Below are 56,578 nucleotides of genomic sequence, written 5' to 3'. Positions count from 1 at the left end.
CACGGTGATCGTCCACTTGATGAAGGGGTGGGACTAAGGGTTGGTAAACGATGTGAACCGCGCTTTCGTTCCGAAGTCCAGCAAGCATGGCGATCACTCTGCCATGTTCAACAGCTCTTTGCCCGCAGGCTGTGGCTGATTTGCGCCAGCCGCTCCATCTCGACCTCGTCTCGGCCGTTCTTCATGGACCGGCGCGGAGAATGCATCGGAGCTGCCAGCTTTCGCATCGGGCCTGGGGCGCGCAAAAATCCCTGCGGGGAAGGGCCTTCACCGTCTCGACAGGCCTCTAAAAAAAGATAACTTTGCGTGGAAAGTGGGGTGGTTGCATGCATAGATTGTCGTTGGTGGTGCTCGGCCTGTTGCTCACGGCTGGAGCGGCGTCTGCCGAAGAAGGGCGTTCGAATATCTGGAAACGGATCAACGCCTGGACGGTGGGATCCGATCCTTCCCTGGGAGGCTCGTGTTACGCGGCGACGAGCTATGACGCCGGCGCTATCCTTCGTATCGGCTTTTATCCGCGGGGATCGACGAACCTGGCGTTTCTTTCGATCGGCAATGCCGAATGGAAATCCATCGAGCCGCAGCGGGAATACGATGTTGCCTTGCAGCTCGACCGTGGTCGTCAGTGGCCGGCCGTTGCGTTCGGTGTTGATCTGACCGGCGCCAAGGCCCTTGTCGTCAACTTTTCCAACACCGACTTCTTTACCGAATTCGTTCGCAAGAACACCTTGGCGCTGGCCTTCGAGGGGCGCGTCGTCGCGAGCCTCAGCCTGCGTGATTCGATGAAGGCGGTAAGCGAGATGTTCAAGTGCCAGGAGGCGGTGAGCGCCTTGATCCCGAATGGCGGTCAGGGAGCGGCGAACGATCCCTTTGCGGGCGCCGGTGGCAATGCGCCGAACAACGATCCCTTTGCCGGCGGCGGCCAGACCAAGTCATCGAAAGATCCTTTCGCCATGTGATGGGCAGTCCGCTTGCCGCGGAGAGGTGAATATTCCTAAAATATTGCCTGGGATCGGCTAGGCACCCTCGACAGCGATGCGGGGACCTATCAAAATGCGGGCAAACGGGGGTTTTGCATGCGTAGATTGCTGGTCGGATTGGTAAGCTGTCTGATCGCCGCGGGATCGGCCGCGGCTGAGGAGTCCGAAATCATCAAGTGGAAGGATGTCGACGGCTGGACTGTTGCTTCCGACACCTCGATGGAGGGCTCCTGCTTCATCTCGTCGGTATTCGACGGCGGGGTCACCTTGCGCCTTGGGTTCTATCCCAAGGGCTCCGAGTCGCCGCTCTATATGAGCTTCGCCAGCGACGACTGGAGGTCGCTCGAGGTCGGCAAAGAGTACGACCTGACCTTCCGCTTCGACAAGACCGATCCATGGAGCGCCTCGGCGACCGCTGCCGGTGATGCGAGCGGAAAGTTTCTGTTCGTGAACGTCACCGACGCCGAGTTCCTGACGGGCTTCGTGCGCAAGCGGGCCTTGGCCATCGCGTTTGAAGATCGCGTCATCGCAAATCTCAGCCTGCGCGGCACCGGCCCGGCGGCCGACGAGTTGATGAAGTGCCAGAGGGCGGTCGACGAGATCATCGCCGACGAGGGCCGCAAGTCCAAGGAGAAGAAAGCCGACCCGTTCAATGCACCGAGCGAGAAGCGCTCGGCGCGGGATCCGTTCAGCCTCTGAAAACAGGTGGCCACGGGATCGGGCAGCGTTTCGCGAAGGCCGGACGGTGGATTAGCATGGCGGTGTCCCCAGAGAGACTCGAACTGGCGATCTGCTGATGACAAATCAGCCGCTGTTCCGATACCTCGGCAACCGGGCACCTTCTGATCGTTTTGGTGGAGCCGAAGGGAGTCGAACCCTCGACCTCCGCAGTGCGATTGCGGCGCTCTCCCAACTGAGCTACGGCCCCGTAGCATTCAGTCAACACGACCGGCGCCGATCCTGTCAATACGCGCGCCAGCGCGCCCGCTCGAACGCCGTTGCACGATCTGCGTTGTTCGATCCGGCCGGGCGCCGAAGGCAGTCGGTCTCTGAACCGCTTCTGCACTCCACCCATTGTCGAACTCTGCCGGCGGGTTTACGCTGCAACCTGACGATGGCGATACGTGAACCGCGTTGAAGTGTGGCGGTATACGCCAAGCAGGAAATGACGTCCGGGCACTGGCTGTGAGCGCCATGATGCTCGAGCCAATTACACGATTTTCGTATGTGAGATAGGCCCCTGCCGGCCCACTGTTCCCATAAGAAACCTCTCCGTGGCCCGGCGATTGGAGGAGGATTGGCAAATGGCTCAGGCGATGAAGGCAGCCGTCGTTCGGCAATTCGGCGCGCCCCTGACGATCGAGGAAGTGGCAGTGCCCACGCCGCAGCCGGGACAGATCCTGGTGAAATACGAAGCAACGGGCGTTTGCCATACCGATCTCCATGCTGCAAATGGCGACTGGCCGGTGAAGCCCAGCCCACCATTCATTCCCGGGCACGAGGGTGTCGGCTATGTCTCGGCGGTCGGCGCCGGTGTCAAAAGAGTGAAAGAGGGCGACAGGGTCGGCGTTCCCTGGCTTCACAGCGCCTGCGGCTACTGTCCGCATTGCCGCACCGGTTGGGAGACGCTGTGTGCGGCCCAGTCGAACACGGGATACTCGGTCAACGGGACGTTCGCCGAATATGGCCTGGCGGATCCTGATTTCGTCGGCAGCCTGCCCAATGGGCTGGAGTTCGGCCCTGCCGCGCCGGTTCTGTGTGCCGGGGTCACCGTTTACAAGGGGTTGAAGGAAACGGAAGTCCGTCCCGGTGAATGGGTTGCCATCTCCGGCATCGGGGGGCTTGGCCACATGGCCGTGCAGTACGCAAAGGCGATGGGCATGCATGTCGTCGCGGCGGACATCTTCGACGACAAGCTGGCACTTGCAAAGCAATTGGGCGCCGACCTGACAGTCAACGGCAAGGCCAAGGATGCGGTCGAGCAGGTGATCAAGGCCACCGGCGGCGTGCATGGAGCGCTTGTGACTGCAGTCTCGCCCGCTGCGATGGAACAGGCGTTCGGTTTCCTGCGTTCGCGCGGCACCATGGCGCTCGTCGGCCTGCCCCCAGGTATGATCTCGGTGCCGGTCTTTGAGACTGTTCTTAAGCGCATCACCGTGCGTGGATCGATCGTCGGCACCCGCCAGGACCTGGAAGAGTCGCTCCAGTTCGCTGCTGAAGGTAAAGTCGCGCCGCATTTCTCGTGGGATAGCCTCGAGAATATCAACGAGATCTTCCGCCGCATGGAAGCCGGGAAGATCGACGGTCGCATCGTGATGAGCCTGCAGTAATCGACTTTGACAGGCCCGGCTGGTCGAGGCTCGCCGGGTCCGTGTCGATGCCCAAGGGACACGTGTCGAGCATTTACTCTTATGCGCCTTCCTTAGATCGCCGGTCACCAGAGGGCCGTCGGGCGAGATGCCGATAGACCTTTTGCAGAAAGGAAATGGCAATGAGCAAAGGCATGTTCTCAGACCAGCATGCACTGTCCAGGCGCGATCTCCTGTTGGTGGCGGGAACTGCGGCGGCCACGCTTACAGCCTACAGTCATGCTGCCCGTGCCGCGCCAGGCCCAAGCAACCTCGTGATCGACGACGTGAAGCAGGATGAGGACATCTTTGCCTATATCAGCAGGATCAAGGGCGGCTTTGACGAGACGACCTATCGGCAGGTTCTGGGATGCGCGAATGCGTTCAAGGAAGGAGACCAGACGATCGCTGTGGCTGCGGAAAATGATACGTCCCGAACGAACGCCCGAGCCCTCCTGGCAAGAACGAAGATCGCAGACCTCGATCAGCACCCGCTGTTTGAGGACGATCTGCAACGACTGATTTGGCAGACCACCGACAGGGCTCAACAAGAAAAGCTGAAAGACTGGACGATGGGCCAGCTGAAGGAATTTCTTCTGACCAAATCGGAAGATGAGATCAAAGGCGTCATGCATGGCCTGACCAGCGATACCATCGGCTGCGTGCCGAAGCTGATGAGTAATGAAGAGTTGATCGCCGTCAGCCAGAAGATTTTCAATGTCATGCCCGGCACCAAGCTGGGGGCCAAGGGATACATGGGCGCACGTATCCAGCCGAATTCGCCGACCGACCACCCCGACGACATCATGTGGCAGGTCTTCGATGCGTTTTCCTATGCGACCGGCGACATCGTCATCGGCACCAACCCGGTGGACAGTACCGTCGACAGCGTCGTCACGGTGGAGCGGGCGCTCAAGGACATCGTGGATACGTTCAAGCTGGTCGACGTCATTCCGTGGTGCGTGCTCGCTCACATCGACGTCCAAGGTGAGGTAAGCGAAGACTTCCCCGGCACGGTTTCCACCGTGTTCCAGAGCCTTGCCGGTACGGATGATTGCAACAAGATCTTCGATATAACCAATGAGAAGATCCTGAAGTACGCACGCGCCAAGGCAGGGGAGCGGTACGGCCTTTATTTCGAAACCGGGCAGGGCTCGGAATTCACCAACGGCGCGGCAAACGGCGTCGACATGATGGTGCTTGAGTCCCGGAAGTACGGGTTCAGCCGGGCTGTCGGCATGGAGCTTGCGAAAGTGCAGCCGAAGGGCGCATGGCTGCATGTCAACGATGTTGCCGGCTTCATTGGGCCGGAGGTCTTCAAGAGCCGAGAACAACTCGTTCGGTGCTGCCTCGAGGACATGGTCATGGGCAAGCTCCATGGGCTGACCATCGGTCTCGATATATGCACGACCCTGCACATGACCGTCAGCCTGGACGATCTGGATTGGTGCCAGGATCAGATCATGCCGGCCAATCCGGCCTATCTGATTGCTCTGCCGACCAAGAACGACCCGATGTTGAGCTATCTCACGACCGCATTTCAGGACCACGTACGCGTGAGGGATAAGTTCGGCTTCAAGGTCAACGATGCGATGTGGGATTTCTACAAACGCCTTGGAATTGTCGGCAAGGACAACAGCTACACGTCAAAATACGGCGATCCTCTTTGGGTCTATTATCAGTACCGCCTCGCCAAGGGGGACAAGCGCTCCAAGGACGCCGTTTACGCCGAGGGCAGGCGGATGATGACGGAGGTCGAGGCAAGAGGCGTCGACCTGGCCACGGGCCACGGTGAGAAGATATGGGATCTCAACCCGACGCTCGCGACGAAAGTGAGGGGTCTTTATGACGACGCCAAACTCTCTCTTTGGGCCGAGCTTACGCCGGAGTTCATAGCGGCGGTGCCCAGCGTCGTTCCGGTTCGCACCCTGTCCAAGGACCGGAACGACTACATCGCGCATCCGACGACCGGTGAAACGCTGAGCCCGGACTCAATCAGGGCGATTGACGCGATCAGGACGTCCTGGAAAGGCGATATGCCCAAGGGCCAGATTGTCATCTCAGATGGTCTGAACGCCAAGGCCATCATGGATGACGGCCATCTTTCGCCCTATCTGGAGGAGATGCGCAGGCTGCTCGGCGATGCCGGCGTGTCGGTGAGCGACAAGAATATCCTGGTCACCAGCGGCAGAGTGCGGGCCGGCTACCGGATTGGCGAGATGCTGTTTGCCGACGCCGATCCCAACACGTTTCGCGGAATTCTCCACATCATCGGCGAGCGGCCCGGAACCATGCACCACGCCTACTCGGTCTACATCACGGTTGCGAAGGGCAAGCGTTGGGCTGAGAAGGATATCGATCACGATATGACGAAGCTGGTCAGCAACGTCGCCGATACCGCACTCGCACCCAAGGAGGCGGCGAAGGAAACCCTGACCATTATCCGGGAGATCATCGGCAAGGACGTAAACGGCAGCCGGCGATTCGGGTGACCACAAACGCGCTACAGGGCAACAAGGGCGTCCGTCCGGAATAAGCGTCGGGCCGTGTATACCGTTGGGGCAGCCGCATACTCTCGCTTTCGGGCCCCCAAAGCGCGGTTGCTGCTTCGGATCGTGGCTTTCCGGCGTCAGAATCGCTTCTTTAGAAAGTAGCGCGCAATCGCCCCATCACCACCTTCAAGCTCGCCGAAAACTTCGAAGCCGAGTTTTTCATAAAAGGGCCTGGCCTGGAATTCGAAGGTGTCGAGCCAAAGGCCGACATAGCCGCGCTGGCGCGCGATCTTCTCCGCTTCTTCGACAAGGCGCCGGCCAAGGCCCTGGCCGCGGTACTCATCAGGGACGGCGAGGTAACGGATAAAGGCCCAGCCATAGCCATCCGTCGCATAGAGCCCGCCCGTCGCGACTTTCGTCTCCGGATCGCGAAGCACGATTGCAAAACCGGGCAGGTCGACCATGCCGCTATGGGCATCGTTATAGGCATCCAGCGGCGCAACGATGCCGCTGAGGTCATTCTGACTGGGGTCTTCGAGAAGGATGTCTATGATCGGGGTGAGCATGATGGGAACTTGGTCGAATGGTGGCTCGGTCTATAAATTCTCGTTTTGTTCTCTAGAGAAATCCAACCCAAGGAAAACTTCGGGTTGGCAATGATGGTTGGTCGTGGTCGTCGTCAACGACGGGCCGCTTAGCTGCAGCCGCTCGTCGCGCCGCAGGTGTCGCACTTCTCGCAGGTACCGTTGCGCACCATCGTGAAGTTTTGGCATTCGGTGCACATGTTGCCGGTGTAGCCCTGCATGATCGAGCGGGCGCGGCGCTCAGCTTCCACCTTCTTGGCGTCCGACTTGGCCGATGCCGCTTCGGCGGCCGCCTTGTCGGAGAAGAGGGCGGTTACTTCCTGCTCGACTTCGTCGGCGATCTCTTCTGCCAGTTCCGCAGCGCGCTCTTCATAGTCGCGCTTGAAGGCGACGATTTCGGACGTTGCGATCGCCGTCGTCGTCTCGATCTTGCGCACCGTGTTTCCGGCGATCGCCGTCACGGTTGCGCCAGAGGAGGCGCGGGCAGGGGCTGCCGTCGACGAGCCCTTCGGCTCGCTGGAGGCCCGGTCACCGGTGCCGCCGACGATCGTCGGCTTGTAGCCGCGGGTCCAGCCGGTCGAGATCAGGTTGGTCTTGCCTTCCTGAATGCCCTTGCCGAGCGCGGTGTTGCCGAAGTCGGAGGTGTCGACATGGGCGAGGTCGTGACGGCCGAGATAGGAAACCGCCAGTTCGCGGAAGACGTAGTCGAGGATCGACGTCGCGTTCTTGATCGCGTCGTTGCCCTGGACCATGCCGGCCGGCTCGAACTTGGTGAAGGTGAAGGCCTCCACATATTCCTCGAGCGGCACGCCGTACTGCAGGCCGAGCGAGATGGCGATGGCGAAGTTGTTCATCATCGCACGGAAGGCGGCCCCTTCCTTGTGCATGTCGATGAAGATCTCGCCGAGGCGGCCGTCACCGAATTCGCCGGTGCGCAGATACACCTTGTGACCACCGACGACGGCCTTCTGGGTGTAGCCCTGGCGGCGGTTCGGCAGCTTTTCGCGGGCGCGGATCACCTTCTCGATGACGCGCTCGACGATCTTCTCGGTGATGGTGACGGCCTGGGCGGCGGCGGGCGCCTGGATCAGATCCTCCAGCGCATCCTCGTCCTTGTCGTCCTCGATCAGCGAGGCGTTCAGCGGCTGCGACAGCTTGGAGCCGTCGCGGTAGAGCGCGTTTGCCTTCAGCGCCAGCTTCCACGAAAGCATGTAGGCGTTCTTGCAGTCCTCGACGGTCGCCTCGTTCGGCATGTTGATCGTCTTGGAGATCGCGCCCGAGATGAACGGCTGGGCGGCCGCCATCATGCGGATGTGGCTTTCGACCGAGAGATAACGCTTGCCGATCTTGCCGCAGGGGTTGGCGCAATCGAAGACGGGCAGGTGCTCGTTCTTCAGGAACGGTGCACCTTCGAGTGTCATCGCGCCGCAGACGTGAATGTTCGCCGCTTCGATGTCCTTCTTGGAGAAGCCCATGTGGTCGAGCAGGTTGAAGTCCATCGCGGCGAGCTGTTCGTCGGAGACCTTCAGTGTGCCCTTGAGGAAGTCGGCGCCGAGCGTCCACTGGTTGAAGACGAACTTGATGTCGAAAGCGGACTTCAGGGCGGCGTTGACGGCTTCCACCTTCTCGTCGGTGAAGCCCTTGGCCTTCAGTGTCGACGGGTTGATCGCCGGAGCCTGGTTCAGGTTGCCGTGACCGACTGCGTAAGCTTCAATTTCGGCGATCTGGCTTTCGCCGTAGCCGAGAGAGCGCAGCGCTTCCGGAACGGCGCGGTTGATGATCTTGAAGTAGCCGCCGCCGGCGAGCTTCTTGAACTTGACCAGCGCGAAGTCAGGTTCGATGCCGGTCGTGTCGCAGTCCATGACAAGGCCGATCGTGCCGGTCGGTGCGATAACCGTTGCCTGGGCGTTGCGGTAGCCGTGCTTTTCGCCGAGTTCCAGTGCCTTGTCCCAGGCGCTCATGGCGTGGATGACGAGGTCCTGGTCCGGATTGTCGGCATGGATGAGCGCGACCGGGTTGACCGAAAGCGCTTCGTAACCGGTCGTCTCGCCATAGGCGGCGCGGCGATGGTTGCGGATGACGCGCAGCATGTTGTCGCGGTTTGGCGCAAAGCCTGGGAACGGACCGAGCTTTTCGGCCATCTCGGCCGAGGTAGCATAGGAGACACCGGTCATGATCGCCGTCAGCGCACCGGCGATGGCGCGGCCTTCGGTCGAGTCATAGGGAATGCCCGAGGACATCAAGAGGCCGCCGATGTTGGCGTAGCCAAGGCCGAGCGTGCGGTATTCGTAGGAAAGCTCGGCAATCTCGCGGGACGGAAACTGCGCCATCATGACCGAGACTTCGAGAACGATCGTCCACAGGCGGACGGCGTGCTCGTAGTCTGCGATGTTGATGCGCTTGGTCGCCGCATCCTTGAACATCATCAGGTTCAGGGAGGCGAGGTTGCAGGCGGTGTCGTCGAGGAACATGTACTCCGAGCACGGGTTCGATGCGCGGATCGGGCCGGCAGCGGGGCTCGTGTGCCAGTCGTTCATGGTCGTGTTGAAGTGCAGGCCCGGATCGGCCGACGCCCAGGCGGCGTAGGAGATCGATTCCCAGAGGTCGCGTGCCTTCAGCGTCTTCATGACGCGGCCGTCCTTGCGGGCGGTCAGGTGCCAGTCGCCATCGGCTTCGACGGCGCGCAGGAAGTCGTCCTTGATCGAGACCGAGTTGTTGGAGTTCTGGCCCGAAACCGTGAGGTAGGCTTCCGAATCCCAGTCGGTGTCGTAGGTCTTGAACTCAAGGTCCTTGTAGCCTTGCTTCGCGAACTGGATAACGCGCTGGACATAGTTTTCCGGAACCAGCGCCTGCTTGGCGGCCCGGATCTCGCGCTTCAGCGCCGGGTTCTGCTTCGGGTCATAGCAGGCGTCGTCGGTGCCTTCGCAGTTGACGCAGGCCTTCATGATCGCCTTCAGATGCTTGGCGACGACCTTGGAACCGGTGACGAGGGCGGCAACCTTCTGCTCCTCCTTGACCTTCCAGTTGATGTATTCCTCGATATCCGGATGGTCGATGTCGACAACGACCATCTTGGCGGCGCGGCGGGTGGTGCCGCCCGACTTGATGGCACCGGCAGCACGGTCGCCGATCTTCAGGAACGACATCAGGCCGGAGGACTTGCCGCCGCCCGAGAGCTTTTCGCCTTCGCTGCGCAGATAAGAGAAGTTGGAGCCGGTACCAGAACCGTACTTGAACAGGCGCGCTTCACGCACCCACAGATCCATGATGCCGCCTTCGTTGACGAGATCGTCACCGACCGACTGGATGAAGCAGGCATGCGGCTGCGGATGCTCATAGGCCGACTTGGACTTGGTCAGCTTGCCGGTAAACGGGTCGACATAGAAGTGGCCTTGGCCAGGGCCGTCGATGCCGTAGGCCCAGTGCAGGCCGGTGTTGAACCATTGCGGCGAGTTCGGCGCGACGCGCTGGGTGGCGAGCATGTAGGCAAGTTCGTCCTGGAAGGCCGAAGCGTCTTCCTCGGTGTCGAAGTAGCCGCCCTTCCAGCCCCAATAGGCCCAGGTGCCGGCCAGGCGATCGAAGACCTGACGGGCATCGGTTTCGGAACCGTACTGCTCATCCTTCGGCAGCGCCTTCAGCGCATCCGTGTCGGGAACCGCGCGCCAGAGGAAGGAGGGGACATCGTTCTCCTCGACGCGCTTCATCTTGGCGGGAACGCCGGCCTTGCGGAAATACTTCTGGGCGAGAATGTCGGCGGCAACCTGGCTGAACTGAGCCGGCACGTCGATATCGGCAAGGCGGAAAACGATCGAACCATCGGGGTTCTTGATTTCACTCGTAGCCTTGCGGAATTCGATCTCCGCATAAGCGGATTGCCCGGCTTTTGTGAAACGACGTTCGATCTTCATTGTCCCTGGTCCTTCGTGTTGCCTAGCGCCCGCCACAGGCGCAATTGTCCCCGCCCGGCCGCGAGGGGCATCCCGCAGCCAGTCTCAGCTTCCGTCCTTGGAGAGAAACCCATAACTGGGTGACCCTGTATCTTGTGAGATAGGCTGTCTGCAAATACTAAATATAGTATCAACAACTTCTTCATGCCAGCCAAATATTGCCCCGGTGGACCCGAAAAATCGCACAGAAATCCTCAGGGCGACCCCATGGTGAAATCCATGACTGCCGCCTTTCAGAACCGCCGATTTGGGGAGAGGAACCGGGACTTGAACAATCCGGTCCGCCGCCGTTGCAACGTGAAATCCATTAACCGTGAATCGTCCGGAGGCGTCAAGGGGTGGTTTGTGACGGAAGTTTGAGCCCTAGATGTTGTGTGGACCGGCTGTGGAAAACGGGGACATCGGTCAACGCCATGAAAATCAGGCACTTCCGGAGGTTGCCTGTGAGACTGACGCAACGGTCGGCACGCAATCGAAATTTTGACGGGTAAAAACCCGCATAAAAAGTGTCCCTTACGGCAGGCTCGGTTGCATCGGTGAAAGCGATATGGGGTGGGGCAGTGATTCGTTTTTTGGCGGTCCCGTAAGCACCGGCATTTGGTTCGCAGCCGACGTCGGCGCGGCCTCGGCACGCCTGAACATCAACGCCTTGCGACAGGCCCGAGACTCCAATCGTGGTGGGGCTCTCGGGCGCGGATGCGCCCTAGGCGGGCCAGACGCGTCTGCGCGCGGTCTGGCCCTGCTGATCTCAATCGACGCGCTTTTGCAGCTCGCGTGCGCCATTCGGCGCATTCACCTTGCCCTCGGTGATGAAGTAGGCAAACACGTCACGCGGCTCCTTCTTGGCCGTGCGATCAGGCGCGCTTTTTTCGAGCCCACTCGGCTCGTCGCCCGCCGCAAACGCCTTGGCGCGCTCGGCCCAGAGGTCGAGCTTGTCGGCAGCATAGCAAGTCTTGATGTCGTCGCTGCCCTTTTGCAGGCGCAGATAGACAAAATCGGCAGTGACATCGGCGATCATCGGATAGTCCGCATGCTCGGCGAGCACCACGGCGACGCCGTATTTCTCCAACAGGGAGACAAAATCCGGAGACTGAAAGGTCGGGTTGCGGACCTCGACCACATGGCGCAGCGGCAAGCCGTCCTGCTTATCCGGCAGAAGCTTCAAAAAGCCTTCGAAATCGTCGGGCTCGAACTTCTTCGTCGGCGCGAACTGCCAGAGGATGGGGCCGAGATGAGGCCCAAGCTCGGTCAGTCCCTGCGTCAGGAATCGCTCCATGGATTCACCGGCTTCCGAGAGAACCTTGCGGTTGGTGACGAAGCGGCTCGCCTTCAGGGAGAAGATGAAATCATCGGGCACTTCCGACGCCCACTTGGCGAAGGTCTCCGGCTTCTGCGACGAATAGTAGGTGCCGTTCACCTCGATTGCCCGCAACTGCTTGCCGGCATATTCGAGCTGCCGCTTCTTTGCCAGCGTGTCGGGATAGAAGGTGCCTTCCCAGGGCTCGAAGGTCCAGCCGCCGATACCAACGCGGATCTTTCCGGATTTTGCCATGCCATCCTCCTCAACAACGGCCATCGCTTGACCGCGTGCTTTTCAGTCTTTGATCGATTTCGTCATGTCCACGAGTGTCCACCCTGGACGATAGGGATTGGGTCGGCGACCCGTTTCTTGAAATCCATAGGCGCGATAGAGCGCGATGTTTCGCTCCATGCGTGAATTGGTGTAGAGCCGCACCTCCGGCAAGCCCCACTCAGCCGCTTTGGCATCCACGAAGCGCAGCAATTCGATGCCGAACCCCTGGCGCTGATAGGCCGGGGCAACCGCAAGGCTGAAGATCATAAGGTGATCGGCGTGCCGTTCGAAAACGGCAAGCGCCGAGACAACCTCATCTCGCTCCCGAAGCCAGACCTCGTCGCGAAGGATGCGAGGCGCGTAGTCCTCGGTGACCGGGAGCGGCGGCCCACCAAAGAGCGTCCGATAGGGCTCATAGGCCGCCTCCGTCACGCTTTGCACAGCGGCCAGATCTTCCAGACGAGCAGGCCGCATCATGCCGTGATCACTCCTAAAGCGCGCCGACCAGATCGACAGACTTACTCTGCTGCTTCGACCTTCTTCATCGGCCGGCGCTCCAGCAGCTCCTTCAGGAACTGGCCGGTATAGGACCGCTTTTCCTTGACCACGTCTTCCGGCGTGCCCTTGGCGATGACTTCGCCGCCGCCGTCGCCGCCTTCAGGGCCGAAGTCGATCACCCAGTCGGCAGTCTTGATGACTTCGAGATTGTGCTCGATGACGACGACCGAATTGCCCTGGTTGACGAGCTCATGCAGAACTTCAAGAAGCTTTGCGACATCGTGGAAATGCAGGCCGGTGGTCGGCTCGTCGAGAATGTAGAGCGTGCGACCGGTCGAGCGCTTCGACAGTTCCTTGGCGAGCTTGACGCGCTGGGCCTCACCGCCCGAGAGCGTGTTGGCCTGCTGGCCGACCTTGATATAGCCGAGGCCGACCTGGTTGAGCGTGACGAGCTTGTCGCGCACCGAGGGAACGGCGGCGAAAAAGTCGACGCCTTCCTCGACGGTCATGTCGAGCACGTCGGCGATCGACTTGCCCTTGAAATGCACGTCGAGCGTTTCGCGGTTGTAGCGCCTGCCGTGGCAGACGTCGCAGGTGACGTAGACATCCGGCAGGAAGTGCATCTCGATCTTGATGACGCCGTCGCCTTGGCAGGCCTCGCAGCGGCCGCCCTTGACATTGAAGGAGAAGCGGCCCGGCTGATATCCGCGTGCCTTGGCTTCCGGCAGGCCGGCGAACCAGTCACGGATCGGCGTGAAGGCGCCGGTATAGGTTGCCGGGTTCGAGCGCGGGGTACGACCGATCGGCGACTGGTCGATGTCGATCACCTTGTCGATATGCTCGAAGCCATCGATGCGGTCGTGCTCGGCCGGGTTTTCGCGCGCGCCCATGATGCGGCGGGCGGCGGCCTTGTAGAGCGTCTCGATCAGGAAGGTCGACTTGCCGCCGCCGGAGACACCGGTAACGGCGGTGAAGACGCCGAGCGGGATCGAGGCGGTGACGTTCTTCAGGTTGTTGGCGCGGGCGCCGACGACGGTGATTTCCTTTTTCTTCTTCGGCTTGCGGCGTTCGGAGGGAACGGCAACCGAAAGCTCGCCGGACAGATACTTTCCGGTCAGCGATTTCGGATTGGCCATGATGTCCGACGGCGACCCTTGCGCGATGACTTCGCCGCCATGGATGCCGGCAGCCGGGCCGATATCGACGACATAGTCGGACGTCAGGATCGCGTCTTCGTCATGTTCGACGACGATCACCGTGTTGCCGATGTCGCGCAGATGCCGAAGCGTGTCCAGCAGGCGGGCGTTGTCGCGCTGGTGCAAGCCGATCGACGGCTCGTCGAGCACGTAGAGAACGCCGGTGAGGCCGGAGCCGATCTGCGAGGCCAGCCGAATGCGCTGGCTTTCACCGCCTGAGAGCGTTCCGGAATTGCGCGACAGGCTCAGATATTCGAGACCGACGTCGTTGAGGAAGCGCAGTCGGTCACGGATCTCCTTCAGGATGCGGACGGCGATTTCGTTCTGCTTGGCATTCAGATGCTCCGGCAGGACCTCGAACCAGTCGCGTGCAACGCGGATCGACATTTCGGTCACCTGACCGATATGCAGCTTGTCGATCTTGACCGCCAGCGCCTCCGGCTTCAGGCGGAAACCGGCGCAAGCCGGGCAGGGCGCAGCCGACATGTAGCGCTCGATCTCCTCGCGCGCCCAGGCGCTGTCGGTTTCCTTCCAGCGGCGCTCGAGGTTGGGCACGATGCCCTCGAAGTTCTTGGTGGTGTTGTAGGAGCGGGCACCGTCCTCGTAATGGAAGACGATCTTCTCTTCCGTTCCGTGCAGGATCGCGGTCTGTGCCGCAGTCGACAGCTCGTTCCAGCGGCTGCCGAGTTTGAAGCCAAAGACCTTGCCGAGCGCTTCCAGCGTCTGGTTGTAGTATGGAGAGGAGGATTTCGCCCAGGGCGCAATTGCGCCGTCGCGCAGCGTCCGGTGCTCTTCCGGCACGATCAGCGCCGTGTCGATCTTCTGCTGGCTGCCGAGACCGTCGCAGGTCGGGCACGCGCCGAAGGGGTTGTTGAACGAGAACAGCCGCGGCTCGATCTCGGAAATGGTGAAGCCGGAAACCGGGCAGGCGAACTTTTCCGAAAACAGCACGCGCTCGTGGGTTTCGTTCAGCGACTTGTTGGCCGAGCCGCCGGCAGCGGTCTCTTCGGGTGGCAGCGGCTTGTCGGCGAATTCGGCGACTGCGAGGCCATCGGCGAGCGTCAGGCAGGTCTCAAGGCTGTCGGCAAGGCGCGAGGCGAGGTCGGGCCGCACGACCACGCGGTCGACCACGACGTCGATGTCATGCTTGTACTTCTTGTCGAGTGCGGGCACCTCGGCGATCTCGTAGAAGGTGCCGTCGACCTTGACGCGCTGAAAGCCCTTCTTCATCAGCTCGGCGAGTTCTTTCTTGTACTCGCCCTTGCGGCCGCGCACGAGCGGCGCAAGAATATAGAGGCGCGTGCCTTCGCCGAATTCGAGCACCCGGTCGACCATCTGGCTCACCGTCTGGCTTTCGATCGGCAGACCCGTCGCCGGCGAATAGGGCACGCCGACGCGCGCAAAGAGCAGGCGCATATAGTCGTAGATTTCGGTGACGGTACCGACCGTCGAGCGCGGATTGCGCGACGTCGTCTTCTGCTCGATCGAGATCGCCGGAGACAGGCCGTCGATCTGGTCGACGTCCGGCTTCTGCATCATCTCGAGGAACTGGCGCGCATAGGCCGAAAGGCTTTCGACATAGCGACGCTGGCCTTCGGCATAGATCGTATCGAAAGCAAGCGACGACTTGCCCGAGCCGGAAAGGCCGGTCATCACGATCAGCTTGTTGCGCGGCAGATCGAGGTCGATGCCTTTCAGATTGTGCTCGCGCGCACCACGAATGGAGATGGTCTTGAGTTCACTCATCGGAAGCCAGCTTTTGCATGTCGGTTGAAAGCCCCCTATGTAATGACGCTAACGCCCATGTCGAGGCGCAATCGGCAAAACAGGCGGCCAATTCGAGTCGGTTGACAGGATCATAGCCAAATACTAGAACAAATAAAGAACAAATCGCCCATAAAACGACCAAAACTGTTGTGGATTATGTGCGAGGCGGGGCGTATCGGCGGCATCAGGCCGCTAAGATGCGCGCTCTTGAAATTCCAAGCCGGGTCCATGGCCCGGTGAAACCACGGGAAAAGCAACATGGCTGGAAGCGTCAACAAGGTGATCTTGATCGGAAATGTCGGGGCAGACCCGGAAATCCGGCGCACGCAGGACGGCCGGCCGATCGCCAACCTGCGCATTGCAACGTCGGAGACCTGGCGCGACCGCAACAGCGGTGAGCGCAAGGAAAAGACCGAATGGCACACGGTCGTGGTCTTCAACGAAGGCCTCTGCAAGGTTGTCGAGCAATATGTGAAGAAGGGCGCCAAGCTCTACATCGAGGGCGCGCTGCAGACCCGCAAGTGGCAGGACCAGAACGGCAACGACCGTTACTCGACCGAAGTCGTGCTGCAGGGCTTCAACTCGACGCTGACCATGCTTGACGGCCGCGGCGAAGGCGGCGGCTCCGGTGTCAGCCGTGGCGGCGGCGGTGGAGCGGGTGACTTCGGCGGCGGCGGCAACTATGGCGGCGGCGGTTACGACGATTACGACCAGCCGCGCCAGTCCTCTGGCGGCGGTCGCTCGGGCGGTGGCCAGGGCGGTCAAGGCGGCCAGGGCGGCGGCTTCTCGCGCGACATGGACGACGATATCCCGTTCTGATCGCAAGCGGATCCTGTTTACAGAAAAAAACGCCACGTCCTCGGGACGTGGCGTTTTTCGTTTCCGGTCTACTTCGACTGCATCGGGCGAAGGATGCGCCCAGCCATCCGACCTCAGGTCGTCATCGCGGATTTGACGCCGTCGACGACGAACTGCACCGCGAGTGCTGCCAGGATTACGCCGAGCAGTCGGGTGAGGATGGCGCGGCCGGTGACGCCGAGAAAGCGATCGACGCGTTCAGCGATGACCAGCGCCAGAAACAGGCTGAGCATCGACAGCGCGATGACGATCAGGAGCTGAGTGCGCTCGACAGCGGTCGGGAACGAGCCGGCAAGCAGGATCGTTGCCGAAATCGCGCCCGGCCCGGCAATGAGCGGCAGGGCCAGCGGGAAGACCGCGATGTTGTGAATGTGGTCCTTGACCGTCGCATTCTCGCCGGTCTTTTCCTTGCGCTCCTGGCGCTTCTCGAAAATCATCTCGAAGGCGATCCAGAAGAGCAGCAGGCCGCCGGCGATACGGAAGGCGCCGATCGAGATGCCGAGCAGGCCGAGGATGCTGTTTCCGAAGAGCGCAAAGGCCGCCAGGATGAAGAAGGCGATCAGCGAGCCACGGGTGGCCACCTGAAAGCGCTCCTGCCGGCTGAGGCCGACCGTGAGGCTCAGGAAGATCGGCGCGAGGCCAGGCGGATCGAGCGTGACGAGAAGCGTCGTCAGCGCATTGACCAGGAGGTCGACATTGAACATCCGTTTCCCCTTCCGGATTTTGCCCCGGGTTTTCCCGGTGGCATGTCTACATTGTTAGGCAAGCAGCCGGGCATTGGGAAGGGGCAGACAAACAAAGTCTCAGCAATGACTTAATCAGCAATCGCTGCGAGCGTAGAGGCTGGAAATCCGCGGCGCAGCGGGCTTTGACGGACAGGGTCTTCCGATTTCCGGCGCGATGCCCTAGAAAAGCCTGCTCCGGCGGCAAAAGACTGTTCACAACTGCTGTGCGGCTCATCGATCCCGATCGGGATAACTGGGTGAATCGTACAGCGAATCAAGGCATTACAAAGACATCTTCACAGTCCGGGGGGCAAGTGGCGCCAAAGGCCGCAAATTGGCGCTTCCGATGGCAATCCGCTATAAATATCCGACTGATTCTGAACAAAGATCGTGATCACCATTGACTGAGCAAAGCACCCCCGGCGGCGGAAAAACTCCGCCAGGCATCGAGCCGATTTCCATCATCGAGGAAATGCAGCGGTCCTATCTCGATTACGCGATGAGCGTTATCGTCAGCCGCGCGCTTCCCGACGTGCGTGACGGTCTGAAACCCGTGCACCGCCGCATCCTCTACGGGATGAGCGAGCTCGGCATCGACTGGAACAAGAAATACGTCAAATGCGCCCGTGTGACCGGGGACGTGATGGGTAAGTACCACCCGCACGGCAACGCCGCGATCTACGACGCGCTGGCACGCATGGCGCAGGACTGGTCGCTCCGCCTGCCGCTGATCGACGGCCAGGGCAACTTCGGTTCGGTCGACGGCGACCCGCCGGCGGCCGAGCGCTACACCGAATGCCGCCTGCAGAAGGCCGCGCATTCGCTGCTCGACGATCTCGACAAGGAAACGGTCGACTTCCGCGACAACTATGACGGCACCCTGCAGGAGCCGGCGGTCGTTCCCGCGAAGTTCCCGAACCTGCTCGTCAACGGCGCCGGCGGTATTGCCGTCGGCATGGCGACGAACATTCCGCCGCACAACCTGGTCGAAGTCATCAACGGCTGCATGGCGCTGATCGACAATCCGGCGATCGAACTGCCGGAACTGATGGAAATCATCCCCGGCCCGGATTTCCCGACTGGCGCGCTGATCCTTGGCCGCTCGGGCATCCGCTCGGCCTATGAGACCGGCCGCGGCTCCGTCATCATGCGCGGCCGCGCCCATATCGAGCCGATGCGCGGCGACCGCGAGCAGATCATCATCACCGAGATCCCGTTCCAGGTGAACAAGGCGACGATGATCGAGAAGATGGCCGAGCTGGTCCGCGAGAAGCGTATCGAAGGCATCTCGGACCTGCGTGACGAATCGGACCGCCAGGGCTACCGCGTCGTCATCGAACTGAAGCGCGATGCCAATGCCGATGTCATCCTGAACCAGCTTTACCGCTACACGCCGCTGCAGACCTCGTTTGGCTGCAACATGGTGGCACTGAACGGCGGCAAGCCCGAGCACATGACGCTGCTCGACATGCTGCGTGCCTTTGTCTCGTTCCGCGAGGAAGTTGTTAGCCGGCGTACGAAATACCTGCTGCGCAAGGCGCGTGACCGTGCCCATGTGCTCGTCGGTCTTGCCATCGCGGTTGCCAACATCGACGAAATCATCAAGCTCATCCGCCATGCGCCCGACCCGCAGACGGCGCGCGAGCAGTTGATGGAGCGCCGCTGGCCGGCCCATGACGTCGAGAGCCTCATCCGCCTCATCGACGACCCGCGCCACCGCATCAACGAGGACGGCACCTACAACCTCTCGGAAGAGCAGGCCCGCGCCATCCTCGACCTGCGCCTGCAGCGCCTGACAGCGCTCGGCCGCGACGAAATCGGCGACGAACTCAACAAGATCGGCGAGGAAATCAAGGATTACCTCGACATCCTGTCGTCGCGCCTGCGTATCATGAGCATCGTCAAGGACGAACTCGTCGCCATCCGCGACGAGTTCGGCACCCCGCGCCGGTCCGAGATCATGGAAGGCGGCCCCGACATGGACGATGAGGATCTCATCGCCCGTGAAGACATGGTCGTGACCGTCTCGCATCTCGGCTACATCAAACGCGTGCCGCTGACGACCTACCGCGCGCAGCGCCGTGGCGGCAAGGGCCGTTCGGGCATGGCGACCCGGGACGAGGATTTCGTTACCCGGCTATTCGTTGCCAATACCCATACGCCGGTTCTGTTCTTCTCCTCGCGTGGCATCGTCTACAAGGAGAAGGTCTGGCGCCTGCCGATCGGCACGCCGCAATCGCGCGGCAAGGCTCTGATCAACATGCTGCCGCTGGAACCCGGCGAACGCATCACCACGATCATGCCGCTGCCCGAGGATGAGGCAACCTGGGAAAACCTCGACGTCATGTTCTCGACGACCCGCGGCACGGTTCGCCGCAACAAGCTGTCGGACTTCGTCCAGGTCAACCGCAACGGCAAGATCGCGATGAAGCTCGAGGAAGAGGGCGACGAGATTCTCTCCGTCGACACCTGTACGGAGCATGACGACGTCATGCTGACGACAGCGCTCGGCCAGTGCATCCGCTTCCCGGTCGACGACGTGCGCGTCTTTGCGGGCCGCAACTCGATCGGCGTTCGTGGCATCAATCTCGGCGACGGCGACCGCATCATCTCGATGGCGATCCTTGGCCATGTCGAGGCCGAACCGTGGGAGCGTGCCGCCTATCTCAAGCGCGCTGCGGCGGAACGTCGGGCGACGAACGGCGACGAGGAAGAAATCGCTCTGGTCGGCGAGGAAGTCGCTGACGGCGGAGAACTGTCGAACGAACGCTTCGAGGAACTGAAGGCACGCGAACAGTTCGTGCTGACGGTCTCGGAGAAGGGCTTCGGCAAGCGCTCGTCGTCCTACGATTTCCGGACTTCGGGCCGTGGCGGCAAGGGCATCCGCGCCACCGACACCTCGAAGACGACGGAAATTGGCGTGCTCGTCGCGGCCTTCCCGATCGAAGACAACGACCAGATCATGCTTGTATCCGACGGCGGCCAATTGATCCGCGTGCCGATCAATGGCGTCCGGCTTGCGAGCCGCGCGACCAAGGGCGTTACCATCTTCTCGACCGCCAAGGACGAGAAGGTCGTTTCGGTCGAGCGCATCAGCGAACCGGAAAGCGACGAAGAGGAAGGCGAAGAGGCGGCCGTCGAGAACGGCGCAGCGGAAACGCCAGCCGAATCCGAGGATTAAGCGCTAGACTTGAAGTGCCAAGGAAACTGAAAGCCCGCCATTTTGGCGGGCTTTTTCGTGCGTAGGACTAGTATCGAGCAGCAGCGGGAGGTGTCTGAAAGTCAGATTTCGGTATTCGCGTCTGCATGCGCAGTGCCACGAATATAGGCCCGCAGTCCCGCGGCAAGTGCGTCGAACGTGACGCGACAGCGGGGAGCCGTCTTCAGGTTCTCATGCATCACCAGCCAGGTATCGAGCTTCATCTCGAACAAGCCGGGCAGCACTGGGAGCAGGTCGGGGTCGCGTGCCGCAAGTCCGCTCTGGCAGATTCCGACGCCGAAGCCGGCGCGGATTGCGGCCAATTGGGCAAGATTGCTGTCGGCCCTCAGCGCAAAGCGTGTGGCCGGCAGTTCGGGCGAGCGGGCGATGATCGCCCGGATCGCCGCAGTCTCTCGGTCGTAACCGATCAGGCTGTGATTGCTAAGGTCTGCCAGTGTCTGCGGCATGCCGCGTCGCTCAATGTAGCGGCGATGGGCGTGAAAGCCTAAGGGAACCGCGCCGAGATGTCGGGCGATTAGCGCATCCTGTGCGGGCGCCACCATGCGCACCGCGATATCGGCCTCCTGGCGCAAGAGGTCCTCGACCGTGTCCGAGGCGGAAAGCTCGATCGTCAATGCAGGATAGGCGGCGTGCAGTTCTGAAAGGATCGGCGGCAGGACCTCGATGCCGATGACTTCGCTAGCGCTGATACGCACAGTGCCGCTGACCGTATCGCGCCGGCCCGACGCCGCGCGCAAGAGCGCAGCCGATGTCGCGGCGAGCGTCTCGGCATAGGGCTTGAGTGCCAGCGCGGCGTCGGTCGGCAACAGACCGTGCGGCGAGCGCACGAACAGCGGATAGCCGAGTGTCGCTTCCATGGCGTCCACGTGCCGGCCAACGGTCGGTTGCGTCAGGCCAAGCTCGCGGGCGGCGGCTGACAACGATCCCTCCTTAAGCACGGCGAGGAATGTTCGGTAGAAATCCCAGCTCAAATCCATCTTGCTCATGGATTTCAGTATAGCTACGCAAGATTTTTCGGCAATTCCGTTTAGCTCGTGAATGCGTGATCCTGCCTTCATCGAAACGGATGGAGTGTGACATGACCGAGATGCAGCAGAGAACAAGACGTGTGCTGGTGCTCGGCGCGACGGGCGGTATCGGCAGCGCCGTCGCCCGTGGGCTCCGCAGGCGCGGCTGGCAGGTGCGTGCCTTGAACCGAAACGCCGCGACGACGGCGCAGGCCGAGCCGGCGTTCGACTGGCGGCAAGGCGATGCCATGAACGCGGACGACGTTCGCACTGCTGCCGAAGGGGTGGATCTGATCGTGCACGCGGTCAATCCGTCGGGTTACCGCAATTGGGGCACCTTGGTGCTGCCGATGCTGGACAATACGATCGCCGCGGCCAAGTCCACCGGTGCACGCATCCTCTTACCGGGAACGATCTACAATTTCGGCCGCGACGCCTTTCCCGTCCTAACGGAGGACGCGCCGCAGAACCCGGATACCGACAAGGGTCTGATCCGCAGGGAGATGGAGCGCCGTCTGAAGGACGCTTCGGAGGCAGGTGTCGGCGTCATCATCGTGAGGGCAGGCGACTTCTTCGGTCCCGGTGCGGCCAATAACTGGTTTTCGCAAGGGCTGGTAAAGCCGGGCAGAGCGTTGGGCGCGATTTCCTACCCGGGCCGCGAGGGGATCGGCCACCAATGGGCCTATCTGCCCGATGTCGCCGAAACCATGATCCGCCTCGTCGAGCGCGCCGAGGACCTGCCGCCTTTCGCCGTTTACCACATGCGCGGCTTCCTCGACCGCAATGGAACCGAGATGATCGCGGCGATCCGCCGGGTTGTCGGCAAGCCGGCGCTTCCCGTCCGGGCCTTCCCGTGGTGGCTGATCGACTTGGCTTCGCCCTTCGTTCCGCTCTTCAGGGAGTTGCGCAAGATGCGCTATCTCTGGCGCGAACCGTTGAGAATGCCGAACGAGCGGCTGCTTGCCGTGCTCGGCGAAGAGCCGCACACGCCGATCGACGAGGCGGTTGCAACGACGCTCGTCGGACTTGGTTGCCTGAACGCCCCGCGGGCGCTTCCGCAAGGGATTGCCGCAGGCTAGCGCGCGCGCATGTCAGGATCAATTTCGGGCAGGCCTCGATAGCAGTCAGTTCCGGAAGACGAGGCAAGCGCCGCCGCTCTTGCGGATGGTGGCGCAAAGCTTGTTCGCGTCCGCCTGGGTCTCGCGGCCGATGCGTGCGGCGTAGCGGATTCGCAGGCCGAAGCTGGCATTGCGCTCGCGCAGGAGAAGCGCCTTCTCGCTGCGGATCGGCTCCGGCAGGCGCTTGACGGCGCTGACGAACAGTCGCTGCGCCACTGATTTCTGGAAATGCGCGGCAAGCTGTACGCCCCAGGGCGCCCATTCGGCTTCGTCGATCACCTCGATGTCGCGGAGGTTGCGGGTGCTGGCGAGCGCCACACAGCCGTCGATGAAGCTCTTGTTCTTGTCGAGCGTCAGGTCGAGGATCTTCGGCGGATTGTCGCGCCAGTCCTCGACGCTGTAGGCGGTGATCGCGAGCACGTAGTTGCGCGTTTCCGCCGGCAGCCAATCGACCTCGAGAAAACGCTCCAGCCCGTTCTCGCCGGCATTGTAGGCGGCAGCCGCATAGCCGAGATTGCCGTAGCGCGACTTCAGTTCGTTCAGATACTCTGCCGACTTGCCGAGCGCCTCGACGACATCGAAGCTGTTGTTGAGCCCTCGCATCTTCGCCGTTCCCGGCATGAATTGCGCGATGCCTTCGGCACCCTTGGGGCTGACGGCATTGGGCCGGAACAGGCTTTCGCGCCAGATGAGCCGGGCGAAGAAGGCCGCGGGCAGGTCGTTGACCGTCGCATAGTGGTCGATCACGCCGCAGATATCGCGGGCGAAGTTTTCCTTGCTGATGCAGAGCGACTTGGCGGAGTCGGTGGCCGACGGGCCGGAATAGACGCACTTGGGCTGCGCGGCGAAGTCGTCGATACGAGCCTCTGCCTCGGTCATGTTTAATGCAGGAATGCTGGCAGCCAACGCCAGTGCCGCTCTCGCGACACGTGCCCAGGCGCCCGATCTGACCTTCCGCCGAAGACCCACGTCAAAATATTTCCAGAAACAGTCCTTGAAGGTTCATAGCATCTCCCGCCGCCTCGACAAACGGCCATTGTCGAGGCGCCGCCGCGGGTTAGCGCGGCGAGCCCGTCGGAAGCACCAGTTGCATGAATGTCAGATCAAGCCAGCGGCCGAACTTCGTGCCGACCTCACGCAGCCGGCCGGTATCCTCGAAACCCAGTTGGGCATGAAGGCGGATCGAGGCTGCGTTCTCCGATTCGATGCCGGCGATCATCACATGTTTGCCAAGCCGTTCGGCCTCGGCGATCAACGCGACCATGAGTTTCCGGCCGATGCCGCCACCGCGCCGATCCTTGTGAACATAGACGGAGTGCTCGACCGTATGGCGATAGCCATCGAAGGCGCGCCAATCGCCGAAGGACGCATAGCCGATGACATCGCCTTCCTCGCAGACCGCCACCAGCACAGGATAGCCCACGTCCGTGCGCGCCTTCAGCCAGGCCACGCGATTGGCGACATCGACCAGGGTCTCGTTCCAGATCGCCGTCGTGTTCGCCACGGCGTCGTTGTAGATCTCGCAGATGACTGGCATATCGTCTTGGATGGCCGCCCGGATCAGCATGCTTGCTCCTCGCATTCGTTCACTATATGACTACGATATGAATACTAAAGTAGACAGTCTGGATCAACGGCTCAGTGAACGAATTCGTCTGGAAAGAGAGGCGCGCGGCTGGTCACTGAGCGAGCTTTCGGAGCGATCAGGCGTCTCGCGCGCAATGATCCACAAGGTAGAGCGCGGCGATAGCAGCCCGACGGCGACGCTGCTGGCAAAGCTCGCCGGCGCTTTCGGGCTCACCATGTCCACTCTGATCGCTCGTGCGGAGATGAGCCAGGGCAGGCTGTCGCGGCGCCAGGATCAGGCGGTGTGGCGCGATCCGCAGACCGGATATCTTCGGCGCCATGTCTCGCCGATGTCGGACCTGCCGCTCGAGCTTGTCGAGGTTGAACTTCCGGCCGGCGCCGAGGTGCCGATCCCGGCATCCGCCTATGCGCTCCATCGCCGGTGGATATGGGTGACTGCGGGGCGCCTGACCTTCGTGGAAGGGCTGGAGACCCATACGCTCGGCATCGGGGATTGCCTGGAACTCGGCCCGCCGGAGGATTGCGTCTTCCGCAATGTCGGCGGAGAGACCTGTATCTACGCCGTCGTCCTGTTGCGGACGGGTTGAGCCTAGATGCCGAGCTCGGCGATGGCGATTCGCGCCATCGTAAGGTCATTCTCGACGCCGGAATCGTCATTGTCTTCCAGGAACCAGGCTGCGGAAAGCCCGGCATAGGCAAGCACCCAGTTGAGAATGCGCTGCGGGTGAAGCCCGGTCTCCTTCGCGACGATCGGCAGATGCCGCTGCAGCCGGCCCGGAGCGGTGACCAGGGGCAGTTCTGGATTGCAGAACAGGTTGGCGTAGTCGTAGCCGCGATCGCCGAGGACGCGTTTCGGATCGATCGCCAGCCAGCCGCGGTCGCCAAAATCGAGGATGTTGGCGTGGTGGACGTCGGCATGCAGCACGACCGGCGGTTCGGGATCTGCAAACAGGCTTTTCGCCGCCTCGAGCGCGCGGGCAAAGAGACCGCCTTGAGCGGGAGCAGCCGTCTCCAGGGAAGCGAACCATTTGTCGAGTGGCACGAGATCGCCGGGAACCGGTGTCGAGCGCGGCGCATGGAGCTCGGCGACGGTGCGGCAGATGATGCGCGTCACTTCCTCGTCGCTTCCGGTCATCGCCATGTGGAAGAGGTTGCGCTGGCTGTCCGTGCGCTCCATCAGCACCGCGTCGCCATCGGCTTCATAGACCTTTGCAGCGCCATGCCCGTTCCAGTAGAGCAGGGGCAGGCGACCATACTTCTCTTCCGGGTCCTCGGCGACCTTGAGCATCGCCTGCTGGCCGCGATAGCGGACGGGGTAAAGACGGCTGGAGGGGGTTACGATGACGTCGCCGTCAGGATGCAATGACCATTTTTCTGAATATAGCGAAAACATAAGCTCTTCATTCCCAAAGACAAATGCCCCGCCGAAGAGGCGGAGCATTGCCATGTGGGAGTGTCAGGCGACCTGTTCAAGGGCCGGATAGTCGGTATAGCCCTTGGCGCCACCACCGTAGAAGGTTGCCTGATCCGGCGTGTTGAGCGGCGCATCGCGCTTCAACCGTTCGACGAGATCCGGGTTGGCGATGAACGGCTTGCCGAAAGCGACGAGGTCGGCTTCGCCGTCCTTGACCGTCTTTACCGCGAGTGCCCTGTCATAGCCATTATTGGTCATCCAGGCAGCCTTGCCGCCGGCAGCGACATAGGTCGAACGCAGGGCGTCGTAGTCGAATGGCTGGTCGCCCTGCTGGTGGTCGCGCGGGCCGCCGGTCGCGCCTTCAATGATGTGGATATAGGCGAGGGGGTAGCGGGCGAGGTTCTTGACCACATGGCCGAACACCTCCTGCGGTTGCGGATCAAAGGCATCGTTGGCGGGAGTGACGGGCGAAAGGCGGATACCGACCCGGCCGGCGCCGATTTCATTCGTCACGGCATCCATGACCTCGAACAGGAAGCGGGCGCGGTTTTCGATCGAACCGCCGTAGGTATCCGTGCGGTGGTTCGAACCCGAACGCAGGAACTGGTCGATGAGATAGCCGTTGGCCGCATGGATCTCGATGCCATCGAAGCCGGCGTCGATCGCGGCGCGCGCAGCCTTGCGATAGTCCTCGACGATCGCTTCGATCTCGGCGGTCTCCAGTGCATGCGGCTCGGAGGTTTCGGCAAAGGAGCCAGTACCGTCCGAATTGACCAGATAGGTCTTCGACTTAGCGCGAACGGCCGACGGTGCAACAGGCTTGCCGCCACCCGGCTGCAGAGAATCATGCGAAATGCGGCCGACATGCCACATCTGGACGACGATCCGGCCGCCCTTGGCGTGCACTGCGTCCGTCACCTTGCGCCAGCCTTCAAGCGCTTCCGGCGTATAGAGGCCCGGAACGTCGGCATAGCCCTGGCCCTGCTGGGTGATCGCCGTTCCCTCCGAGATCAGCAGGCCTGCCGTCGCGCGCTGCTCGTAGTAGGTCACATTCAGGGTGTTCGGAACGGCGCCCGGGGATCGGTTGCGGGTCAGCGGCGCCATCACGATGCGGTTTTTCAGCGCGATGTCACCAATGGTGATGGGGTCGAAAAGCGAGGCCATGGGAGGTCCTTTCAGGGGGGGCTGCTTGGGAGAAGGTGGTTGATTCAGAGATCGCCGATGCTCTCGAGGAAGGCGGCGATCGTCTCTTCATCGCGGCGGTAGAAGATCCATTGGCCAACCTTGCGGGTTGTCACGAGGCCGGCGCGCTGAAGCACAGCGAGATGCGAGGAAACGGTCGACTGCGACAGGCCGCAGCGTTCGAACTGGCCGGCACATACGCCGAGATCGAGCGGATGCTCTTGGGTCGGAAAATGGCGCTGCGGCTCCTTCAGCCAGGCGAGGATGTTCACCCGCACGGGATGGGCAAGCGCCTTGAGGATTTCGTCTCGGTCCATGGTATATCGCCATATCGTGTTTTAACGATAGATGTATCGCTAAAACACGATATTCAAATCACAAGACCGTGAGCGTGCTGCAGGCAAAAAAAGAGGGCCTCAAGAAAACTTGGGCCCTTGTAGTTGTGAAGGTAATAAGAACCTCCAGAGGGGAACAGCTAATGCGGTGGCGGGGAGGAGAAGCCACCAAGAATGCATCAGCTGCATTTTAATATGGGAAGCGAAGTATCGGCTTTCAATAGCCGGCTGTGATTTTCGTCACGTTTCGCCTGTATCTAACAGTAGACAAAAAAAGAGGGCCACAAGATGACTTGGGCCCTTATAAGTTGTGAAGGTAATTAAACCTCCAGAGGGGAACAGCTGCTGCGGTGGCACTGGGAGGAGAAGCCACCAAAGATGCATCAGCTGAGTTTGGTATGCTGCTTTTTTGGGCGCGCAACAATCATTTTCTGTGCATGACAGCCATGTCATGCGCGCATCCCTGCCTATTTCTGCGGCGAACAATAAAAATGCGCCGCACAATAGAGACGGCGCATCCGTAATATCGATGTAAAAACAGATGGTTGGCGGCCTCTTGGGAAAATGCTCGGAAAATGAGCATTCGCCGAAGCGTCCTAAAAGTTCCAGTTGCGGGCCTTGGCGACGATGTAGTCGCGGAAGACCTTGAGCTTGGCTGCGTTCTTCATCTCGTCCGGATAGCAGAAATAGGTATCGAACGACGGGATGTCGGCGCTGATCGGCAGCTGGATGAGGCCAGGATCGCGACCGACGATATAGTCGGGCAGCATGGCGACGCCGATGCCGAGCAGGCAGGCGCGCTTGATCGAGGTCTGGCTGTTGATCTGCAGGTGCGACACGCGTGGATTGTCGGAATCGCGGCCGGCGATCTCGAGCCAGTTGACGTCGAGCAGATAGTTCGGCGCCGGCTCGCCGAAGGTGATGATGCGGTGGTTGTCGAGATCCTCGACTGACTGCGGCTCGCCATACTTGTTGATGTAGGACGGAGCTGCATAGACGTGCATGTGCACGGTGAAGAGCTTGCGCTGGATGAGGTCCGACTGCTGCGGCTGACGCAGGCGGATGGCACAATCCGCGTGGCGCATGTTCACGTCCAGCTCCTCATTGTCGAGGATGAGCTGAACCTGCACGTCCGGGTGCAGCGACATGAACTCCTGGATCTTGTCGGTGAGCCAGCCCTGGCCGAGTCCGACCGTCGTGGTGATGCGCAGCTTGCCGCTCGGCTTGTCCGTGGTTTCGCTCAGTTGGACCTTGACACTCTCGAGCTTCATCAGCACTTCATGCGCGGTGCGATAGAGGATCTCGCCCTGTTCGGTGAGGATCAGGCCGCGCGCATGGCGGTGGAACAGCTTGATGCCGACATCCTGCTCCAGCGAACTCACCTGCCGGCTGATCGCGGACTGCGAAAGATGAAGCTTGTCTGCCGCATGGGTGAACGACCCAGCCTCGGCCGCCGCGTGAAAAATGCGCAGTTTGTCCCAGTCCAGCGACATGTAGTCCCCCATAAGAAACCACTCCGGAAGACGGGGTCCTGTCTTCCGGGCGTGGCTGATGCATCTGTTCCCACACGGGCGAGGTGCCTCAGCGGCACCACCCCGATTCGCAGCTTCTATTCGGCTGCAATTGCGACGGGCATATGACCCGCCAGGTATTTCTCGGCCTCAAGCGCTGCCATGCAGCCCATGCCGGCCGCCGTAACCGCTTGACGGTAAATGTCGTCCGTCACGTCGCCTGCGGCAAAAACGCCGGGCACGTCGGTCGCCGTCGAATCGGCCGCGGTCCAAAGATAGCCGTTGGACTTCTGCCGAAGCTTGCCTTTGAAAAGCTCGACTGCCGGCGCGTGGCCGATCGCGACGAACACGCCGTCGGTGACCATGTCGGAGGTTTCGCCGGTCTTGGTGTTTCGCAGCTTCACGCCGTTGACGGAAGCGGGCATCGGCGGCTTGGCCGGCGCACCCAGATACTCGATGACCTCGTGATCCCAGATGACCTTGACGTTCGGCTTGGCGAACAGGCGCTCTTGCAGGATCTTCTCGGCGCGGAAGGAATCGCGGCGGTGAACGACAGTGACCGTCTTGGCGAGATTCGAGAGATAGAGCGCTTCCTCAACGGCCGAGTTGCCGCCGCCGACGACGATCACGTCCTTGTTGCGATAGAAGAAGCCGTCACAGGTGGCGCAGGCCGAGACGCCGAAGCCCATGAAGGTCGGTTCGGTCTCGATGCCGAGCCACTTGGCCTTGGCGCCGGTTGCGATGATCAGCGCGTCCGCCGTCCAGTCGTTACCGCTGTCGGTCTTGATGCGGAACGGGCGCACCGACAGGTCGACATCGGTCACGAGATCGTTGACGATCTCGGCGCCGACATGGGTCGCCTGCTTCAGCATCTGTTCCATCATCCACGGGCCTTGGACCGGATCGGCATAGCCCGGGTAGTTTTCGACGTCAGTCGTGATCATCAACTGGCCGCCCTGTTCCATACCGGCGATCAGTACGGGCTTGAGCATGGCGCGCGCCGTATAGATGGCGGCGGTATAGCCAGCCGGGCCGGAGCCGATGATCAGCACTTTCACGTGACGGGCAGTCATAATCTTGTCCTTCGCTCATCGGAGAGGATTGCCTCCTCATCCGATTCCATTGCGTCAATGGGAAATCGTCCCATACTTTAGGTATTCCCCACCATGACTTTCAAGAGCGCGCAGCCTGATACACACAAGTGCTTGAGCCTCAAGCCCGCTTTTGCCACCAGATGACGCGCTTAAGGCACAGGTGTCGGCCCGGCATCGATCCGCGCCTCGCGCCGACAATGGAGCGCTCTTCGCGTCGCTCCTGAAGATGTCCACCTCTATTTGCGCATCTACCGGGATCGCCAACGCCATTTTCCCGCGAATAGTCGGCCGGGCTGCTTGTTGTCCAGCGGGTTTGACGATATTTCACGCGGATTCACTTTGCTGGAGAAGCATATGGGGTTGAATGCCGGCCGTGCATGGTTGCACTGCGAAAGCGCTGCGCTCGGCCACGCACCGACTCGAGACGACCTTGCCCTTGACGAGCGCGCCTTGCTGAAAATCTCGACCGAGATGATCGCGGCAGCGCCGGGATAGGCAGACATCAGTCGACGTCGCCCGCCATCGGGGCAACCTCACCATCGGCAGACACAAGTTTTCGACTTTGCCTCGCGCTCAAAGTCACCACGAAAAGGACGAACGTTCATGACGAAACAAGTCGAGCTCGACGCTATCGATCTCAAGATCCTTCGCGAGCTCCAGCGTGATGGCCGGATGACCAATGTCGATCTCGCGCAAAGGGTCGGCATCTCCGCGCCGCCCTGCCTCCGGCGCGTGCGCAAGCTCGAAGAGACCGGCGTCATCAAGGGCTATCACGCACTGCTGAACGCACCGGCGCTCGGCTTCGATCTCGTCGCTTTCTGCATGGTCGGCCTGAAGCGTCAGTCGGAGGCCGACCTCAAGGCGTTCTCGGCCGCTACTGCAGAATGGCAGATCGTCCGGCAGGCCTGGACGGTTTCCGGCGAAAGCGACTTCCTGCTGCATTGTGTCGCCGAAAACCTCACGACTTTCCAGGATTTCGTCATCGAAGTGCTGACGGCCAATGAACGGGTCGACACGGTGCGCACGATGCTGACCATTCGCCAGGTCAAGGATATCGGCCTCGTCCAGATCTAAGGCCCGCCCATGAACAAGCTTCCGCTGTCCGCCTTCATCATCTGCCAGAACGAAGAAGCCTATCTCGGCAACTGCATCGAGAGCCTCGAGCAGTGCTCAGAAATCGTCATCGTCGATTCCGGCTCGACCGACGGAACGGCAGCACTCGTACAGTCCTACATCGACAAGGGTTGGCCGATCCGTTTCCTGCATGAGCCGTGGCGGGGCTATGCCGGCCAGAAGCAGTTCGCGCTCGACCAATGCACGCAGCCCTGGTGCTTCAACATCGATTCCGATGAACGCCTGGACGAACCGCTGAAGGCACTGCTGCCCTCGCTGCTCGATGCGCCGCCGGAGACGGTCGGCTGGCGCGTCGCGCGCAGGCCCTACCTCATCGGCTACGGCTACACGCCGGAGCGGGCGCACGAGCGGCGAAACCTGCGGCTGATCCGCCAGGGCAGGGGACGATACGATCTCAATCAGAAAGTCCACGAGGGGATCGTGCCGGATGGCGCGGTCGGCGCCGCTGCCAAGGGCAGCCTGCTGCACTATCGGCCGCTGATCATCGACGAGCAGATCCTCAAGGAAAACAAGTATTCGACGCTCAAGGCCGATCAGCAGTTCGCCGCCGGTAAGTCGGCGCGCCCTTACAAAATGCTGTTCAGTCCGCCACTCTATTTCCTTAGGCTCTATTTCCGCAACGGTCTGTGGCGCTGCGGTTTTCCAGGCTTCATTGAGGCGATGACGGGAGCGGTGTACGCTTTCCTGACAGCCGCCAAGATCTATCAGAGGCACGCGCTCAAGCGGCACCCGAACCATGACGACATGGATCGGCGCGCCAGCAAGCGGTGAGGTTTTCATGAAAGTCATGCATTTTCACTTCGGCAAGGATGGCGGCGCTGAGCGTTTCTTCGTCCACCTGGTCAACGCGCTCGCCGAGCGTGGCGTCGAGCAGACCTCGGTCATCCGCCATGGTCGTATCTGGAAGAAGGACATCGAGGGTGCGACGCGCATCATCGAAAGCAACTTCCGCAACCTGTCGCTCGACCGGATCCTCCTGCCGATGAAGGTCAGCAGCATGGCACGCCGCGAAAAGCCGGATGCGCTGTTTGCCTGGATGCCGCGCGCCAGCCGCCTGATGCCCAACTACAAGGGCTGCATCAAGATCTCGCGTCTCGGCGACTATCCGCTGCGGCTCGACTATTTCCGCAACACCGATTGCCTCGTCTGCAACACGCCGGGCATTGCCGAGCATGTGCGCAAGATCGGCTGGAAGCGCGACGTCGAAGTCATCTCCAACTTCACCGGAACCGAGCGGGTCGCGCCCATCAGCCGCGCCACGCTCGACACGCCTGAGAACGTGCCTGTGGTCATGTCGATGGGGCGCTTCGTTCCGCGCAAGGGCTTCCACACGCTGATCCAGGCGATCGCCAAGGTGCCGGACGCCTATCTGTGGCTTGTCGGCGATGGCGAAGAACGTGCAAATTTGGAGAAACTGGCCGCCGACCTCGGCGTAGCAAAGCGCGTGCGTTTCGCCGGCTGGCAGAAGGACACGCGGCCTTTCCTTGCCGCTTCCGACATCTTCGTGATGGCGTCGAGCCACGAGCCGCTCGGCAACGTAATCCTCGAATCCTGGGCGCAAGGGACACCGGTTGTTTCCAGCCGTTCGGAAGGGCCGCAATGGTTCATGCGCGATGGCGAAAACGGCTTGATGGTCGATATCGGTGACGCCGACGGCTTTGCCCAGGCAATCGACCGCATCGCGGGCGATACGTCGCTCGGTGAACGGCTTGCCGAACGTGGGCACGAGACCCTGATGAACCAGTTCTCGAAGCAGGCGATTACCGACGCCTATCTGAAGCTCTTCGCTTCGAAGCGCTGAGAGAGTCTAGTGCGAGGCTGCCACGCGGTGGCAGCCTGTCAGGGACGCATCAGGCGTTCATAGACCGCGTTGATCGCGCGGGCCTCGCCCTCTATCGCAAAGGATGCGCGGGTCAGCCCCAGACCGTTCGCGCCAGCCAAGGTCCGGCGATGATCATCGTCCATAAAGCCAGCCGTTGCCTCGACCATGGCCTGTAGATCGTTGGCGGCGATCACGGCGCCGGTTTCCTGCTCTCCGACGACGACCAGTTCCGAAAACGCGCCGACGTCGGTTGCGATAACGGGCACGCCTGTCGCCATCGCTTCGAGCGGCGTCAGCCCGAAACCTTCCCAGCGCTGCGGCGCGATGAAGAGATCGAGCCCACGATACCAGTCCGGAATGTTGGTGTGTTCGCCAACGAAACGGATGCGGTCGGTGAGCCCGGCCTTTGCGACCCGCCCTTTCAATTCGTTCTCGAAGGCGACGTGCGGGCCGGTGGCGCGACCGGCGACGATGGCACTCCAGCCGGGCCGGCACGGCAGAAGCGCAATCATGCTGTCGACGAAGAGATCCGTGCCCTTCTGCTTACGCACCCGCCCGAAGCAGCCGACGTATTTTTGGTTGGGGTCGAGCCCGAGCGCAGCTTTGGCTGCCGCTGTGTCAACCGGCGGCTGGAAGCGCTTGGTATCTATGCCGTGCAGGATCACCGTGTTCGGCACTTGCAGATAGGCGGCGGTCTTGCCGCTGGTCGCGATTACCGCGTCCATGCGCGAAATCAGAAACTTGCTCCAGCCGGTGTGGCGGCGCTGCGATGCGGAGGTGAAGACGATCCTCAGCTTCATGCCGAGAAGGTCGCGCAGCACGATCGCCGGCAGCATTTCGACATTGCGGCGCGCATGCCAGACCCGGCAGGGCCGTCCGTCCGGTGCGCTCCACAGGCGCAATAGATCGCGGAAGCGGATCGAGGGCAGGGTGTCAGGCAAGCCCGGGCCAAGCACGGCGATCTTTTCGCCGAGCGCGCGCTGGATCGGAATTAACTGGATGATGGTGGACGTCACGCCCGAGAGGCGACGCTTGAAATTGGGAGCGATGACCTCGACGTTCCGGATATCGGCCACGAAAGCGCACTCCTTGCGCGAGCAACGATCGTCTTTTGAAAAGGAGAAACGGGGCGAAGGCAGGCTTCGCCCCTTGGCTAGGGCTGATTAGCCCCAGTTGACGGCGAGAATTTCGTAGGCCTTGGAACCGCCAGGCGCGTTCACTTCGATGGAATCGCCGACTTCCTTGCCGATGAGCGCGCGCGCGATCGGCGACGAGATCGAAATGCGGCCAGCCTTCACGTCGGCTTCCTGGTCGCCAACGATCTGGTAGGTCTTTTCTTCTTCAGTGTCTTCGTCGACGAGTTTGACCTTGGCGCCGAACTTGATCTTGGAGCCGGACATCTTCGAGAGATCAATGACTTCCGCGCGGGCGATCAAGTCTTCGAGCTCGGTGATCCGGCCCTCGTTGTGGCTCTGCGCTTCCTTGGCAGCGTGGTACTCGGCATTTTCCGACAGGTCGCCATGTGCACGGGCTTCGGCAATCGCCTCGATGATTCGCGGTCGTTCTTCCTGCTGGCGCCAGCGCAGCTCCTCCTGCAGGTTGACGAATCCGCCCTGTGTCATCGGCACTTTTTCGACCATTTCAATGTCCTTCATCAAGCACGAGGCGCCGCCCTTAGGGCGGCGCCAACGCAAAAGAAAACGGTCTCCGGCGCGTAAACGCCGGAACCGTCCGAAACTTCGAACCTTGGTTATAGCAGAAACGGAAGCGCGAAAGCCAGATATTTCGCCATCATCCACCGAACCCTGAAAGGCCACTGCAACTTGTGGGGGAAGCGATGGGGTGGCAAGCTACGCAGAAAGCGCTTTACCTCAGCCGTGGTTGAGGTCGTAACAAAGGTGTTCCGAAGAGATAGCAGCGAGGAACGTTGGGCATGGTTCTGGCGAGGGACGAAACCAAGGCAGGCGGGGGCAATACCGCACTTCAGGAGGACGGCCGCTGGAGCGAACTGTTGCGGCCGGACTATCTGGCGACGACGGCTGCCCTTTGCCTCGGGGTCGCGTTGTTCGCATTCAACGAGTTTTTCGTAGCGACCGCGCTGCCCACAGCCGTCGAAGAGATCGGCGGCGCGACGCTGTTGTCCTGGGCCGTCACGCTCTATCTCGTCTTTGCCATTCTCGGCGGCGCTGTTGCCGCCACGCTCAAGTCAAGGTTCGGCGCACGCGGGACGCTGATTACGGCCGCGCTCATCTTTGTCGTCGGCACCCTCATCGCGACCGCCGCCGGCAGCATGCCGCAGGTCCTCGCCGGTCGCGTGTTTCAGGGATTCGGCGAGGGGATCATTGCCGCGGTCTGCTACGCGCTGATTCCCGAACTCTTCCCGCCGCGCCTGGTCCCAAAGGTATTCGGAGCCGAGGCCATCGTCTGGGCAACGGCGGCCTTTGGCGGGCCACTCGTGTCCGGATTCCTGACGGAACACTGGTCATGGCGGGTGGCTTTCGCCGTCAACGTTCCCGCAACCGTCATCTTCGTTGCGCTCGTTCTGCTGATCGTACCGGCACGCAAGGTGCTATCGACCGACACGCCTCGTCCAATCCCGCTGCTGCGGCTGACCGTCGTCGGTTCCGGCATATTGCTGATATCGGTCTCAAATACGGCGAGCAGCGTCCCATTGATGGCGGCGGCGCTGGCGACGGCGCTGACCATCCTCTGGGCGGCCGTCGCAACCGACCGTCGGGCGGAGCATCCGATCCTGCCCGCGGGCGCCTTTCAGCTCACAAAACCGCTCGGCACCGGACTTTGGGTCGTGCTGCTGATGCCCCTCGCTCAGGCGTCCGGCTCGGTGTACCTCATTTATGGCCTGCAACATGTCTGGAATTTCAGCCCCACGGCCGCCGGTTTTTCCGCGGCATTGATGGCGATCTCCTGGAGTGTGACCGCTATCGCCGTCGCAAGCCTGCACTCGCACGCTCTGCGCGTGAAGCTCATCCCTGCGGGACCTGCGCTTCTCAGCCTCGGGCTCGCTGGTCTGATGATCGCCTTCGCGATCGACGATTACCGGCTGGTCTTCCCGAGCCAGATCGCGGTCGGGGCCGGGTTCGGCATGTCCTGGGGCACGCTCAGCCAGCTTATGATGGACGTCTCCTTGCGAGGAGAGCGGGACAAGACCTCAGCGTTTCTGCCGACGTTGCAGTCGGCCGGTTATGCGATCGGCGCGGCGATCTGCGGGCTGACGGCCAATCTTCGCGGTTTCGACGAGAAGGCGAACGTTGCCACGATGCACGCCGCCTTGTTCACGGTTTTCGTCGTCGCGTTCCTGATCTCCACGGCTTCTCTGTATCTGGGCGTCAGAACCGTGCGGCTCGCAGCGAGCCACGCGCGTCGTGATCGGGGCAGAACTGCTGCCGAGGCCCTGGCGGCAGACTAACAGTGTGATCAAGCGCAGGATGGATGTTCCTGCGCTTTGCTCGTTGCGCTGCTTCAGGCTGCAGCGTAGAGAGAGGCGCCGACCTGGCGGCGGGCAAGCAGAGCCCGCTGTTCGGCGCCGCGGCCGATGGAGGGCACGATTGTTGCCAGCAGCCTGCGGTTGCTGGAACGGACCTGGACCTTCAGCGAACCATAATCGGCATCGCGGCCGATCTTGTCTGCGATCCGCTGGCCGTAATAGAGGGCCGATCCCTCGTCGAAATGGCTGATACCGTCTTCATCGACGAAGTGCTCGTCGCCCCACAGCAAATCAAAGAAATAGAGTTGCACGATCTTGCCCCATGTCGCGCCCACCGGCGAAGCCGCCGATCTCTCAGTGCGCAGAGTCATAGAAACATGTGCGGGGGGAATGCAGGCTGAACCGGTCGTTCATACGGCGTTCAGCGGAGGAGCGGGCTGTTGAAGCGCATCACTTCCTCGGGGATGGCGGCGGCGCGCGAGGGTTTCGCGCGCCGCGGTCTTTCTTAGGCCTTGAAGTAGCTCTGCAGCGGGCGCACTTCGAGGCTGCCTGCCTTCAGAGCCTTGATTGCGTGCGCAGCCGCTTCAGCACCGGACATGGTGGTGTAGTAGGGCACCTTTTGCATCAGCGTGGCGCGGCGCAGCGACTTGGAGTCCGAGATCGCCTTGTTGCCGTCCGTCGTGTTGATGACGAGTTGAACGTGACGGTTGCGGATCGCATCCTCGACGTGCGGACGACCTTCCTGAACCTTGTTGATCTTGGTGGCGGCAATGCCGTGTTCACCGAGGAATCGAGCCGTGCCGCTGGTCGCCATGACCTTGAAGCCGATGTCGACGAGGATGCGGATTGCCGGCAACACCCGGGTCTTGTCCTCGTCGCGCACCGAAACGAACACTGTTCCATCGCGCGGCAGGTCGACGCCGGCGCCGAGCTGCGACTTGGCAAAGGCCAGTGCATAGTCGGTGTCGAGACCGATGACTTCACCGGTCGAGCGCATTTCCGGGCCAAGCAGCGTATCGACGCCGGGGAAACGTGCGAACGGGAAGACTGCTTCCTTGACCGCGATGTGCTTGAGGTTGCGCGGATCCGGCTTTTCGCCATAGGCGGCGATCGCGACATCGAGCGCTTCGCCGGTCATGACGCGGGCCGCGATCTTCGCGATCGGTGCACCGATCGTCTTGGCGACGAAGGGTACGGTGCGCGAAGCGCGCGGGTTGACTTCGAGCACGTAGATCGTGCCGTCCTTGATCGCGAACTGCACGTTCATCAGGCCGCCGACATTGAGCGCCTTGGCAAGGGCTGCCGTCTGGCGTTCGAGTTCGTCGACCATGTCCTTGTCGAGCGTGTGCACCGGCAGCGAGCAGGCGCTGTCGCCCGAGTGGATGCCGGCTTCCTCGATGTGCTCCATGATGCCCGAGACGAAGACATCCTTGCCGTCGCACAGGCAGTCGACGTCGACTTCCGTCGCGTTGGTCAGGTAGCTGTCGAACAGCAGCGGGTTCTTGCCGAGCAGCGTGTTGATCTGGCCGGTCTTGTCGTTCGGATAGCGCTGCTTGATGTCCTCAGGAACGAGGCCCGGAACCGTGTCGAGCAGGTAACTCTGCAGCATGCTTTCCGAATGGATGATCTGCATGGCGCGGCCGCCGAGAACGTAGGACGGGCGCACGACCAGCGGGAAGCCGATTTCGGCAGCGACGAGGCGGGCCTGCTCGACCGAGTAGGCAATGCCATTGTTCGGCTGGTTGAGGTCGAGCTTCATCAGAAGCTTCTGGAAGCGGTCGCGGTCTTCGGCCAGGTCGATCGCGTCAGGTGCCGTGCCGAGGATCGGGATGCCGTTCTTTTCGAGCGCTTCGGCGAGCTTCAGCGGTGTCTGGCCACCGAACTGGACGATGACGCCGACGAGTTCGCCCTTTTCCTGCTCGGCGCGCATGATCTCAATCACATCTTCTGCCGTCAGCGGCTCGAAGTAGAGGCGGTCGGAGGTGTCGTAGTCGGTCGAGACCGTTTCCGGGTTGCAGTTGATCATGATCGCTTCGTAGCCGGCATCCTTCAGCGCGAAGGCGGCGTGGCAGCAGCAATAGTCGAACTCGATGCCCTGACCGATGCGGTTCGGACCGCCGCCGAGAATGACGACCTTCTTGCGGTCGGAGACTTCTGCTTCCGAGCGGGCGGCACCGACGAAAGGCGTTTCGTAGGTCGAGTACATGTAGGCGGTCGGCGAGGCGAATTCGGCAGCGCAGGTGTCGATGCGCTTGTAGACCGGGCGGACATTAAGCGCATTGCGCAGTTCCGCGACTTCCTTCGGGCGCTTGCCGCCGAGCGTTGCGAGGCGGGCGTCGGAGAAGCCCATCGCCTTCAGCATGCGCAGGTTCTCGGCATCGGCAGGCAGGCCGTGCTCGCGGATGCGTGCTTCCATGTCGACGATCGCCTTGAACTGGGCGATGAACCACGGGTCGATCTTGCTCGCCTCGTGAACCTCGGCTTCGCTCATGCCAAATCGCAGCGCCTGCGCAACCATGCGCAGTCGGTCCGGCGTCGGCGTGCCGATCGCCGCACGAATGGCGTTACGGCCATCGCCGTTCTCGTCCATGTCGGGGATTTCGATTTCGTCGAGGCCGGTAAGGCCGGTCTCGAGGCCGCGCAGCGCCTTCTGCAGCGATTCGGCAAAGGTACGGCCGATCGCCATGACTTCGCCGACCGACTTCATGGCGGTGGTCAGAACCGGCGAGGCGCCCGGGAACTTTTCAAAGGCGAAGCGCGGGATCTTGGTGACGACGTAGTCGATCGACGGTTCGAACGAGGCCGGGGTCGCGCCGCCGGTGATGTCGTTGTCGAGTTCGTCGAGGGTGTAGCCGATCGCAAGCTTCGCCGCGATCTTGGCGATCGGGAAGCCGGTCGCCTTGGAGGCGAGGGCCGACGAGCGCGATACGCGCGGGTTCATTTCGATGACGACGAGACGGCCGTCCTTCGGATTGACGGCGAACTGCACGTTCGAGCCGCCGGTCTCGACGCCGATCTCGCGCAGAACCGCGATCGAGGCGTTGCGCATGATCTGATATTCTTTATCGGTCAGCGTCAGCGCCGGCGCAACGGTGATCGAATCACCGGTGTGCACGCCCATGGGGTCGATGTTTTCGATCGAGCAGATGATGATGCAGTTGTCCGCCGTGTCGCGGACCACTTCCATCTCGTACTCCTTCCAGCCGAGCACCGATTCTTCGATCAGCACTTCGGTGGTCGGCGACGCATCGAGACCGCTGCCGACGATGTCGAAGAATTCCGTGCGGTTATAAGCAATGCCGCCGCCGGTACCGCCGAGCGTGAAGGACGGACGGATGATGGCGGGCAGGCCAACATCGTCAAGCGCCTGCGCGGCAATCGCCATCGCGTGGTTCATGTAGCGCTGCTTGCGGTCGCCTTCGCCAAGGTTCCACTGGTTCTCGAGGTCATCGAGCGCCTTGTCGAGCTCGGCGCCGGAAAGCCGGCTCTTCAGTTCGGCGCGCTCGGCCTCGTGCGTCTTGCGGTCATGGTCCTTGATGTCGGTGGCATTCGCCAGCCGCGACTTCGGCGTTTCGAGGCCGATCTTCGCCATGGCTTCGCGGAAGAGGGCGCGGTCTTCGGCCTTGTCGATGGCGTCCGGCTTGGCGCCGATCATCTCGACATTGTAGCGGTCGAGAACGCCCATGCGGCGCAGCGAGAGCGCCGTGTTGAGCGCGGTCTGGCCGCCCATGGTCGGCAGCAGCGCGTCCGGGCGCTCCTTGGCGATGATCTTGGCGACGACTTCCGGGGTGATCGGCTCGACATAGGTTGCGTCCGCCAGACCCGGATCGGTCATGATCGTCGCCGGGTTGGAGTTGACGAGGATGACGCGGTAGCCTTCCTCCTTCAGCGCCTTACAGGCCTGGGTGCCGGAATAGTCGAATTCGCAAGCCTGACCGATGACGATCGGCCCCGCGCCGATGATAAGAATGGACTTGATATCTTGGCGCTTCGGCATGGTCGATCATCCGTTTCTAGCTGCGCGAAAAACCGGCCGAGGTGGGAGGTCACCGGCCGGGCACGCATTGATGGGTCTTTTCAGGCTAGAAGCGGCTTATAGGCAAATGTTTCTGCAAGCGAAACCCCGAAAATTCCGGAATCGACAGGAACCAGCCATATTTGCGCACCTCCGGCCATGCAGCGCGCTTCGCGCGCGGCGAAACAGCGCCGGGAATGTCAGGGGCGGCCGGGGATGACGAGAACCTTGACCTCTCCGGCCGCCGGCGGATGCGCAATGACGTCGGCTGCTTCGCCGAGCGTCACTTGCCGCGAAATCAGCTTGTCGATCTCGATGGCGCCTGAGGCGACGAGGTCTGCTGCACGGCGGTGGACGAAGGGGTTGATGAAGGATCCGAGCACCCGCAGTTCGCGAAAGAGAATGTCGAACGGTTCGATTTCCACGGTCTCGCCCTTCGGCATGACGCCGAGGATCACGACGGTGCCACCGGACCTGGCAAGGCGAGTCGACTGCATGACGGTTTCGGCAACGCCGGCGCATTCGATGACGACATCGACCCCGCCGGGAACGAGCCCGGTGTCACCGGCGATCTGTTCGATGATATCGGTAGAGGAAGGATCGACCGTCGCCGTTGCGCCGACCTCTTCGGCAAGACGGCGCTTTGCCGCCTGTCGTGTGGAAAGAATGACCGTCGTTGCGCCGGCGAGGCGGACGAGCTGCACGACCAGTAGACCGATCACACCGCCGCCAAGGACGACGACGGAGGAGCCGGCGCGGATGCCCGCCATATCCACGCCATGCAGGCAGCAGGCGAGCGGCTCGCAGAAGGCGCCATGAACGGGGTCGAGGCTCAGTGGTATGTCATGGGCCTGCTTGCGGGGCATAACCACGTACTCGGCAAAACCACCGTCACGATGGATGCCGATCGCCCGGAGATTGCGGCAGAGATTGATGCGCCCGGCGGTACATTGCGGACAGGTACCGCAAGCGACGTTGGGGTCGCCGGTGATTCTCGCGCCGATTGCGATATCGGAGACCCTGCTTCCCACCGCCTCGACGATGCCGCAGAATTCGTGGCCGAGCGTCACCGGCGGGGTGGAGGGGAATTCGCCGTGCAGCAGATGCCGGTCCGTGCCGCAGATGCCGCAGGCTTCGACCCGCACCAGCAGATCGTCCGGGCCGGGTAGGGGCTTTGGCACTTCTGCGACCCGCAGCTGACCGATACCTTCGAGCCGCAATGCCTTCATCGCCCTGCCTCCTCGTCCTGTCCGCATGGGCATAGGAGCCGCAAAGCAGGTTTGCGTCAAGGCGAGCGCGGCTGTTCAAGAGAGGGCGGCCGGTCGGGCCGGCGGCCCGGCTGCCGGCAGCGCCTTGGCGAAGTGTCCGCCTTGTCAAAAAGATTGGTGAGATCGCGAACTTACGGGGCGCGATTGCGTTTTACAACGACGTTAGGGCCGTCTTATAAAAGAGCAGACCGACAACGCCTTTCAGAGGCCGGGGAGGACAGATCATGGAATGGAAGGGCCGCCGCCAATCCGACAATATCGAAGACCAGCGCGGCGCGAGCCCCGGTGGCGGCAACCCGTTTGGGCGGGGGGGCGGTTTCCGCATGCCAGGCGGTGGCGGCGGCATGCGGCGCGCCGGAGGCGGTATGAGCTTCGGTACGATTATCTTCCTCGTCGTGCTCTATTTCATCCTCAAGGCCATGGGCATCGACATGCTGCAGGTGCTGGAAGGCGGCGGCGGCCAGGTGCAGATGCCGGGCTTCGAGCAGAGCGATGGTTCGCCGGCACCGCGCGGATCCGCTCAGGAAGAGGAAATGAAGCAGTTCATGGCGACGGTGCTCGCCGAGACTGAAGACACCTGGAACGGCATCTTCCAGGCAAACGGCCAGCAGTATGAAGAGCCGAAGATGGTGCTCTTCCGTGGCCAGGTGCGTTCTGCCTGCGGCTTTGCTTCGGCTGCCTCCGGGCCGTTCTATTGCCCGGGCGACCGCAAGGTCTATCTCGACATGAGCTTCTTCGACGAACTCGCGCAGAAGTTCGATGCGGCCGGCGATTTCGCCCAGGCCTATGTCGTCGCGCATGAGGTCGGCCATCATGTCCAGAACCTGATCGGCGTTCTGCCGAAGTTCAACCAGATGCGCCAATCGATGAGCGAGACCGAAGCCAACCAGATGTCGGTGCGCGTCGAACTGCAGGCCGATTGCTTCGCCGGTGTCTGGGGCAAGTATACCCAGCAGAAGGGCCTGCTCGAACAGGGCGACCTTGAAGAGGCGCTGAACGCGGCCACCCAGATCGGCGATGATACGCTGCAGAAGCGCATGCAGGGCTATGTCGTTCCCGAGAGCTTCAATCACGGGACCTCCGAGCAGCGCATGCGCTGGTTCAAGCGCGGCTTCGACAGCGGCAAGATGACGGCCTGTGATACTTTCTCGGGCGCGGCCTGATTTCTTTGAACCAGAATCATTCGAAAGGGCCGGCTTGTCTGCCGGCCCTTTCGTTTGTGGCTTAGCGCTCGCTATCCATGTGGGCGAGCTGGGCTTCTGGATACCGCGCGCCGGCTGCCGCATTCTTCGGCACTGACTGTTCGATCACCGCCAGATCGTCTGCGCTGAGATGGACGTCGCGCGACGACAGGGCCTCTGCCAGTCGATCGCGCCGCCGCGCGCCGACGAGCGGCACGATGTCCTTGCCCTTGGCCGCAACCCAAGCGATCGCGATCTGTGCCACCGACACGCCCTTGCCTTCGGCGATTCGTCTCAAAGCCTCGACGAGGGCGAGGTTTCGATCGATGTTGCCTTCCTGAAACCGCGGGCTCATGGCGCGGAAATCGCCCTTGCCTGCCGCGCCTTTCTGCCAATGGCCGCTGATCAGCCCGCGTGAAAGGACGCCGTAGGCGGTGATGCCGATACCGAGTTCGCGGCAGGTCGGCAGGATTTCATCCTCGATGCCTCGCGAAATCAGCGAATACTCGATCTGCAGGTCGACGATCGGATGCACGGCCGCCGCACGCCGGATGGTTTCTGATCCGACTTCCGAGAGGCCGACATGCCTGACGTAACCCGCCTTCACCAGATCGGCGATTGCGCCAATGGTGTCCTCGATCGGCACATCCGGGTCGAGCCGGGCGGGACGATAGATGTCGATATGGTCGACGCCGAGCCTCTGCAGCGTGTAGGCGAGAAAATTGCGAACGGCCTTGGGCCGGCAATCGTAGCCCAACCAGTTGCCGGCGGCATCGCGCAGGGCGCCGAACTTCACGCTCAGCAGCGCCCTGTCGCGCCTTCCGCCCTTCAACGCTTCGCCGATCAGCATCTCGTTGTGACCCATGCCGTAGAAATCGCCGGTGTCGAGCAGCGTGATGCCGGCTTCCAGCGCTGCATGGATCGTGGCGATGCTTTCGGCCCGGTCCGCAGGGCCGTACATGCCGGACATGCCCATGCAACCGAGGCCGAGCGCCGAAACCGAGGGACCGGACTTTCCGAGTGAAACGTAATCCATCTTCGTTCTCCTTCGACAAGGCCGAAAACCAGCCGGCCGTTTGCTCGGTCTCCTGTTTACTTCGTCCGATACCGTGCGATAATCCGATCTCAATCGAACGACTTGTACGAAATTCCGCACAATGGACGACTTGCCGCTTGCTGATCTCGATGCCTTCACCGTAGTGGCCGCGGCGCGGAGCTTCCGCGCGGCTGCGAAGAAGCGCGGCGTTTCCGCGTCGGCGCTGAGCGAGGCGCTCCGCCGCCTTGAAGCGAAGCTGCAGGTGCGCCTGCTCAACCGCACGACCCGCAGCGTCACCCTGACGGAGGCGGGCACGCGGCTGCTCGATCGGCTGACGCCGGCCCTCGGCGAGATCGCCGGTGCGCTCGATCAGGTCAACGAGATGCGCGACAGTCCGGCGGGAACGCTAAAACTGAACGTTCCGACCATCGTCGCGCGCGAAATTCTACCACCGATCATCGGCCGGTTCTTGCGCGAGCACCCGGCAATTTCCCTGGAGGTGACGGCGGAGGACGGTTTCGTCGATGTCCTCGCTGCCGGTTTCGATGCGGGCGTCCGCTACGAGGAACGCGTCGAGCGCGACATGATCGCGATCCCGATCGGGCCGAGCCGCCAGCGTTATGTCACAGCCGCGGCGCCGGATTATCTCGAAAGGCGCGGCGTGCCCGGCCATCCGCGCGACCTGCTTGAACACGCCTGCATTCGCCACCGCTTCGCCAGCGGCTTCTCGCTTCCCTGGGAGTTCGGCGAGGGCGAGGCGGCGCTGACGATCGCGCCGCCAGCCGTCGTCACCGCCAACACGATCGATCTCGAACTCGGGGCGGCCATCGACGGCCTTGGCGTGATCCGGACCTTCGAGGAATTCATCGCGCCCGCGGTCGCCGCAGGGCGTCTGGTGCTCATCCTTGAGGCGTGGACGACGAGCTTCTCCGGTCCGCTTCTCTATTATGCAAGCCGCAAGCATATGCCGGCGGCGTTGCGTGCCTTCGTGGACTTCCTGAAGCGCGAACAGCGGCGGGACCACCGCTGAGGCATGGGCTGTAAGCGGCCCGACCTATCAACCATTGCGATAGTCCCATCAGAAAATTTGGGACGTTCACGGATTGTTTCGTGCGAAATGATCCGTTACACCTAAATTGGTAGCGTTGTTCACGTTCTGTCTCTTTTCCCGGGGCAGGCCGCCGGGGAGGGATCGCATGCGCGACGAGAAATTTGTGCGACGCGGCCTGTTCCTCGTCTTCCTCATCCTGTTTCTCGATATCATCGGCATCGCAATCATCGTGCCGGTGCTGCCGGCCTATCTCGAGGAATTGACCGGCGCCAATGTCAGCGAGGCGGCGATCGATGGTGGATGGCTGCTGCTCGTCTATGCGGCGATGCAGTTTCTCTTTGCGCCGCTGATCGGCAATCTCAGCGATCGATTCGGCCGCCGCCCGGTGCTGCTCGCATCCGTCTTCACCTTCGCGCTCGACAACCTGATCTGCGCGCTCGCCACCAGCTACTGGATGCTGTTCATCGGTCGTGTACTCGCCGGCGTCAGCGGCGCCAGCTTCGGCACGGCATCGGCCTACATCGCCGACATCAGTCATGACGGGAACCGAGCCAAGAATTTCGGGCTGATCGGCATTGCCTTTGGTACCGGCTTCGCGCTCGGGCCGGTGCTTGGCGGTCTGCTTGGCGAACTCGGCCCGCGGGTCCCGTTCTACGGCGCGGCAGCGCTGTCCTTCGTCAACTTTATCCTTGGCGTATTCCTGCTACCCGAGACGCTCGACAGCGCCAACCGCCGCCGGTTCGAGTGGAAACGCGCCAACCCGCTCGGCGCCCTCAAGCAGATGCGCAATTACCCCGGCATCGGCTGGGTGGGGCTGGTGTTCTTTCTCTTTTGGCTTGCCCATTCGGTCTATCCGGCCGTCTGGTCCTTCGTTTCCAGCTACCGCTACGGCTGGAGCGAGGGGCAGATCGGACTTTCGCTCGGGATCTTCGGTATCGGCGGTGCCTTCGTCATGGCCGTCATCCTGCCGCGCGTGGTGCCGCGGCTTGGGGAGTGGCGCACGGCCGTGCTCGGCCTGACCTTCACCACGCTCGGAGCCATCGGCTATGCCGGCGCCTGGCAGGGGTGGATGATCTATGCGGTGATCATCGCGACCGCGCTCGAAAGCCTCGCCGATCCGCCGCTGCGCAGTATCGCCGCGGCCCACGTGCCGTCGTCGGCACAAGGCGAGCTTCAGGGCGCGCTGACCAGCATCGGCAGCATCACCACGATCATCGGTCCGTTGATCTTCACCCAGGCCTTCGGTTATTTCACCAGCCCTGCCGCGCCCGTCGCCTTTGCCGGCGCGCCCTATGCACTCGCCAGTTGCTTCCTCGTCGGCGCGCTTATCGTGTTCTTCCTGAAGATACCGAGAAGCAGGGCGGTCGGACCGCAAGGCGCAGAGAATGTCGGGCCGGCCGACGCCGTAGCGCCGGACGAGCCAGAGGCGATGGAGCGGCCACGATTGCACGGAAATTGATCAATTTTCGTGATCTATCGATGAAACTTTGAGCAACCTCGCCCTTGCGGCTGGCTCTTTGCCCGACGGTATTCTATTTCCGGATTCCTCCCCCCGATCTTCGGTTGCGGCCCGGAGCCGCATTGACTGCCAGGAATCTGCCATGCTGACCGCGAATGCGAGCCCGATACCGTTGACGACCGACAATTCCTGGCGGACGCACTATCGCGCGAGCTTCTATCTGGGCGTGCCGTTCATCGGTGCGCAGCTTGCGCAGCTCGCGATCAACACGACGGACGTCCTGATGGTCGGTAAGCTCGGCGCCACCGAGCTCGCGGCGATCATCCTCGCGACCCAGATGTATTTCACCGTCTATGTTTTCGGCAACGGATTTGCCAATGCGGTGGTGCCGATGGCAGCACAGGCCGTCGGCCGTGGCGACAAGGTTTCGGTGCGCCGCTCGGTGCGCATGGGCATGTGGGTGGTGATGCTCTACGGCCTGTTGACCGCGCCGATCCTCTGGATGGCCGAGCCGATCCTGCTATTTGCCGGCCAGCAGCCCAAGGTCGCAGCCCTTGCAGGAGAATATGTCCGCATCGCGCAATGGGCGATCTTCCCCGGCCTCATCTTCATGGTGCTGAGGGCCTTCCTAAGTGGCCTGGAGAGGGCAGGGATCATTCTCTATGTCACACTGGCGACGCTCGTGCTCAATGCTGCGCTCTGCTACGTGCTGATCTTCGGCCACTTCGGCTTCCCGAAACTCGGCATCTTCGGTGCGGCGGTCGCAGCGCTTGGCGTTGCCGTGCTCGGCGCGGCGTTGACGATCGGCTATATCAAGAGCAAGCCGGAGCTCAACCAGTACGAACTCTTCGTCCGCTTCTGGCGGCCCGACTGGGTCGCCTTCCGCGAAGTCGTTTTTCTCGGAATTCCGATTTCGCTGACGATCCTTGCGGAGGTCAGCCTGTTCACCGTCGCCTCGCTGCTGATGGGCACGATCGGCACGGTCGAGCTTGCAGCGCACGGCATCGCGCTGCAATTCGCCTCGATGGCCTTCATGATCCCGCTCGGGCTTGCGCAGGCCGCCACGGTGCGGGTCGGGCTTGCCTATGGCCGCGGTGATCTCCTGGGCGTTCGGCGCGCGGCGATCGCTTCGCTGGTGCTCGGCGCCGGCTTTGCCATTGTCGGCAGCGCCATCTTCGCATTCTTCCCCAGCCAACTGGCTGCCCTTTATCTCGACACAGCCCGTCCGGACGCTGCGGCGGTGCTTGCCTTCGCGGCTCCGCTCATTGTGATTGCCGGTGCGTTTCAGCTCGTCGATGGCATGCAGGCGATCGCCGCCGGCATGCTGCGCGGCCTGAAGGACACCAAGGTCCCGATGCTGCTGGCGATGGTTTCTTATTGGCCGATCGGCTTCGTCTGCGCCTGGCTCTTTGCCTTTCCCTTCAATTTCGGCGGGATCGGCGTGTGGTTCGGCTTCGTCCTCGGGCTTGCAGCCGCCGCGGTGCTGTTGAACTGGCGCTTCTTCCGGATGCTCGGCGAGATCACGGCGAAGGCTGCCGCCAAGCGCGCCTGACTTGGGGCGAAGAAGAGCAAAGAAAAAGCCGGACGGGCAGGGGATGCCGTCCGGCTTACAATGGCGGTCGCCTCAGGGGAAGGGAACGACGGCCGCTTACTACCACGCTTCGTTTTACGAAGCTTTGGAACTGCTAGACGTTGAAGCCGTCGAGCCGTTCCGAACCCTGGCGATCGCGCTGGAGGTCGCGTATCGTGCGGGCAAAGTCGATCAAGAATACGAGACTGATGACCGCTGCCGCGATCATGAATAGGGTGGCCATAGTGCCCTCCATCAACGGAAGATTTTCTGGGTCGCGTAGCGCTCGCGCCGGTCACGGGACTCGTTGCGCAGTCCATGTATCGTCGCAAAGATCATCGCGAAAAACATCGCCATCGAAAACAGAGCAAGTCCCATAGCCGTAATCCTTTCGCATCCTAAACGGCAGTACGTTCAAAAAAGTTCCGTTGTTACTGGCACTACACTTAACGTCTTTGCTGTGAAGCACCGTTGAACATGGCATTCATCTAGCATTCATTCTTTCTGTCCCGCTGTTTCCCAGGGAACAGGGTCAACCGCCGTACAACTCTTGCGATCTGTCGCCGTCCGTGACAAAAGGCTTCACCAAACGGAAACAGGTGCGATGACCACGGCATTTTATCCCGGCTCCTTCGATCCGATGACGAACGGGCATCTCGATGTGCTCGTGCAGGCGCTGAACGTGGCGGCGAAAGTCATCGTCGCGATCGGCATCCACCCCGGCAAAGCACCACTCTTCTCCTTCGACGAACGCGCCGAGCTCATCCGCCGCTCGCTCCAGGAATTTCTGCCGGACAGGGCAGGCGACATCGATGTCGTTTCCTTCGACAATCTGGTCGTCGATGCGGCGCGGGAGCGCGGCGCAAAGCTGCTTGTGCGCGGCCTTCGCGATGGCACCGACCTCGACTACGAGATGCAGATGGCCGGGATGAACCGGCAGATGGCGCCGGATATCCAGACCTTGTTCTTGCCGGCGGGCACGGCATCACGGCCCATTACGGCCACATTGGTCCGCCAGATCGCGGCCATGGGCGGCGACGTCAGTGCCTTCGTGCCCAAGTCCGTCTACGAAGCACTGCAGGCCAAACGCCGTACCTGACGGGCGGCCCCAAATTCACCACGCAGGGAGAAACCATGAAAATCCTCCACCTCGCATTTGCCGGCGCCATCGCGCTTGCCTCCTTCACGGGCACGGCGCTTGCGCAAGCGGCCGACAACTTCATCACCATCACGCTCAAGGATGGTCCGGTCGTCGTCGAACTCAGGCCTGACATCGCGCCGAAGCATGTCGAGCAGATCAAGGCGCTGGCCGCGGCCGGTGAATACGACAACGTCGCTTTCCACCGCGTGATCAAGGGCTTCATGGCCCAGACCGGCGACGTGCAGTATGGCGACATGGAAAACGGCTACCAGCCGCAGGCTGCCGGCACCGGCGGTTCGTCGCGTCCGGACGTCCCGGCAGAGTTCTCCGACGTCCCGTTTGAACGCGGCACGGTCGGCATGGCCCGCTCGCAGGACCCGAACAGCGCGAATTCGCAGTTCTTCATCATGTTCGCCCCGGGCGACTTCCTCAACGGCCAGTACACGGTCGTCGGCAAGGTCGTCTCCGGCATGGAGAATGTCGACAAGATCAAGCTCGGCGACGACGCCAACAACGGCTCCGTCACCGATCCCGACCGCATGATCAGCGTCAAGGTCGGCAAGTAAAATCAACAGAAGGAGAAAACCCATGGCCGAGATCAAGGATCCGGAAAACACGATCATCCTGGAGACCACCAAGGGCAAAGTCGTCATCGAGCTTCTGCCCGACGTCGCTCCGGGGCATGTCGCCCGCATCAAGGAACTGGCCCGCGAAGGCGCCTATGACGGCGTGGTATTCCACCGCGTGATCGAGGACTTCATGGCCCAGACCGGCGACGTGCAGTACGGCAAGACCGGCGGCGAGCACTTCAACCCGGCCCGCGCCGGCATGGGCGGCTCCTCAAAGCCGGACCTGAAGGCCGAATTCTCGAACGTCAGCCACGTTCGCGGCACGTGCTCGATGGCCCGTAGCCAGATGCCGAACTCGGCCAACTCGCAGTTCTTCATCTGCTTCACCGACGCGCCGTGGCTCAACAAGCAGTACTCTGTCTGGGGCCAGGTCATCGAAGGCATGGACAACATCGACAAGATCAAGCGCGGCGAGCCGGTGCGCGATCCCGATACGATCGTCACGATGCGGGTTGCCGCAGACGCCTGATTTGCGCTAATGCACGAACCCGCCCCGGTCGCCAACTGCGCCGGGGCGGGTTTGCTTTTGTCTGAAGATAACAATGCGCGTAGACCTGTTCGACTTCGACCTCCCGGAAACTTCGATTGCGCTTCGGCCCGCAAGCCCGCGCGACAGCGCCCGTATGCTCGTGGTGCGCCCCGATGGCGCCGACGTTCTTGCGGACAGGGGCGTGCTCGACCTGCCGTCGTTCCTGAGGGAAGGCGACGCGCTTGTCTTCAACGACACCAAGGTGATCCCGGCGCAGCTCGAAGGCATCCGCCGCCGCGGCGAGGAGATCGCGACGCAAGTTTCGCTGACGCTGCATATGCGGGTCGCACCCGACCGCTGGAAGGCTTTCGCCCGCCCGGCACGACGCCTCAAGGTCGACGACCGCATTGCCTTCGGCCACGGTGGCTCAAGCTGCTTTCTTGGAACGCTCGACGCGACCGTCGAGGAAAAGGGCGATGCCGGCGAAGTGACGCTGCGCTTTGATCTCTCGGGTCCCTCGCTTGACGAGGCGATCATGGCGGTCGGCCACATTCCCTTGCCGCCTTACATCGCCTCCAAGCGCGCCGAGGATGCGCAGGACCGCGCCGACTACCAGACCATGTATGCCCGAGAGGAGGGCGCCGTTGCGGCGCCGACCGCCGGTCTGCATTTCACCGACCGTCTTTTCGCCAAGCTCGACGAGGCCGGCATCGAGCGCCACTTCGTGACGCTGCATGTGGGTGCGGGCACGTTCCTGCCGGTCAAGGCTGATGATACCGACGACCACGTGATGCACCAGGAGATCGGTCACGTCGATGCCCGGACCGCCGAGAGGCTGAACGCCGTCAAGACGAGGGGCGGGCGCATCGTCTGCGTCGGCACGACCTCGCTGCGGTTGATCGAAAGCGCCACCTCGGAAGACGGCACGGTCAAGTCCTGGTCCGGTCCGACGGGTATCTTCATCACGCCCGGCTACCGCTTCCGCGCGGTGGACATGCTGATGACCAATTTCCATCTGCCGAAATCAACGCTGTTCATGCTGGTTTCGGCCTTCAGCGGCCTGGACACGATGCGCGCGGCCTACGCGCACGCGATCGAAACTGGCTACCGCTTCTACTCCTATGGCGACGCCAGCCTGCTTTTCCGGAAAGACTAAATGACCGAGACCTTCCAGTTCAAGCTACACAAGACCGACGGCAAGGCCCGTCGCGGCGAAGTGTCCATGCCGCGCGGCACGATCCGCACGCCGGCCTTCATGCCCGTCGGTACCGTCGGCACGGTCAAGGCGATGTATCTCGACCAGGTCAAGGATCTTGGCGCCGACATCATTCTCGGCAATACCTACCACCTGATGCTGCGCCCAGGCGCCGAACGCGTCGCGCGGCTCGGCGGTCTGCATGGCCTGATCCGCTGGCAGGGCCCGATCCTGACGGATTCGGGCGGCTTCCAGGTCATGTCGCTGGCGGGCCTTCGCAAGCTCGACGAGCAGGGCGTCACCTTCAAGAGCCACGTCGATGGTGCGCTCTTCCATATGTCGCCGGAGCGCTCGATCGAGATTCAAGGCTTGCTCGACAGCGACATCCAGATGCAGCTCGACGAATGCGTGGCGCTGCCGGCCGAGCCAAAGGAAATCGAGCGCGCGATGGAAATGTCGCTGCGTTGGGCCGAGCGCTGCAAGGTTGCCTTCGGCGACCAGCCGGGCAAGGCGATGTTCGGCATCGTGCAGGGCGGCGATATCCCGAAGCTGCGCGAACGCTCGGCTGAAGCGCTGAAGGGCCTCGATCTCAAGGGCTATGCGGTGGGCGGTCTCGCCGTCGGCGAGCCGCAGGAGGTAATGCTGCGCATGCTCGACATTACCTGCCCGATCATGCCGGTGGACAAGCCCCGTTACCTGATGGGCGTCGGTACGCCAGACGACATCCTGCGGTCGGTCGCCGAGGGCATCGACATGTTCGACTGCGTGATGCCGACCCGCTCGGGACGCCACGGCCTCGCGTTCACGCGCCACGGCCGCATCAACCTGCGCAATGCCCGTCACGCCGAAGACATGCGCCCGCTCGACGAGCAATCCTCTTGCCCTGCGACGCGCGACTATTCGCGTGCCTATCTGCACCATCTGATCCGCTCGAACGAATCGCTCGGCGGCATGCTGCTCAGCTGGAACAATCTGGCCTACTATCAGGAACTGATGGCCGGAATTCGCCTGGCGATCGAAGAAGGTCGCTTCGCTGACTTCATGGCCGAAACGCAGGAAACCTGGCGGCGAGGGGACCTTCCCCCGGTTTGATGGCCGCCAGCGGACCGGTGTCTCAGATGGCCGGTCCCGACGCCGACTGCAAAATCATCACGCCGTTGATCTTGTAGCTGCCATCCGGCTGTTTCACGAGTTCGTAAACTGCGGTCCAGTCCTTGCCGTCTGGCGCCGAGATCAGAACTTCCTGCAGCACCTGGTCGCCAACCACCTTCGATCGACCAAAAGCAAAGTTGCCAGGCCGGTAGACGGGCTGGTAGCCGCGCTTCACCATCTCGAAGAAGCTTGCCTTGTCGGGAAACTTGCTGCGGATCGCGGGTGAAGCGAAGGAGTAGGCGGTCTCGGCATCATCCTGCAGAAAGGCAGTGATCTGTTCCCGTATGATCGTTCGCGCCGTATCGACGGGTTCCTCCGCACAAGCGGCAGTCGCGGCTGCCAGTTGTGCCACCATACCGAGGGCAATCGCAAAGCTCCTGAACATCGTCGATCTCCATAGCCGCAATGAATGACCATAGGACAGTCGCGGCTTTTGGAAACAGGAGCTTTGGTGGCAGCTTCAGGTAGTTGCTCAGATCTGTCTATGCAGATCGTGTTAATTCAATATGTTGTGTGGTGATGTGAAAGTCATGTATTAGATATCATAAGTTGGTGATGTCCGCGTAATAGCGTGCTCAGACTGGCGGCGGCGATCTAGTTGAACGTTGTCGCCATCCATTCCTGCCATTTCGGCTCGCTGTCTTTCACGCGCGCCTTGGCACCGTCTCCATAGTGATAGAGCGCGATGCTGGCATTGGTGCCTTCGCCGGTCGAATAGCTTCCGATGAGCGCGATGCCGGCGCCGGGTTCCTTCAGGCGCAGCAGCAGATAGCGTTGCTTGGTGTCCTGCTGCACCCGTTCGACGATGCCGGCAAGGCGTTCGGGCCGTGGTGGCGTGCTGCGCTCCTCGCCGACATTGGCGCCGAGAAGTCCCAGCGCTTCGGTCAGGCGTTCCCAGACTCTTGCCTGCGGTTCCCCGGTTGAAACCATGGCGAAGCTGCTGACCGCCTTCTCGCCGGCGAAATGTGCGAGATAGATCTTCAGGATCTCGAAGAACGCCGGCCATCCGCCCTCGAAGCCTTCCAACTGGTCGTCCCAGTCGTCGTTCGCTGTGAACAGCGAATGCACCATGCGCAGCACGCAACGATCGCCGGAACGCGCCGTGACGGTGATTTCGGTTGCGACCGGCGGCGCGCCCTCGCTCCACTCGCGTTCCACATAGGCAAAGCGGGCAGGCGGCTCCCAATGCGTCACTTCGCCGGTCGAGCTGCCGTTCGGACCGAAGTCGAAGGCGATCTTGCCCCCGACCCGCTCATCGATTTCCGTCTTTGTGAACCAGGCATTGTTGCCGCTGCCGGTTGCGATCGCCTGCCAGACCTCTTCGGGCGAGCCGGGCACGATCAGTTCCATTTCAACCCAGCGCTTTCCGCTGCCATCCTTCTTGATCGGCATGGGTTATCCTTTCAGGAGTTGGTGTCGTCGGGTTCGCCCTTGGCTGCGCTCTCGTCGCTCGGCCCAGGGTAGGAGGCGATGATGAGCCGGTGCGGCCGGGCGTCCGGCGCGCCTTCATCGTGGTAGCGCGCGGCGAGCGCGCTCACCGCCTGGGCGAGATCGGCGGTAAAGGCGGCGCGCTCCGCAGGCGAACGAAAGTTGATCACGGTGTCGATCGACAGCGTCGCCAGGCGCTTGTCCTGCGTGCGGGCGCTGCGCAGCAGTCCGCCGACCTCACGGACCATGCGGGCCGCCAGTGCGACCAGATAGCTCGCAGACAGGCGATCGCTGCTCCGCCCGGGGTCGGCAGCAATCGGCCCCAGCGCCGCCGGCGAAACTACATAGGACGTGGCGGTTGCGACCATCAGGCGCTCGGTCAACCCGCCCCAGCGGCGTTGCTCTGCCGGTTCTATCAGTTTGTGCTCTTCGAGCGCACGCAGATGGTAGTTGACCTTCTGGCGCGTCAGCCCCACCCGCACAGCCAGCGCGGCAGCCGATGCCGGCGCGGCAAGTTCCGCCAGCAAGCGGGCCTTGATCGGCTCCAGGGCAAGTGCGGCGGCGGCCGGCGCGTCTATGACATCGAGATCGAGCATGGTGCAATCATCGCCTTGACAGATTTTTTTGTCAAGGCGATGATTGCACCTAATGCGGGTAGGGGAATGCCGAGTGCCCGCTGGCATGCGCGACCTCAGCTATGCGGAGCCTTCCAACCATTCAGGCTCGCCCAATGGAGCCAGCCATGCGGAAAGGCGCTGAGCCGGGTTAGGTTCCCGGTTGAGCTTCTCCACGCGACGCGACGCTAACGTTTGCCGACCGCTTGGCAGGTCGTCGTTTTTCTCTGAATGTCACCACCCAAGGTAGCGGGAGGCAATGTATCGATGGAAGCGCGCCGATGAATACCGGAACGATCGAGATTTACCGCCCACGTGATGTTTCCACCCTGGGCGACTGGAACATCGGCGGTCTCAAGCTCAAAGCCTATGGCCTTGCCGCCGATGGCAGACACATCGATGACGCGATGGTTACGCTGGCTCAGTCATTCGTCCGACAGGACGTCATTCCGTGCGTGGCGGCTGGGGGCGATAGCAATGGCCTCGGCTTTGTCATCGTCCATCCCGGCAGCCTCGGCATCTCCATCTCGGCTCACTGGTGGATACAAGGTTCGGTTCTGTGTCAGCGCAACTATCGGAAGCTCTATACGGCTTCTGAGCCGATGGATGCTGCAAGGAGACCGGCCATTGCCTGTGTTTGGGAATTGGCGCTGATCAACGCCGAGCAGGAAGCCTGGCGAAAGACGATGATGAAAGACAAACCTGATCCATTGGCCTACATGCAAGAGCGTGCCGCGTTTGGGACGGCTTGAGCGCCAGGGGTGTGCCGCAAGTGACGAGGGCGCGCTTTGCGCAAACGTTGGAGAGAGGGTCGCATGTCATCCTTGAACCCGCCCGACCACATATGTGGCAGCCAAGTTGAACTGTCCGCTTTGGCGCAAAGTTAAAATGTCACTTTGGGCTGCCCTACGGCACGACGACCAGCCCCGATCTGACCGGCTGATCCGGTTGCAAGATCAGATCGGGGTGGGTGGTGGCCACCTCTTCGGCTTTAGCTTTGAGATGTTGCGATGACGGATCATTCCGCAGCATCAAGTCGGGAAAGGGCCTTCTCACGTCGCGCGATCACCACCGGATCGTTCGTGAAGTCCGTCCGCTTGCCCGGCTTGCGGCCACGCGGTTTGTAGCCATTCTTGTCGCTGTTCGTCTTCACGGCCGGCTGCGTCTGCTGGTCCTGACGTTCCTTGATGTAAGCCAGGACATCGGAAAGCCGCTTGTTCTCGGTGATCGCCGCATGCGTCACCCGCTGGTCCTTGTCGAACACCCTGTAGGACAGGGAATGGCCTTTCCACCGCACATCCAATCGGCCATCCGCATAGGCATAGGTTTCGACATAGCGACCAGCCAAACCGCGCGTCACCTCGGTCTCCTCGAGCATGATCCGCTGGCGCTCAAACGAAAACGTCAGTTGCGCTCCGACATAGCGCTGCTCGCGTTTGCACAGGATCTCGGCCAGCCGATCCGGTGCAAGGTTCATCGGCCGGTGCAGGTCATCGGGTCGGGCAGGGACAATGGCAAACCGCGCGTTGTAGTGCTCTATGAAGCCAGGCAAAAATGCATTGCCAGCCTCCATGTCGTCGATACCCGCCAGCCTTAATTCCTTGACCAAGCGATCTTGCAGCGTCCGGTTCATCCGTTCGACGCGACCTTTGGCCTGACTGGAGTTTGCGCAAAGAATCTCGATGTTTAACTCGCAAAGCGCTCGCCCGAACTGCGTCATGCCCTGGCCACCCTTGGCATCCTTCTTCGCCACCCGGAACACCGAATGCTTGTCGGAGTAAAAGGCGACCGGTGCCCCGTGATGCTTGAGATACAGCGCCAGCGCTTCAAAGTAGGTGAAGGCGCTTTCCGAACGCACAAACCGCACCTGCATCAACTTGCCCGTCGCATCATCGACGAACACCAGCAGCGAGCATGACGGCCCACGATCCTCAAACCAGCGATGCTCCGACCCGTCGATCTGCACCAGCTCGCCATAGGCCTCGCGTCGCAAGCGTGGCTGATGAAACGTCCGCCGCTGCTTGCGCGACAGCCAGAGGCCGTCGTCCGACATCCATTGGCGCAGCGTCTCGCGCGATACCGTCAGTCCATCGCGTTCGGCTAGCTTCTCGGCCGCCAACGTCGGTCCGAAGTCCGCATAGCGTTCGCGAACGAGCGTCACCGCATAATCCCGAACACCGTCGCTGATCCGGTTGTTCGAGGGTCGGCCGATCGCCTTATGCCGGATTGAAGCCGCGCCGCCAGTGTTGATCCGCTCCAGCAGACGACGGACCTGACGGGTGCTCAGTTCAAGCACGCGCGCCGCCGACGCCAACGTCATGCGTCCGGCGATCACTTTCGACAAAACCTCAATCCGTTGCAGATCGCGTTCGCTCATCGCAATCAATCCCATCCGCAATCTCCCAGGTCATCAAAACCCGGGGAGAGTGACATTCCAACTTTGCAGGATCAGGACACTTTAACTTTGCGGTGTGAGTTCACGCCGAACTGCGACTTGCGCGTGCAACGCTAACCGACACGCCGCATTTGCGCG

49 protein-coding genes and 1 tRNA gene (1 of these 50 cut by a window edge) are annotated in these 56,578 nt (G+C 61.9%); 22 read left to right on the top strand and 28 right to left on the bottom strand.

The features are described 5' to 3' along the window. Positions 1-3, bottom strand: partial view of a hypothetical protein gene (locus tag ASE71_RS07560; protein WP_034791202.1) — the 5' portion only. It extends 294 nt beyond the left edge of the window; the window shows 3 of its 297 coding nt (coding positions 1-3); its start codon is at positions 1-3; the stop codon falls past the left edge of the window. Positions 4-326: 323 nt separating this feature from the next. Between ASE71_RS07560 and ASE71_RS07555 the strand changes: the two genes are divergently transcribed. Both ASE71_RS07555 and ASE71_RS07550 read left to right on the top strand, forming a co-directional pair. After that, positions 327-959: a hypothetical protein gene (locus ASE71_RS07555; protein WP_060517113.1), complete on the top strand. Its 633-nt coding sequence runs from the start codon at positions 327-329 to the stop codon at positions 957-959. A gap of 117 nt (positions 960-1,076) precedes the next feature. After that, positions 1,077-1,679 carry a hypothetical protein gene (locus tag ASE71_RS07550; RefSeq protein ID WP_127889043.1) on the top strand — a complete coding sequence of 201 codons (603 nt, stop codon included), beginning with the start codon at positions 1,077-1,079 and terminating at the stop codon, positions 1,677-1,679. 153 nt (positions 1,680-1,832) lie between these two features. On the opposite strand, the gene ASE71_RS07545 is transcribed toward ASE71_RS07550, so the two are convergent. Then, positions 1,833-1,908 (bottom strand) — tRNA-Ala (locus tag ASE71_RS07545). A 376-nt stretch (positions 1,909-2,284) separates the two neighbouring features. On the opposite strand from ASE71_RS07545, the gene adhP reads away from it, so the two are divergent. Further along, complete coding sequence (gene adhP, locus ASE71_RS07540; protein ID WP_034791206.1) at positions 2,285-3,310, top strand: alcohol dehydrogenase AdhP; 1,026 nt, start codon at positions 2,285-2,287, stop codon at positions 3,308-3,310. 161 nt (positions 3,311-3,471) lie between these two features. Then, positions 3,472-5,820, top strand: coding sequence for an ethanolamine ammonia-lyase (locus ASE71_RS07535; RefSeq protein ID WP_060517121.1), 2,349 nt, complete (start codon positions 3,472-3,474; stop codon positions 5,818-5,820). A gap of 137 nt (positions 5,821-5,957) precedes the next feature. Here ASE71_RS07535 and ASE71_RS07530 read toward each other — a convergent pair whose 3' ends face one another. From ASE71_RS07530 to uvrA, 5 genes are all read right to left on the bottom strand, one after another. Next, the gene (locus tag ASE71_RS07530) at positions 5,958-6,386 is read right to left on the bottom strand and encodes a GNAT family N-acetyltransferase (protein WP_060517123.1); all 429 of its coding nucleotides are present in this window, start codon (positions 6,384-6,386) and stop codon (positions 5,958-5,960) included. Between the two features lie 128 nt (positions 6,387-6,514). After that, the gene (locus ASE71_RS07525) at positions 6,515-10,312 is read right to left on the bottom strand and encodes a vitamin B12-dependent ribonucleotide reductase (RefSeq protein ID WP_060517125.1); all 3,798 of its coding nucleotides are present in this window, start codon (positions 10,310-10,312) and stop codon (positions 6,515-6,517) included. A 787-nt stretch (positions 10,313-11,099) separates the two neighbouring features. Beyond that, the gene (locus ASE71_RS07520; protein ID WP_034791394.1) at positions 11,100-11,903 is read right to left on the bottom strand and encodes a DUF72 domain-containing protein; all 804 of its coding nucleotides are present in this window, start codon (positions 11,901-11,903) and stop codon (positions 11,100-11,102) included. A gap of 42 nt (positions 11,904-11,945) precedes the next feature. Then, complete coding sequence (locus tag ASE71_RS07515) at positions 11,946-12,398, bottom strand: GNAT family N-acetyltransferase (RefSeq protein ID WP_060517416.1); 453 nt, start codon at positions 12,396-12,398, stop codon at positions 11,946-11,948. A 44-nt stretch (positions 12,399-12,442) separates the two neighbouring features. Continuing rightward, the gene (uvrA, locus tag ASE71_RS07510) at positions 12,443-15,364 is read right to left on the bottom strand and encodes an excinuclease ABC subunit UvrA (RefSeq protein ID WP_060517127.1); all 2,922 of its coding nucleotides are present in this window, start codon (positions 15,362-15,364) and stop codon (positions 12,443-12,445) included. Positions 15,365-15,643: 279 nt separating this feature from the next. Here uvrA and ASE71_RS07505 point away from each other — a divergent pair, with 279 nt between their 5' ends. Beyond that, positions 15,644-16,204 (top strand): single-stranded DNA-binding protein, encoded by a 561-nt coding sequence (locus ASE71_RS07505; protein ID WP_034791264.1) that lies wholly within the window; start codon positions 15,644-15,646, stop codon positions 16,202-16,204. A 113-nt stretch (positions 16,205-16,317) separates the two neighbouring features. On the opposite strand, the gene ASE71_RS07500 is transcribed toward ASE71_RS07505, so the two are convergent. Further along, the gene (locus ASE71_RS07500) at positions 16,318-16,947 is read right to left on the bottom strand and encodes a MarC family protein (RefSeq protein WP_034791266.1); all 630 of its coding nucleotides are present in this window, start codon (positions 16,945-16,947) and stop codon (positions 16,318-16,320) included. Positions 16,948-17,368: 421 nt separating this feature from the next. Here ASE71_RS07500 and gyrA point away from each other — a divergent pair, with 421 nt between their 5' ends. Continuing rightward, entirely contained in the window at positions 17,369-20,149 is a 2,781-nt protein-coding gene (gene gyrA / locus ASE71_RS07495; protein ID WP_034791267.1) for a DNA gyrase subunit A, read from the top strand. A 101-nt stretch (positions 20,150-20,250) separates the two neighbouring features. Here the strand turns inward: gyrA and ASE71_RS07490 are convergent, their stop codons facing one another. Continuing rightward, the gene (locus tag ASE71_RS07490; protein WP_412523727.1) at positions 20,251-21,165 is read right to left on the bottom strand and encodes a LysR family transcriptional regulator; all 915 of its coding nucleotides are present in this window, start codon (positions 21,163-21,165) and stop codon (positions 20,251-20,253) included. 101 nt (positions 21,166-21,266) lie between these two features. Between ASE71_RS07490 and ASE71_RS07485 the strand changes: the two genes are divergently transcribed. Continuing rightward, the gene (locus tag ASE71_RS07485) at positions 21,267-22,274 is read left to right on the top strand and encodes an NAD-dependent epimerase/dehydratase family protein (RefSeq protein WP_034791269.1); all 1,008 of its coding nucleotides are present in this window, start codon (positions 21,267-21,269) and stop codon (positions 22,272-22,274) included. A 45-nt stretch (positions 22,275-22,319) separates the two neighbouring features. On the opposite strand, the gene ASE71_RS07480 is transcribed toward ASE71_RS07485, so the two are convergent. Further along, positions 22,320-23,192 (bottom strand): lytic transglycosylase domain-containing protein, encoded by an 873-nt coding sequence (locus ASE71_RS07480; protein ID WP_082566343.1) that lies wholly within the window; start codon positions 23,190-23,192, stop codon positions 22,320-22,322. 178 nt (positions 23,193-23,370) lie between these two features. Beyond that, positions 23,371-23,880 carry a GNAT family N-acetyltransferase gene (locus tag ASE71_RS07475; protein WP_034791281.1) on the bottom strand — a complete coding sequence of 170 codons (510 nt, stop codon included), beginning with the start codon at positions 23,878-23,880 and terminating at the stop codon, positions 23,371-23,373. 37 nt (positions 23,881-23,917) lie between these two features. On the opposite strand from ASE71_RS07475, the gene ASE71_RS07470 reads away from it, so the two are divergent. Beyond that, positions 23,918-24,487 carry a helix-turn-helix domain-containing protein gene (locus tag ASE71_RS07470; RefSeq protein WP_034791283.1) on the top strand — a complete coding sequence of 190 codons (570 nt, stop codon included), beginning with the start codon at positions 23,918-23,920 and terminating at the stop codon, positions 24,485-24,487. A gap of 2 nt (positions 24,488-24,489) precedes the next feature. On the opposite strand, the gene ASE71_RS07465 is transcribed toward ASE71_RS07470, so the two are convergent. The 5 genes from ASE71_RS07465 to trxB form a co-directional block, all read right to left on the bottom strand. Then, complete coding sequence (locus ASE71_RS07465; protein ID WP_034791415.1) at positions 24,490-25,293, bottom strand: aminoglycoside phosphotransferase family protein; 804 nt, start codon at positions 25,291-25,293, stop codon at positions 24,490-24,492. 63 nt (positions 25,294-25,356) lie between these two features. Then, positions 25,357-26,478: an alkene reductase gene (locus ASE71_RS07460; RefSeq protein WP_034791286.1), complete on the bottom strand. Its 1,122-nt coding sequence runs from the start codon at positions 26,476-26,478 to the stop codon at positions 25,357-25,359. 44 nt (positions 26,479-26,522) lie between these two features. Then, positions 26,523-26,813, bottom strand: coding sequence for an ArsR/SmtB family transcription factor (locus ASE71_RS07455; protein ID WP_034791288.1), 291 nt, complete (start codon positions 26,811-26,813; stop codon positions 26,523-26,525). A 614-nt stretch (positions 26,814-27,427) separates the two neighbouring features. After that, on the bottom strand, positions 27,428-28,324 hold the full coding sequence (locus ASE71_RS07450) for a LysR family transcriptional regulator VtlR (RefSeq protein ID WP_034791460.1): 897 nt from the start codon (positions 28,322-28,324) through the stop codon (positions 27,428-27,430). Between the two features lie 116 nt (positions 28,325-28,440). Next, the gene (trxB, locus tag ASE71_RS07445; protein ID WP_060517131.1) at positions 28,441-29,415 is read right to left on the bottom strand and encodes a thioredoxin-disulfide reductase; all 975 of its coding nucleotides are present in this window, start codon (positions 29,413-29,415) and stop codon (positions 28,441-28,443) included. Between the two features lie 624 nt (positions 29,416-30,039). Between trxB and ASE71_RS07440 the strand changes: the two genes are divergently transcribed. The 3 genes from ASE71_RS07440 to ASE71_RS07430 are packed head-to-tail and all read left to right on the top strand — an operon-like array spanning position 30,040 to position 32,371. After that, positions 30,040-30,510: an Lrp/AsnC family transcriptional regulator gene (locus ASE71_RS07440; RefSeq protein WP_034791292.1), complete on the top strand. Its 471-nt coding sequence runs from the start codon at positions 30,040-30,042 to the stop codon at positions 30,508-30,510. A gap of 9 nt (positions 30,511-30,519) precedes the next feature. Further along, positions 30,520-31,341 carry a glycosyltransferase family 2 protein gene (locus ASE71_RS07435; protein WP_034791294.1) on the top strand — a complete coding sequence of 274 codons (822 nt, stop codon included), beginning with the start codon at positions 30,520-30,522 and terminating at the stop codon, positions 31,339-31,341. A 7-nt stretch (positions 31,342-31,348) separates the two neighbouring features. Next, complete coding sequence (locus tag ASE71_RS07430) at positions 31,349-32,371, top strand: glycosyltransferase (RefSeq protein WP_060517419.1); 1,023 nt, start codon at positions 31,349-31,351, stop codon at positions 32,369-32,371. A 38-nt stretch (positions 32,372-32,409) separates the two neighbouring features. On the opposite strand, the gene ASE71_RS07425 is transcribed toward ASE71_RS07430, so the two are convergent. Both ASE71_RS07425 and greA read right to left on the bottom strand, forming a co-directional pair. Continuing rightward, on the bottom strand, positions 32,410-33,468 hold the full coding sequence (locus ASE71_RS07425) for a glycosyltransferase family 4 protein (RefSeq protein ID WP_060517133.1): 1,059 nt from the start codon (positions 33,466-33,468) through the stop codon (positions 32,410-32,412). 87 nt (positions 33,469-33,555) lie between these two features. Beyond that, a complete protein-coding gene (greA, locus tag ASE71_RS07420; RefSeq protein WP_034791305.1) occupies positions 33,556-34,032 on the bottom strand; it encodes a transcription elongation factor GreA in 477 nt (158 codons plus the stop codon). Between the two features lie 293 nt (positions 34,033-34,325). Here greA and ASE71_RS07415 point away from each other — a divergent pair, with 293 nt between their 5' ends. After that, entirely contained in the window at positions 34,326-35,819 is a 1,494-nt protein-coding gene (locus tag ASE71_RS07415) for an MFS transporter (protein ID WP_060517135.1), read from the top strand. Positions 35,820-35,872: 53 nt separating this feature from the next. Here ASE71_RS07415 and ASE71_RS07410 read toward each other — a convergent pair whose 3' ends face one another. The 3 genes from ASE71_RS07410 to ASE71_RS07400 form a co-directional block, all read right to left on the bottom strand. After that, positions 35,873-36,148, bottom strand: coding sequence for a hypothetical protein (locus ASE71_RS07410; RefSeq protein WP_089045927.1), 276 nt, complete (start codon positions 36,146-36,148; stop codon positions 35,873-35,875). A gap of 194 nt (positions 36,149-36,342) precedes the next feature. Further along, on the bottom strand, positions 36,343-39,834 hold the full coding sequence (gene carB / locus ASE71_RS07405; RefSeq protein WP_034791307.1) for a carbamoyl-phosphate synthase large subunit: 3,492 nt from the start codon (positions 39,832-39,834) through the stop codon (positions 36,343-36,345). Positions 39,835-40,052: 218 nt separating this feature from the next. Beyond that, positions 40,053-41,081: a zinc-dependent alcohol dehydrogenase family protein gene (locus tag ASE71_RS07400; protein WP_060517137.1), complete on the bottom strand. Its 1,029-nt coding sequence runs from the start codon at positions 41,079-41,081 to the stop codon at positions 40,053-40,055. Positions 41,082-41,344: 263 nt separating this feature from the next. Between ASE71_RS07400 and ASE71_RS07395 the strand changes: the two genes are divergently transcribed. Beyond that, positions 41,345-42,283 (top strand): neutral zinc metallopeptidase, encoded by a 939-nt coding sequence (locus ASE71_RS07395; RefSeq protein WP_034791344.1) that lies wholly within the window; start codon positions 41,345-41,347, stop codon positions 42,281-42,283. A gap of 61 nt (positions 42,284-42,344) precedes the next feature. Here ASE71_RS07395 and ASE71_RS07390 read toward each other — a convergent pair whose 3' ends face one another. Beyond that, positions 42,345-43,337, bottom strand: a complete 993-nt coding sequence (locus tag ASE71_RS07390) for an aldo/keto reductase (RefSeq protein WP_034791351.1) — start codon at positions 43,335-43,337, stop codon at positions 42,345-42,347. A 121-nt stretch (positions 43,338-43,458) separates the two neighbouring features. On the opposite strand from ASE71_RS07390, the gene ASE71_RS07385 reads away from it, so the two are divergent. The 3 genes from ASE71_RS07385 (at position 43,459) to ASE71_RS07375 (ending at position 47,399) form a co-directional block, all read left to right on the top strand. Then, on the top strand, positions 43,459-44,367 hold the full coding sequence (locus tag ASE71_RS07385; protein WP_060517139.1) for a LysR family transcriptional regulator: 909 nt from the start codon (positions 43,459-43,461) through the stop codon (positions 44,365-44,367). Positions 44,368-44,533: 166 nt separating this feature from the next. Further along, entirely contained in the window at positions 44,534-45,847 is a 1,314-nt protein-coding gene (locus ASE71_RS07380) for a TCR/Tet family MFS transporter (protein ID WP_060517141.1), read from the top strand. Between the two features lie 142 nt (positions 45,848-45,989). Next, the gene (locus tag ASE71_RS07375; protein ID WP_060517143.1) at positions 45,990-47,399 is read left to right on the top strand and encodes an MATE family efflux transporter; all 1,410 of its coding nucleotides are present in this window, start codon (positions 45,990-45,992) and stop codon (positions 47,397-47,399) included. Between the two features lie 133 nt (positions 47,400-47,532). Here the strand turns inward: ASE71_RS07375 and ASE71_RS37365 are convergent, their stop codons facing one another. Continuing rightward, positions 47,533-47,661: a hypothetical protein gene (locus tag ASE71_RS37365; protein ID WP_255380878.1), complete on the bottom strand. Its 129-nt coding sequence runs from the start codon at positions 47,659-47,661 to the stop codon at positions 47,533-47,535. Positions 47,662-47,672: 11 nt separating this feature from the next. Next, positions 47,673-47,795, bottom strand: a complete 123-nt coding sequence (locus ASE71_RS37360) for a hypothetical protein (RefSeq protein ID WP_255380879.1) — start codon at positions 47,793-47,795, stop codon at positions 47,673-47,675. A 226-nt stretch (positions 47,796-48,021) separates the two neighbouring features. On the opposite strand from ASE71_RS37360, the gene coaD reads away from it, so the two are divergent. The 5 genes from coaD to tgt all read left to right on the top strand — a co-directional run bounded on the left by coaD (position 48,022) and on the right by tgt (position 51,943). Continuing rightward, complete coding sequence (gene coaD, locus ASE71_RS07370) at positions 48,022-48,516, top strand: pantetheine-phosphate adenylyltransferase (protein WP_060517145.1); 495 nt, start codon at positions 48,022-48,024, stop codon at positions 48,514-48,516. 35 nt (positions 48,517-48,551) lie between these two features. Then, complete coding sequence (locus tag ASE71_RS07365; RefSeq protein WP_034791360.1) at positions 48,552-49,124, top strand: peptidylprolyl isomerase; 573 nt, start codon at positions 48,552-48,554, stop codon at positions 49,122-49,124. 22 nt (positions 49,125-49,146) lie between these two features. Beyond that, entirely contained in the window at positions 49,147-49,656 is a 510-nt protein-coding gene (locus tag ASE71_RS07360; RefSeq protein ID WP_034791362.1) for a peptidylprolyl isomerase, read from the top strand. 73 nt (positions 49,657-49,729) lie between these two features. Further along, on the top strand, positions 49,730-50,812 hold the full coding sequence (queA, locus tag ASE71_RS07355) for a tRNA preQ1(34) S-adenosylmethionine ribosyltransferase-isomerase QueA (protein WP_060517147.1): 1,083 nt from the start codon (positions 49,730-49,732) through the stop codon (positions 50,810-50,812). Next, positions 50,813-51,943, top strand: coding sequence for a tRNA guanosine(34) transglycosylase Tgt (tgt, locus tag ASE71_RS07350; protein ID WP_034791366.1), 1,131 nt, complete (start codon positions 50,813-50,815; stop codon positions 51,941-51,943). A 22-nt stretch (positions 51,944-51,965) separates the two neighbouring features. Here the strand turns inward: tgt and ASE71_RS07345 are convergent, their stop codons facing one another. From ASE71_RS07345 to ASE71_RS07335, 3 genes are all read right to left on the bottom strand, one after another. Beyond that, the gene (locus ASE71_RS07345; protein ID WP_034791369.1) at positions 51,966-52,388 is read right to left on the bottom strand and encodes a DUF4864 domain-containing protein; all 423 of its coding nucleotides are present in this window, start codon (positions 52,386-52,388) and stop codon (positions 51,966-51,968) included. Positions 52,389-52,597: 209 nt separating this feature from the next. Then, positions 52,598-53,395 carry an SRPBCC family protein gene (locus tag ASE71_RS07340; protein ID WP_060517149.1) on the bottom strand — a complete coding sequence of 266 codons (798 nt, stop codon included), beginning with the start codon at positions 53,393-53,395 and terminating at the stop codon, positions 52,598-52,600. A gap of 11 nt (positions 53,396-53,406) precedes the next feature. Next, entirely contained in the window at positions 53,407-54,027 is a 621-nt protein-coding gene (locus tag ASE71_RS07335) for a helix-turn-helix domain-containing protein (RefSeq protein ID WP_060517151.1), read from the bottom strand. A gap of 299 nt (positions 54,028-54,326) precedes the next feature. Here ASE71_RS07335 and ASE71_RS07330 point away from each other — a divergent pair, with 299 nt between their 5' ends. After that, positions 54,327-54,797: a hypothetical protein gene (locus ASE71_RS07330; RefSeq protein WP_060517153.1), complete on the top strand. Its 471-nt coding sequence runs from the start codon at positions 54,327-54,329 to the stop codon at positions 54,795-54,797. Positions 54,798-55,063: 266 nt separating this feature from the next. Here the strand turns inward: ASE71_RS07330 and ASE71_RS07325 are convergent, their stop codons facing one another. Continuing rightward, the gene (locus ASE71_RS07325; protein ID WP_060517155.1) at positions 55,064-56,437 is read right to left on the bottom strand and encodes an ISNCY family transposase; all 1,374 of its coding nucleotides are present in this window, start codon (positions 56,435-56,437) and stop codon (positions 55,064-55,066) included. Positions 56,438-56,578: the final 141 nt, after the last annotated feature.

Origin of the sequence: Ensifer sp. Root954 (genome assembly GCF_001429005.1) — a bacterium.
Taxonomy (GTDB): domain Bacteria; phylum Pseudomonadota; class Alphaproteobacteria; order Rhizobiales; family Rhizobiaceae; genus Ensifer; species Ensifer adhaerens.
The sequence above is the reverse complement of the archived record's forward strand: the minus strand, read 5'-3'. Positions and strand labels throughout refer to the sequence as shown.

Excerpts from the sequence above, each read along its gene's own strand:
- ASE71_RS07430 (WP_060517419.1), top strand. The coding sequence starts at position 31,349 with ATGAAAGTCATGCATTTTCACTTCGGCAAGGATGGCGGCGCTGAGCGT.
- ASE71_RS07475 (WP_034791281.1), bottom strand. The coding sequence starts at position 23,880 with ATGCTGATCCGGGCGGCCATCCAAGACGATATGCCAGTCATCTGCGAG.
- ASE71_RS07500 (WP_034791266.1), bottom strand. The coding sequence starts at position 16,947 with ATGTTCAATGTCGACCTCCTGGTCAATGCGCTGACGACGCTTCTCGTC.
- adhP (WP_034791206.1), top strand. The coding sequence starts at position 2,285 with ATGGCTCAGGCGATGAAGGCAGCCGTCGTTCGGCAATTCGGCGCGCCC.
- ASE71_RS07535 (WP_060517121.1), top strand. The coding sequence starts at position 3,472 with ATGAGCAAAGGCATGTTCTCAGACCAGCATGCACTGTCCAGGCGCGAT.
- ASE71_RS07435 (WP_034791294.1), top strand. The coding sequence starts at position 30,520 with ATGAACAAGCTTCCGCTGTCCGCCTTCATCATCTGCCAGAACGAAGAA.
- ASE71_RS07555 (WP_060517113.1), top strand. The coding sequence starts at position 327 with ATGCATAGATTGTCGTTGGTGGTGCTCGGCCTGTTGCTCACGGCTGGA.
- ASE71_RS07340 (WP_060517149.1), bottom strand. The coding sequence starts at position 53,395 with ATGCCGATCAAGAAGGATGGCAGCGGAAAGCGCTGGGTTGAAATGGAA.
- tgt (WP_034791366.1), top strand. The coding sequence starts at position 50,813 with ATGACCGAGACCTTCCAGTTCAAGCTACACAAGACCGACGGCAAGGCC.
- ASE71_RS07330 (WP_060517153.1), top strand. The coding sequence starts at position 54,327 with ATGAATACCGGAACGATCGAGATTTACCGCCCACGTGATGTTTCCACC.
- ASE71_RS07335 (WP_060517151.1), bottom strand. The coding sequence starts at position 54,027 with ATGCTCGATCTCGATGTCATAGACGCGCCGGCCGCCGCCGCACTTGCC.
- coaD (WP_060517145.1), top strand. The coding sequence starts at position 48,022 with ATGACCACGGCATTTTATCCCGGCTCCTTCGATCCGATGACGAACGGG.
- ASE71_RS07455 (WP_034791288.1), bottom strand. The coding sequence starts at position 26,813 with ATGGACCGAGACGAAATCCTCAAGGCGCTTGCCCATCCCGTGCGGGTG.
- ASE71_RS07400 (WP_060517137.1), bottom strand. The coding sequence starts at position 41,081 with ATGAAGGCATTGCGGCTCGAAGGTATCGGTCAGCTGCGGGTCGCAGAA.
- carB (WP_034791307.1), bottom strand. The coding sequence starts at position 39,834 with ATGCCGAAGCGCCAAGATATCAAGTCCATTCTTATCATCGGCGCGGGG.
- ASE71_RS07365 (WP_034791360.1), top strand. The coding sequence starts at position 48,552 with ATGAAAATCCTCCACCTCGCATTTGCCGGCGCCATCGCGCTTGCCTCC.
- ASE71_RS07490 (WP_412523727.1), bottom strand. The coding sequence starts at position 21,165 with ATGGATTTGAGCTGGGATTTCTACCGAACATTCCTCGCCGTGCTTAAG.
- ASE71_RS07395 (WP_034791344.1), top strand. The coding sequence starts at position 41,345 with ATGGAATGGAAGGGCCGCCGCCAATCCGACAATATCGAAGACCAGCGC.
- uvrA (WP_060517127.1), bottom strand. The coding sequence starts at position 15,364 with ATGAGTGAACTCAAGACCATCTCCATTCGTGGTGCGCGCGAGCACAAT.
- queA (WP_060517147.1), top strand. The coding sequence starts at position 49,730 with ATGCGCGTAGACCTGTTCGACTTCGACCTCCCGGAAACTTCGATTGCG.
- ASE71_RS07390 (WP_034791351.1), bottom strand. The coding sequence starts at position 43,337 with ATGGATTACGTTTCACTCGGAAAGTCCGGTCCCTCGGTTTCGGCGCTC.
- ASE71_RS07375 (WP_060517143.1), top strand. The coding sequence starts at position 45,990 with ATGCTGACCGCGAATGCGAGCCCGATACCGTTGACGACCGACAATTCC.
- ASE71_RS07485 (WP_034791269.1), top strand. The coding sequence starts at position 21,267 with ATGACCGAGATGCAGCAGAGAACAAGACGTGTGCTGGTGCTCGGCGCG.
- ASE71_RS07550 (WP_127889043.1), top strand. The coding sequence starts at position 1,077 with ATGCGTAGATTGCTGGTCGGATTGGTAAGCTGTCTGATCGCCGCGGGA.
- ASE71_RS07360 (WP_034791362.1), top strand. The coding sequence starts at position 49,147 with ATGGCCGAGATCAAGGATCCGGAAAACACGATCATCCTGGAGACCACC.
- ASE71_RS07385 (WP_060517139.1), top strand. The coding sequence starts at position 43,459 with ATGGACGACTTGCCGCTTGCTGATCTCGATGCCTTCACCGTAGTGGCC.
- ASE71_RS07380 (WP_060517141.1), top strand. The coding sequence starts at position 44,534 with ATGCGCGACGAGAAATTTGTGCGACGCGGCCTGTTCCTCGTCTTCCTC.
- ASE71_RS07480 (WP_082566343.1), bottom strand. The coding sequence starts at position 23,192 with ATGACCGAGGCAGAGGCTCGTATCGACGACTTCGCCGCGCAGCCCAAG.
- ASE71_RS07415 (WP_060517135.1), top strand. The coding sequence starts at position 34,326 with ATGGTTCTGGCGAGGGACGAAACCAAGGCAGGCGGGGGCAATACCGCA.
- ASE71_RS37360 (WP_255380879.1), bottom strand. The coding sequence starts at position 47,795 with ATGGGACTTGCTCTGTTTTCGATGGCGATGTTTTTCGCGATGATCTTT.
- ASE71_RS07505 (WP_034791264.1), top strand. The coding sequence starts at position 15,644 with ATGGCTGGAAGCGTCAACAAGGTGATCTTGATCGGAAATGTCGGGGCA.
- ASE71_RS07460 (WP_034791286.1), bottom strand. The coding sequence starts at position 26,478 with ATGGCCTCGCTTTTCGACCCCATCACCATTGGTGACATCGCGCTGAAA.
- trxB (WP_060517131.1), bottom strand. The coding sequence starts at position 29,415 with ATGACTGCCCGTCACGTGAAAGTGCTGATCATCGGCTCCGGCCCGGCT.
- ASE71_RS07325 (WP_060517155.1), bottom strand. The coding sequence starts at position 56,437 with ATGGGATTGATTGCGATGAGCGAACGCGATCTGCAACGGATTGAGGTT.
- ASE71_RS07345 (WP_034791369.1), bottom strand. The coding sequence starts at position 52,388 with ATGTTCAGGAGCTTTGCGATTGCCCTCGGTATGGTGGCACAACTGGCA.
- ASE71_RS07530 (WP_060517123.1), bottom strand. The coding sequence starts at position 6,386 with ATGCTCACCCCGATCATAGACATCCTTCTCGAAGACCCCAGTCAGAAT.
- ASE71_RS07470 (WP_034791283.1), top strand. The coding sequence starts at position 23,918 with ATGAATACTAAAGTAGACAGTCTGGATCAACGGCTCAGTGAACGAATT.
- ASE71_RS07520 (WP_034791394.1), bottom strand. The coding sequence starts at position 11,903 with ATGGCAAAATCCGGAAAGATCCGCGTTGGTATCGGCGGCTGGACCTTC.
- ASE71_RS07465 (WP_034791415.1), bottom strand. The coding sequence starts at position 25,293 with ATGTTTTCGCTATATTCAGAAAAATGGTCATTGCATCCTGACGGCGAC.
- ASE71_RS07525 (WP_060517125.1), bottom strand. The coding sequence starts at position 10,312 with ATGAAGATCGAACGTCGTTTCACAAAAGCCGGGCAATCCGCTTATGCG.
- ASE71_RS07515 (WP_060517416.1), bottom strand. The coding sequence starts at position 12,398 with ATGCGGCCTGCTCGTCTGGAAGATCTGGCCGCTGTGCAAAGCGTGACG.
- ASE71_RS37365 (WP_255380878.1), bottom strand. The coding sequence starts at position 47,661 with ATGGCCACCCTATTCATGATCGCGGCAGCGGTCATCAGTCTCGTATTC.
- greA (WP_034791305.1), bottom strand. The coding sequence starts at position 34,032 with ATGGTCGAAAAAGTGCCGATGACACAGGGCGGATTCGTCAACCTGCAG.
- ASE71_RS07450 (WP_034791460.1), bottom strand. The coding sequence starts at position 28,324 with ATGTCGCTGGACTGGGACAAACTGCGCATTTTTCACGCGGCGGCCGAG.
- ASE71_RS07440 (WP_034791292.1), top strand. The coding sequence starts at position 30,040 with ATGACGAAACAAGTCGAGCTCGACGCTATCGATCTCAAGATCCTTCGC.